The organism is Vibrio sp. 10N.222.49.C12, from assembly GCF_041475025.1.
GTDB classification, from domain to species: Bacteria; Pseudomonadota; Gammaproteobacteria; order Enterobacterales; family Vibrionaceae; genus Vibrio; species Vibrio crassostreae_C.
Genome location: NZ_JBFRVF010000032.1, coordinates 1 through 57,671, shown reverse-complemented (window position 1 = coordinate 57,671; position 57,671 = coordinate 1). Strand labels below are relative to the sequence as shown.

Below are 57,671 nucleotides of genomic sequence, written 5' to 3'. Positions count from 1 at the left end.
CTTAGCGGCTTATCGCTTTCCACAATACCTAATACTTTCACAGGCACAGTGTGACCACTGTTGCGTGCTTTATTTAACTCAGCGCCGAACACTGCGTGACGAGCCTTGTAAGTTTCTTCAGCAGAACTACTTACACTGTCCGCGTTCGCAAGGTTGCTCGAGGTCGTATTTAGACGAACAGATTCAGCACTCATCGCAGAACCAGTCACATTGAATACATTGAATAAACTCATCTAATTATTCCCCTTTAATCGCTTTAGTTAAATTCTTGAACTTACTTCCTAAGAAGTCGAGAGAGGCTTGATGCCTAATTTGGTTTTGCATGAAAAGGTTTCTTTCCAAATCCAAATCAACCGTGTTGCCATCTCCTGTATCAGGTTGGGTAGGAATGCGATACTTCGTTTCCCCGTTCACCGTTGTTGAGGCAGAAATGTGCCGACCATCTGTACGGCTAAGACCAATGCTTGCCCCAGAACTTGCCGCTTGCAGTGATTTCTTAAAGTCTAATCCCTTTGCTTTATACCCAGGCGTGTTTGCTTGCGCGATATTGGTGGAAAGCACCTCAGCGTTACGCTCACGTACACCAACTGTGTGCTGGTGAATGCCCAAAGCATTGTCAAAAGAAATAGCCATGTAAACCTCAACTCAAGAACTGACTGTTATGAAATAACCAAAGCAATATATATACCAACTTTTTAAACAAGGCGGTCTATCAATGCTTTTACAGGTTACTCGTGGGTAAACTTGCAATAAACAAGCCAAAAAATAGAGTAAATTGGAATGTCACTCTGACTTAAAGATATAGCTTAAGCAGGAAAAAGAAAACCCAGCACTTGGCTGGGTTTTAAATTTAGACGGTAACCTTACACCTAATATCGGTGCCGCTCGTTACTTTAATTTGTAGATGATGCCTGGATTACAGCGAACCATTTCAAAACGATCGGTTAAGCCTGTTAACGATTCAGACGCGCCCAATAGTAAGTACCCACCAGGGTTCAGGCTATTTGCCATCTGGTTAAGTACCTTTGACTTCATATCAGGCGAGAAGTAAATCAGCACGTTACGACAGAAAATAATGTCGAACTTGCCTAACAATGCATAGCTGTCCATCAGGTTCTGAGGGCGGAAGTTCACCATGCGCTTGACGTTATCTTTCACTTTCATACGGCCATCGCCCGCATCTTCAAAGAAAGTACGACGGCGCTCTGGAGAAAGTCCACGTCCCAATGCAAGGTTGTCGTAAGCGCCAGTGCGGCACATATCCAACATACTTGCTGAGATGTCAGTTGCGGTAATCGATACATTTGGCAGCATACCTGGCTTACGAGCTTGAGTTTCAAGAATCGTCATTGCCATTGAGTATGCTTCTTGGCCTGAAGAGCTTGCCGCAGACCAAATCTTAATAGGACGTTTATTTGCCGCTATTTCCGGTAGAAGCTTATCCGCAAGCACAGCAAACGGGTAAGTATCACGGAACCAAAGTGTCTCGTTCGTCGTCATGGCATCGACAGCAGCCACACGCAGCTCACGGTTTCGACCTGTTACTACATCTCTCAACAAATCAGACAAAGAAGCTAACTTAAACTTCGTTACTAATGGGCTTAGACGACTGCGCACTAAATACTGCTTGCTGTCACCTAATACAATGCCACATTGAGATTCTAAGAAACGGCTGAAATCGCGATACTCTTGATCACTTATTGTTATAGCAGTCATTAATGTCTCTTTTAGTTAGTTAACGCAGCTTTTACAGCTGCACCAAGCTCATCTGGGTTGAATTTAGCGATGAAGGAGTTAGCTCCAACACGCTCAACCATGGCTTGGTTAAATACACCACTCAACGATGAGTGTAAAATTACGTATAAATCTTTAAGTTCGGCGTGACGACGAATCTCAGCAGTCAGCGTGTATCCATCCATTTCTGGCATTTCGATATCAGAAATCACCAATGAAATCTGATCGTAAATACTGCCTTCTGATGACATCTGTATCAGCTTCTCGTAGGCTTCTTTACCATCCTTCACCGAGATAACTTCAAAACCAATCGACTCAATAGCACGTTGAACCTGCTTACGAGCAACGGTCGAGTCATCAGCAATCAAGATGCGGCGAACCAGTTCTTTCTCTTGTTCTACTTTCGCAATATCTTCAGCAATCTTGCTGTCCATTGTTTCATCAACAGGAGAAATTTCTGCAAGGATCTTCTCAACATCAAGAATTTCTACCAATTCATTATCAATGTTGGTTACCGCTGTCAGGTAGTTAGCTCTACCTGCGCCATCTGGCGGCGGAAGAATCGATTCCCAGTGCATGTTAATAATGCGCTCAACTGAACTTACCAAGAAACCTTGAATGGTTCGGTTAAACTCAGAGATAACCACAAAACACTTTTCAATATCCGTTGTAGGACGGCCACCAATCGCTAAGCTCAAGTCGATCACAGAGATCGTTTGGCCACGAATGTGTGCTACACCTTTAACCAGTGGGTTCAAGTTTGGCATCTTTGTCAGCTTAGGGCATTGCAGCACTTCTTTTACTTTAAAGACATTAATGCCGTAACGCTGACGCCCCATTAGGCGAAAGGTTAGTAATTCTAATCGGTTTTGACCGACGAGTTGCGTACGCTGATTCACCGAATCAAGAATACCCGTCATGAGCTCATCTCCATATCAAACTTTTTTGTATAAAAAGTGTTAGTCTACTGCAGGCTACGAACCACCAGAGAAACGGAATGACGTATTATAAAACAAATTTGCCACCTCTTTCCATAGCAATGTGTAGAGCTACTTTTAAAACTGTCGCTAAGTTTATCGGCATTTTATCAATATTGTTTAGTTTTTTTGTACAAGCTGCGACCCCAGAACAAATTGAGATGATTCAGTCTGCAGCGGAGCAACATATCCTTGATACAGTTGAGCAGCCACAAGGTGGCGAACTCTTTGTTAATTCAGCAAATGTTGACTCAAGAATCAAAGCGACAGACTGCCCAGTGCCTTTAGAGACCAGCGCTTCAACGACCACCAATACCCGCAGCAGTATTACGGTTTTAGTGCAATGTGTTCCTGATGAGTGGCGCGTTTATGTACCGGTGCGTCTTTCGATGTCGGTGCCCCTTGTCACCACCACTCGTTCACTCGCGAGAGGCGAAATCGTCGGTCAATACGATGTCACCACCGCTATGATTTCTCTTAACAAGTTTCGTCGCCAAGGTTTCACAGCCCCACAACAAGTCATCGGCGCTAAGGTAAAAAAGGACCTAAGACCGGGCGATGTTGTAGAAAGAGGTGATATCTGTGTCGTGTGCCGAAACGAGAAGGTTATCATACAGGCAGTAAAAGGTGGCATGACCATTACCACCAAAGGAACTGCGCTTACCGATGGCTCTATGGGTGATCAAGTAAGAGTGAAAAATGATAAATCACAGCGTATAATTGAAGGGATTGTTACCAGCATGTCTGAAGTCACGGTTTACTTTTAACTCTTTACTTCTAAATTGACGGTATCGTTAGCGATTTCACTCTCTACTCTAACGCCAAATGTGACGGCGGCGGTGTTTTGTCGCTTTTCGACTATTGAGCTAAAAATTGCTAAAGTATTCGAACCCTTGGTCGATATTGACTGTACAGGTTCCCATTTTTGAAGAAAAAGGCTTAACTATGGCAGGCATTGATAATATTCGTTCAGGGCAAACCCTAACGACCACTAACCGATCAGCAGTACGCTCTGATTCTAGTTCTGAGGCATCACGCTCTGATGTATCAACTAAATCACCAGCAAGCAAAGATGCGGTTTCACTGAGCCAACAAGGCAAAGCGATTGGTCAGCTCCACCAAGATATGGCAGCACAGCCAAGCTTTGATTCTGTGAAAGTAGCAGCGATCAAAGAAGCGATTGCGAACGGTTCATACACTGTTGATCCAGAAAAACTGGCAGACAACATGATCAAGTTCGAAGATGAATTAAAAGGTCTTTAAGCCAACACTCACTTTTGATTGAAGTGATTGTCTTAAAGCATACGAGGTTATGAATAGGTTTACGTTATGGCGGCACTAGCAGATTTAGTTAATTTTCAACTTCAAAATGCCAAAGCCTTATCTGAATTATTAAGTTCAGAGAAAACCGCTATTACGAGCCGACAATCAAACGATATTGAGCGAATCGCCAAAGAAAAAGTAGTCCTTGTTGAACAATTAAGATCAACCGATCAGCGAATCGCGACCCATACCAATATCTCAGAACTGACCGAGAATCCTGAACTTGCTCAGTTAGTCACAAAGATCCAGTCGATAGTGCACGATTGCCAGCAAGCGAACCTTGTTAATGGCGAAGCCTTGAATCGAGCACACCTTAGCTTCAAAAAACTCAGCAATATGATGCAGCAAAGCCACGGTAAAATTGGCATGACCTACAATGCCGGTGGTCAAACGCATACTATTTCCACGCTGGGAACCAACGTAAAAGCCTAGTTAAGCTACCTCTTCAACAACACTCCTACTTAAGTCTGTATCTCAGGCTATTTCTGTCGTTGTTCTTTATCAAAATTTCTAATCAGCCTTTGAACACCCTGACAAAATCGATAAACAAAAAAGCGGCAAGTATTTTCATACTTGCCGCTTTTACATCCATATTAGTTATTGGTTGCCGATATGCCATCTGGAAAGCGAGTAGCAACCAATATCACTGAATATTCAATTCGAACACCGAAATTAGAACAGTGTTTGTTGTCTCTTCTCAGGTACTGCCTGAACTTCACCGTAGTTACGTAGCTGATCCATCTTGCGAATATCCAACTGAAGCTCTGTTACGTAGCTATCACCCACAGGGTAACTGCGCACCACTTCTGCGCCACGGATAACACCATCAACCGCACCTGACGTACGCTCTGTACCAAGCCGTTGATCTTCAAGTTCTGCTCGACCGCTTACTCGCATGCCGTAAACCTGTTCAGCAAGCTCACGATAAGCATCGATCTTAGAGGCTCTCATCGCGCGGATACGTCTCTCTTCGTCGTTACGACCTTTCTGCTCACTGATACTCGCATAGCCAACAGCCACTAAGAAATCATCAGGTCTCATGCTCTGCAATGGCTGACAGCCAACAAGCAATAAAGCGGCAACAACAAACATTAACTTCTTCATCTCGAACTCCTAAGGGCGAAGAATAACAGTATAAGGCTGACTGATCGTTGGATCGGAACGAATGATCACGCCATCTTGAGTTCGAATACTGTTGAGAGTATCTAGGTCACGGCCAATACGGTCTGCAGGTAAGAAGCCTTGTGCCGTCGCCACTACAATTCGAGTTTGCATGCCAACAACGCGAGCATTTACTAGTACACCGCCTTCTTGGCGAAGCATAGTGCCTGTCAGTACGTACTGTACGTCTTGTTCTTGAGCTAAGTCTTTCCAATCGCGGCTTAACGCAAAGTCACCTTGATGAGTCACTTGAATAGAACCTGTTGTTTTGAAATCAACAACCTTGAAGCCACGACGCTGAAACTGATGAATGAAACCTTCTGATACCGAGTTTCCTAGCCAGTTCGTTGTGTCCATGTGTTGCAGGTCAACAAACGACGTAATCGCTATCGGAGTTCTTGCTGAGATACTCGTATTCGAAATGATCAGATCTTCGGTCATACTTTCCACGAAGAAATCCATGGTATGACGAGGGCTATCCATCAACATAAACTGACTGCCTGAATATTCAGACTTGCCGTTATAGATTGGCGAATAAGCGCATGAGGTCAACAACATGACACTCATTACTACGAGCCATTTTTTCATTCTCTTATCTCCAGATAGGTTTAGTGCTCCCTGTTCCAATATGTTCTCACCATTATTCTTTTCAATGGATTACAATGTTGGAACAGTCTTTGCTTTTCATTAATGGTTCAGATTAAGAAAAACGCACTTAAGTCAGCTTCAAGCTTATAGTTATTTGTTAAGCAATATTTATACCCAACTGGTAACGAATAGATGAAAAAAATAATTTCTTACTTATTTTCAATAAGTTCACTGATAACCATAAGCTTCAGTGCTCATGCCTCTTGGTATGAAGTTACCGGTACCGCAGCCATCGTATCCTCAGAGGAAACGGCAAGGGTTCATGCTCTGGAAGACGCGGTATATAAAGCGATCCAGTTCTCAGGTGCTGATATTGGTAGTATCTCCAACCTCACGCCGTACCTCGACGCAAACAAGAAAGAGTTTCAATTTACCAATCATGAAGTGCGCTACATCTTGGTAGAAAAAGAGAAAAAACGCAGTGGCAATATAATGATCACCGCAAGGATCGATATCTATCCTTCGGCAAATGCTTGCCATGAGAGCCAATATAAGAAGACATTTTTGGTCGGCAACATCGATGTGACTTCCCCACAGCAAGCTGTAATGGGCAGAATCTATAACATCGGTGATGATTTTGGTCATGTCGTAGATCGACAGCTGGCGCAAGAGTCTCGCAGCTTTGTTTCCGTTGGCACGACCAATTACAACATCGACAAACGTCGACCTGAAGTGATCAAGATGATCGCCCAAGACACTGGCGCACAATACATCATTGGTGGCGACATTACCGATTTAACCGCGACCATCGAGTCCAAACTGTTGAAAGACGACATCATCAATCGCCAGTTTGCGTTAGAGATGCAAGTCTTCGATGGTAAAACAGGACATCAGGTTTACAACCGTAGCTATCGTGAAGTGGCAAAGTGGCCATTTGCTAAGACCAGTGAAGTCGACACCCGCAGTGCTCGTTTCTGGGCATCAACCTACGGCAGTATGATGCTGCGTGTTAGCCGCAATATTATGTTGGACTTGGAATCTGAAGTGTCATGTAAGATCACGCTTCCAGAGGTGGCAGCGGTATTTGGTAACACGGTGACCATTGATTTAGGTCGAATGCATGGTGTTCAACAAGGTGACAAACTGCAACTGTGGCACACAGGTTCGTTTATCGACCAACGCGGCTTGCCACGTAATAAGGTATCTCAAAGCGATATCACACTGACCGTTTCTCGCGTTTATGAAAACGAAGCAGAACTGACGATCGACCAACCAAGCCTTGCTGGAAGCATTCAAATTGGTGATGTGATGCAGAAAATCATGTAGTTAGCGACACGCCCGCCTCACAGTTTCTAATAAAGCCTTAGCACTTTTGTTAAGGCTTTATTTTTTTCATGGGTATTAGTTTCGGTTTTGCAGTATTTGGCGTAATCTTATTAATAACATAATCATCACTTAGCAAACTATGAGTCAGAATAATCTAATTGGTGCTACCGGTTACCGCTTTATCTCGAAAGGTAAAACCGCTTTTAAGATCCACATTCATACTCCCGAAGATACGGTGTTGCATCGGTCGGTCGGTTTTGTTCGTATGGGTGAAGACAAAGCACTGAAGAAAACCATTAAATTAAGAGATGAACTGGGCAGACAGCTATGGGGCAAATTTTGGCCCAAAGTCCTCAAAGAGCCCTACCTGATGACGCGCCTGCCTCATAGTCTAGAACCCAAAATTGTATTCAAACCAAATCCAACTCAGAGTGATCCTGAACACCGCGACGAGTGCTACATCGCTAAGTGGCGCGTCTTCTCTGAGAATGGTGACTACAAGTACAAAACCAAGGTATGTTCAATCAGAAAGCACGGCCGACTTGCAGCTTATAGCCAAACCAAACGTGCGCTGCTTGATGCTCACAAAGACGTAATTGATCTACTTATATTTATGGGACGATTGAACAGCATCGACTTAAAATAGGCTTAAATCCGATTAAGCTGACCGCCCATATTTTTCAGATACAAAAACAGCCGCACATTGCGGCTGTTTTTAATTTATGACGATCCATCGTGGCAATTTAGAGTATTGCTACATACAAAATCGATTACCTAGTTTCGGCATATCTCAGCCAGTGTCGCCAATCGGCGCTTAGACTCTTTCACATAAGGGTTGGCTTGATCCCATGCGTAACCCGCCAGAATTGAGCACACCATCTGCTTAATCTTTGGATTTGGATCTTGATAGAAAATCACATCCTGCAAAGTACCTGAGTACCACCCCTCAACATACGTTCTAAAGGTGTTTACACCAACCATCAAAGGAGCGGCATAATCGCGTTCCCAATCTACCTTCTCACCGTTAAGTTGCTTTTCGACACACTCAACCGCAAACTGTGCCGACTTCATCGCAATCGTCACGCCTGACGAGAACACCGGGTCAAGGAACTCGCCGGCATTGCCAAGCAACGCGTACTTATCCGTCGCCAAATGTTTTACATTGGCAGAATAGCCACCAATTTCACCCGCAGGGTTTGGATACTCGGCGCTTGCCAGTATCTCAGCCAAGCCCGGCTCTTCCGCTGACAGCTGTTTAATTGCAGCAATCTTGTCTTCTGGATAGGACTCAAAGAACTTAGGCTCTCCTACGACACCAAACGAAGAGACACCGTTACTAAACGGGATCAACCAATACCAAACATCAGGGTTGATTGGATGCACAGAGATAAGAATTTTATTTCGGTCATATTCAAGATCGGTATCCACCTCTGCAATATGATCGTTAATGTGCGTAAAAATAGCTTTGCGTGGAGGGAGCGATGACGGCTCTGCCAAGTTAAGCATTTTTGGTAGCACTCGACCAAAACCACTGCCATCCAGAACGTATTGCGCTTCTATCTGATAACGCTCTCCACCCAGCACTTGTACATCTAAAATGGTGCTGTCGTCGGTGAAATTAATGCCCATTAACTCATGTTGGTAATCAATGCAGACACCCTGCGCCTCAGCCGTATCTGCCAAAACCTTATCAAAGGCACCTCGCTGAACCTGAAACGTAGTTCCAGGGCCAGAAGAGAACTTGTCTTCAAAATTAAACGCCGTATAAACGCCATTTTTGCGAAAGGCAGCGCCATCTTTGTATTGGAAGTTAGCGTTGATCACTGCGTCAGTCATCCCAGCCTGTTCAATCACTTCCATACAAGCTGGTAATAGGCTTTCACCAATAGAAAAGCGAGGGAATACGCTCTTTTCAATCACTCGAACATCGATGCCTTTTTTATGAAGTAAAGACGCAGCAATAGACCCTGATGGCCCAGCTCCGATGATCACCACTTGAGTTGATAGTTTTTTCATTATTTAAGCCATGTTTGTTATTTTTATTGCGCGCCAGCTTTCAATTCTAGAAGCGTGTGACCAAGACCGATATCGTCGGTACGCGTTACCACTTCAAAGCCTGCTTCTTCAACAATCTCTAAGAAATCTTCACTGCGGTAAAAACGACTGTTGCCATTGGCCAAGCAGGTAAAGTAGAGAGACGTCGCGTTTAAACTATAAGAAGCCGCATCGTATTTCTGTGAATCCCAAAACAGTTCAAGGATATAGACAGTCGCATCTTCTGACATATGAGAGCGAACGCGCTTTAATATGCTCAGAATCTCCATTGGCGAGAAACAATCAAGGAACTGACTCATCCACCAAACATCCGCGCCCGTTGGCAGAGTTTGCTGTTTATCGAGCATATTCGCTGGGAATGGCGTGACTCGCTCTTGATGACCATGCTTTGCCGCGTTTGCCATTGCCATTTCTAGCTGCTGTGGCAAATCAACAATCGTCACCTCAACGTCCGCATCATGGTTGCAGCATTGCATCGCCCACTTACCCGTGTTGCCGCCGATATCCACCAGCGACTTAGGTTTCTTGCTGAAGACTTTTTCAAGTAACACAGGGAACGAGCGATCCGAATAGAAGTGATCAAACTTGAACCAACTCTCTTTTGCTTTTTCTGGCAATTGAGACAAGCCTTGGTAAATGGTTTCCCAATCACCCAACTCTTTCAAGCCTGCAGGTGTGCCTTCTTCAATCGCTTCTGTTAGATGCATCATCGCGGCATAACAAACATCGGCTGTGAAATCCATGTTTGCGTTAGTCATACCATCATGCAGAAGGTAGAAACCAAGGTTAGCCATTTTGTAGTTAGGCTTTTCCCAAGTCACAATATGAGCACTTAACGCCATATCGAGCAGGACTTTCACGCCGTACTCAGAGACACCGGTCGATTCAGAGATAGACTCTGCTGGTAAACCCTCGTTGCCCGCGTCATCTAACGCTTTCAAAATGCCTAAATCACGAAGTGTACGAGCAGTATGAAAAACAATCGGAGCGAAAGACAATTTCTGCGCTTCTGTTTTTGCTTCTAATGCGTTGAATGGATCTAATTTATATTCCGACACGAAAAACCTAACTTTAAATAATAGAGAGTTACTCAGCTGCCATTTGCGCAAGCTTACGTTTAATATCAACGTTTAAGTTATTAACCCAACGGTTGTAATTACGGTGTATTTCACCATCGTCGTACTTCAAATTCTCTGATTCAACGTAAAGAATAGAGTAAAACTTATCACTATAAGGAATTTCAACCACAGCGTGGTGCGAACGAACATACAATTCAGCGCGGATCAAACCAGGCTTTATTTCTGAAACCAACCAGCCTCGATTTTCAGCAGATTCAGAAATAGCTGATTTAACCTGTTTACTTTGAAGATTCAGTGCAACTGGAGTATCCTCAACATTCATTACAGGTTGGACGCGTCCACATCCTGCAAGAACGAATATGAATAACATTGAAACTGCTATTTTTAGTAATTTCATTTAAATTCCTTATCTGTGTTTATTTATAAGCGCGCATAGTATTTAGTTAGACTCAAAGCAAATCAATACTCTATGTCAAATCAATCCCAATTAATGTCGTTTAATATTGAGAAATGGTCTGCAAATTCAGCGGGGCTCAATTCTATTGCTGAATGGCAAGCGTGGAGCACTAATTTAGATTGGCCACAAGATGGCTCAACTGAATTTAAAGCTATTCCTCCAATGATGCGCCGCCGAATGAGTGTGCAAAGCAAACTTGCTGTCCAAACCGCGTTAACCCTATTAAAAGACACCTCGATTGATTATCTGGTCTTTGCTAGCCGACATGGTGAGTTACATCGAACCGCCACTTTGATTCAGTCGATATTAGAAGGTGACGATGCCTCACCAATGGCGTTCTCGCAGTCGGTACATAATACCGCAGCTGGTCTAACCACCATTGCCGCCAAAGCACCGATTCCACTGACTTCAATAGCCGCAGGGCAAGATACTTTCCATAACGCTCTGATCGAAGCTTATCTTTACCTTCATCAATATCCGTCGCATCGAGTGTTAGTTATCGATTTCGACCAACCTCTGCCCGAGCTCTACCAAGAGTACGAAACACAGAACTTTGCTGATTATGCGCTGGGCTTAGTGCTCACCGCTGGCAGTGAATACTCTATTACTAGGACAGTAGAGACCAACCAAGCACCTTCCGTGTTACCACAAGGGTTACAAACGCTCCAACATATCTTATTAGGTACAAATAGGTGGGCTATTGCTGGCAAGCACCAAACTTGGTCTTGGGTAAATAACACCGAGACAGGTACAGCGTAATGAGCAGAGTAGACCAGTATTGGCGAGTATTCGTGACAGGCCTCTGCTTTACCATCTTTGGTTTGGGTGGCTTAGTATTGAGCTTCTTAATCTTACCGACTATCGCGCTAACCAATCCCAATACCATTAAAAGAGAGCTTAAAGCACAGCGATTAATCCGTTTCTCATTCAATGCGTTTTGCCAGATCATGAAGTTCACCGGAGCAATCGATTACCGAATTGATGGTGCAGAACTACTGCGTAACGACCGTAACTGCATTATCGTCGCCAACCACCCAAGTTTGATTGACTATGTGCTGATCGCCTCTCAACTTCCTCAATGTGATTGCCTCGTCAAAGCGGCCATTTGGGAAAACCCTTTTATGAAAAGGATTGTCAAAGCGGCAGGTTATATACCGAACCAAGCCCCTGACGATCTTTTAGAGCGCTGTGAAGAACGCTTCTCACGTGGCAATGTCATGCTGATTTTTCCCGAAGGAACTCGCACAACGCCAGGAATTGAACCATCCTTACAGCGTGGGGCGGCACAAATCGCGACTCGAACACAAACCGATTTACGCGTGATTCATATTACGGTTTCTCCGACATTCTTAACGAAAGAGAAAAAATGGTATCAAGTTCCTGCGTCGAAGCCCTTTTTTCATGTCGCGGTGAAAGGTAAAATAGAAGTCGAACCATTTATTGAAGGCTCAAATAATTTAACTTCGGCAGCAAGGCGCCTTAATCATCATCTTGCACAAACAATTTTCCCTTCCGAAGAAAACATTTAGCGTATCAATAACATAACAGGCGATATCGGCATTTCGAAAATACCTCATATAATGTAGAATCGCCCCCTTAAAGCAGCATTCAGATAAAGCATTAAGTAGGCCAAAGTGGAAACATTACACAACGAACTGAAACAACTGATCATCGACGCATTGAACCTTGAAGACATGAGCATTGATGAGATTGAAACGGAAGCTCCACTATTTGGTGATGGACTTGGACTAGACTCTATCGATGCCCTTGAGCTTGGCCTTGCTATCAAGAAAAAGTACAACATTGTTATCGATGCAGATGATTCAAACACTCGACAGCACTTTGCGTCAGTTGAAAATCTAGCGAACTACATCTCTTCTCAAACGAATAACTAGACAGATCTTTATGACACAAGCTAACCAACAAGAAGTATACAACCAGGTTAAAGATGCGCTTATTGAGCTGTTCGAGCTTGACGCTGAAGATATCACCCCTGAAGCTCATCTCTATCTTGATCTAGACCTAGACAGCATTGATGCCGTTGATTTGGTCGTTCACCTACAGAACGTCACAGGTAAGAAGATAAAACCTGAAGAGTTCAAAGCAGTGCGCACCGTTAATGACGTTGTCGAATCTGTGGTTGAACTATTGAAGGACGCCTAATGCGTCCTCTGCTGACTTTACTGTCGGCAATTATACTTTTCACTTATCCAATAGCGGTTTACTTTGGACTCAACAAGTTTGGCTTACAAACCGTTGGTATTGCCTTAGCCGCTATCTTTGCTGTACGCATTTTCACCGGCGGTCAGGCTAAAATCAAAGAGCTAAAACACCTAGCTTGGATCAGTGGAAGTGCCGGTATTGTTCTGCTGGCTTTAGGCTTAGCCTTTAAGCAACACGGCTGGCTAACCTATTATCCCGTTATCGTTAATGTTTGTATGCTGGTTGTATTCGCTTCGAGCCTATGGCAACCACAAACGATTATCGAACGTCTTGCTCGCCTTCAAGAGCCTGAACTTCCGCAAAGTGGCGTTGATTACACACGAAAAGTCACCAAAGTGTGGTGCTTGTTCTTTGTTATCAATGGCTCTATTGCCCTTTACACCTGCTTCCAACCGCTAGAAGTATGGACCCTATACAATGGCTTACTCAGCTATCTGTTTGCAGGGTTACTCTTTGCAGGAGAGTGGGTAGTAAGACAGCGCATTCGTCAGAGTTAAATTGTTATGACCCAAACCGTATCTTACACCTCGTTGTCTGAGCTTCTTAGCCAGGACAGAGCCCCTGAATCTATTGTCTGCTTTGACGACAATAGCGAGATTACGTGGCAAACATTTAACGACGACTTATCTCAACTCGTACAATTTTTGTCTTTATCCCCTTTTCAACGAATCGCGATTTGTACCCAAGACAGCTACCTATTTGCGGTGGCCTTTTTGGCATGTACAGCAGCCAACAAACACATCATCTTACCGGGCAACTACCAGCCATGTGCGCTTGCTGAGTTAAGTAAGCAGTTTGATTGCCTGCTAGTTGATAACTCGATTGGCGAAGTTGAGGTGAATGACGTTCGTAATATCCAAACCTTATTGGATTCAAACACTGAAGCACAAAAACCTCTAACCGAGAATCTTACGACCATTGATTTGGCAACAGTCCCATTAACTCTGTTCACTTCAGGTTCAAGTGGCACGCCAAAAGCGATAGATAAAACGTTAGAGCACCTCGATATTGAGACCGCTCAGTTACACAAGAACTGGGGTGAGTTACTCAAGGGAAACCAAATCCAAAGCACAGTTTCTCATCAACATATCTATGGTTTGCTGTTTAGAATCTTATGGCCACTATGCTCTGGTGTTCCATTTGCTCGACACAACCTTGAATACCCAGAACAGATCTTATCTCACGCAAATCAAAACTGTGTACTGATCAGCAGCCCAGCGCTACTTAAACGATTAAAGCATGAGACCAACAAGGTACAACTTGCAGGAATCTTCTCTTCGGGTGGTCCATTGCCTACCGAGTCGGCTCACCAGTCACGAGATCTGCTTGGTCATTTACCGATTGAAGTCTTTGGTAGCACAGAAACCGGTGGCATCGCATTTCGTCAGCAAGAGAGCGCTCAAACGCCTTGGCAGCTTTTTGCCTGTATTGAGGCTAGTCTCAACAGTGAGAGTTGCATTAAGTTATTGTCGCCGTACATCGATAAGAATAACTGGTATCAAACCTCTGATGAGTGCGAGATGGTCTCGGAGAATCAATTCATATTGAAGGGCCGAACGGACCGAGTGATCAAGATAGAAGAAAAGCGAGTATCACTGGTTGAAGTGGAAAAGCGACTGGAGCAACTGCCTTGGATAAGTGAGTGCGTGGTTATTCCATTTGAGGAGCCTGAGCGATTAATATTAGCCTCTGTTTTGGTATTATCAGATGAAGGCCAAGCCGCTCTATCGACCATGAGCAAAGGTAAATTCTGGTTGATGCTGCGTACAGAACTCAGAAAGTGGTTAGAGCCAATCGCAATCCCGAGAAAATACCGTGTTGTCGATGAGATCCCCCTCAACAGCCAAGGTAAGCGATTAACATCTCACATAGAACAGCTAATAAAATCATAGAAACCGCTGATCGTATTTTACACTGAGATTATCTTTTTATATTTTTGTCAAAGAACCAATATTTGCCCAAGGATTCTAAGCACGCCCTATGGATAAAAGAAAACCAAACATCATTGCTGTAGACACGGTAGAAAATGAATCGACCCTGACACTTCATGTTAGCGGAGATATCACCGACTTTAATGGGCACTTCAAGAGCTTCCCTATTCTACCTGGCGTCACGCAAATTGATTGGGCACTTCACTACGCAGTCCAAGAGTTAGGCGTTCCTGGTTTCTTTAAAGGAATGGAAGTCATTAAGTTCCAAGAGCCTATCCTGCCTGACGCTACAATCCAGCTATCACTCAAATGGGATGCTGACAAAGACAAGCTGAGCTTTAGTTACACATCAAACAACGGTGAACAGACCCACTCTTCAGGCAAAATGAAGCTGGGAGAAAAAAGTGAATAGCGCTCCCGTCGAGGCTACTTCTCAACACCACACAAAAGAAAGCAGCTACAAGGCTTGCTTCCTTATCCCGTGCTTTAACCATGGCGCAACCATGCCGGCTGTGGTGTCGTCACTTCATCATTTTGAGTTACCGATCATCATCGTTGACGATGGCAGTGAACTCACAACAAAACAGTTTCTGTCTCCCCTAGCAGAGAATTCAAACGTAACCTTGGTGACGCTTGAACAGAACCAAGGTAAAGGCGGCGCAGTAAAAGCCGGAATCAAAAAAGCGCAGCAACTAGGCTTTAGCCACGCTATTCAGATAGATGCTGATGGGCAACACGACCTGGAAGCCTTGCCAACATTGATTGAGGCCTCACAAGCTAAGCCACAACGTCTGATATCAGGCCAGCCTATCTACGACGACAGCGTACCCAAAGCAAGGCTCTATGGGCGCTACGCGACACATATCTGGGTATGGATAGAAACCCTTTCTTTATCAATTAAAGACAGCATGTGTGGCTTTAGAGCGTATCCTATCAACCAAACTCAAACTGTGTTGAATAAGTACGATGTTGGTTCGAGAATGGACTTCGATATCGAGATTTTGGTTCGCCTGTATTGGGAAGGTTGCGACATAGACTTCGTTGAAACGCGCGTTATCTATCCTGAGAACGGCATCTCTCATTTCGATGCGTTGTGGGATAACGTCAAAATCAGTTGGATGCATACACGTCTATTCTTCAGCATGCTGCCAAGAGCACCAAAACTGATTGCTCGCCATTTCAAATCCGATTCAGCTGATAATAACCCAAATTTATCGACTGATTCAGAGCCGCAAGCTTCTGAACAACCACACTGGTCCCGCACTCAAGAACGCGGCACAGTATTAGGCATTAAGCTGTTATTAGCCATTTATACCTTGTTAGGTCGCGGTGTGTTCAACCTCATTCTGCGTGGTGTGATGCGTTACTACCACTTGACGGGCCAGCGTGCGCGAAACGCTTCCGAACAATATCTATTCCAATTAAAAGCCTATGCGGAACAGCAAAATATTGAGCTCCCCGGAGAACTAACCAGTTACAACCATCTGCTTTCATTTGGCCATACGATGCTCGACAAGCTCGCGGCATGGAAAGGTGATTTCTCGGCAGATAACCTGACTATTCATGGCCAAGACCAGTTCGAGAGCATGGTGGCAAATAAGCAAGGTGTGCTAATCCTTGGATCTCACCTTGGCAATATTGAGCTGTGCCGAGCTTTAGGTCGCAGACACTCGAACATCAAAATCAACGCCCTGGTTTTTACAGAACACGCCGAACGTTTTAATTCCGTGATGAAAGCGGTTAACCCGCAGTCTGATTTAAATCTGATTCAGGTGACATCGATGGGGCCTGATACCGCTATCTTGTTACAACAGAAACTAGAGCAAGGCGAATGGATCGTGATTGTTGGCGATCGAACTTCCACCAGCAAAGAGAGCCGCTCAGTATGGGCTGAGTTCTTAGGTAAGGAAGCTCCATTCCCTCAAGGTCCATTTATGTTAGCCTCGGTTCTCAAAGCACCCGTATTTTTGCTGTTTGGGTTACGCGACGACTCACAATCTAAGCCGCATTTTAATGTCTATTTCGAGCATTTTAGCAACAAGATCGAGCTACCAAGAAAGACTCGCGAACAATCTTTACAGCAAGTCGTGCAAAAATACGCAAATCGACTTCAGCACTACACACTGCAAGCACCGCTTCAGTGGTACAACTTTTTTAATTTTTGGACATTGAGCAAGCACCATGACGAAAAAGAATCCAAATAGCATCACCTTTGGTGCCGAGCGCCTCACGATTGAGGATGTTGTCGCTATCTCACAAGGCGCAAAAGCCTCGATGAACACAAGTGAAGCATTCACATCTAAGATCGACCGTGGTGTCGCTTTCTTAGAACGCCTATTGAAAGAAGAAGGTGTGATTTACGGTGTAACGACGGGTTACGGTGACTCATGTACGGTTGCGATTCCGCCAAACCTAGTTGACGAGCTACCACTGCATTTAACACGTTTTCACGGCTGTGGTTTAGGTGAAATATTGTCTCACGAACAAGCTCGTGCAGTCCTTGCAACTCGTCTTTGTTCGTTATCACAAGGTGTCTCTGGTGTGACTCACGATCTACTCAACCAGATCGTTACCCTAATCAACCAAGACATCTCACCACGCATTCCTCAAGAAGGATCGGTGGGTGCCAGTGGCGACTTAACACCTCTGTCTTACTTAGCCGCAGCACTGATTGGTGAGCGTGATGTAATCTACAAAGGTGAAGTGCGCCCAACCAGTGACGTCTACAAAGAGTTAGGAATTAGCCCTATCAAACTTAAGCCAAAAGAAGGCTTGGCGTTGATGAATGGTACGTCTGTAATGACGGCATTAGCTTGTATCGCTTACAAGCGTGCGGAATATCTAGCTCAGCTATCAACTAAGATCACCGCTATGGTATCAGTCGGTATGCACGGCAATGACTTCCATTTCGATGAAGCGCTGTTTGCAGTCAAACCTCATCCTGGTCAACAACAAGTTGCTGCATGGCTGCGTGATGATCTGCAAGCGGATCGCCCGCCACGTAACAGTGATCGCCTCCAAGATCGTTACTCTCTGCGTTGTGCACCGCACGTTATCGGTGTCGTTCAAGACTCTCTGCCTTGGCTACGCCAAATGATTGAGAACGAACTCAACAGCGCTAACGATAACCCAATTATCGATGCCGACAATGAGCGCGTACTGCACGGTGGACACTTCTATGGTGGTCATATAGCAATGGCAATGGATACACTAAAAACAGCGGTAGCCAACCTTGCAGACCTACTTGATCGACAAATGGCGCAGTTGATGGATTACAAGTTCAACAACGGCTTACCATTTAACCTAACGGGTGCTGAAGGCGAACGTAAACCAATCAACCACGGTTTTAAAGCGGTACAGATTGGCGTTTCAGCTTGGACAGCAGAAGCATTGAAACACACCATGCCAGCAAGCGTGTTCTCTCGTTCAACCGAGTGTCACAACCAAGACAAAGTCAGCATGGGCACCATTGCGGCTCGTGACTGCTTACGCGTTCTTGAACTGACTGAACAAGTAGCGGCAGCGTCACTTCTGGCGGGTACACAAGCGCTTGAGCTTCGTAAACGCCACAATGAGCTTGATGAGCACCACATGAGTGAAAACCTAAAACACATTCGCGACGAAGTACTCAAAGAGTTTGAATTTATCGTAGAAGATCGACCACTTGAAGGCGATCTACGTCACTTCATTGCTCGTATTCAAAGTCAGCACTGGTCACTTTACTCATAGAGTAGCTAACTTAATAAAGTAGTTAACCTCATAAAGTAGCCAACCCTTTACGCAATATTGTTGAGAGCGATTTATGTCTGAAATCCTTCATCCATTACAATCTGAGGTGACGCTTATCACCTCATTCCAAGATGCCGACCCAATGGGCGTGATCTATCACGGCAACTACTTCCGATTTTTTGAAGAAGTTAGGCGCATCATGATGGATAAGATTGAGTACAACTACCATGAGATGAAGGATTCGGGCTACATGTGGCCGATCATCGACACGCGCGTAAAGTACATCAAAGCGATACCGTTTAATCATCAGATCAAGGTATCCGCTCAGTTAACTGAGTGGGAAAACCGCTTGCGTGTTGACTACGAAATTCACGATGCCAACACAGGTGCTCGCATGACACGTGCTCACACCATGCAGGTTGCCGTCACCATTAAAGAGCAAGAGATGTGCTTTGCCTCACCGAAAGTGTTTACTGACAAAGTCGAACACTGGCACCAGTTTGGTTGCTTACCTCTAGCAGCTGAACATCAAGCGCAAGCCTCTAACCCACAGCAGGTGAATCATGAGTCTGTTTAAAGGTAGTCGCAAACACATCAGTATCTTTTTGCTAGGGCTTGCTTCTGTGATGGTAAGCGGCCTTGTCAGTGCCAAGGAGAACACAGCTGTCGTCGGTTCTATTTCAGAACTGCAAACTGTGCTCAGTGAAAATAGTATTGTTCGTGGCGAGTTTACTCAAACACGCAATATGGAAATGTTCGCCCAACCTTTGACGTCACAAGGTGCTTTCCTGTTAGATAAGTCGAACGGTTTACTTTGGACACAAGCTACCCCCTTTCCTGTGAGCTTGGTACTCACCGATAATAAACTGAGCCAAAGGTTTGCCGATCAACCCGCTAAAATCATCACCGATAAAGAAAACCCAATGGCGTTTTATTTCAGTCATATCTTCTTGTCGGTGTTTCATGGGGATACGCAAAAACTTCAGGAACAGTTCGCACTCGATTTTGAGCCAGCAACTGTCACAAGCTCTGATGAAAATACAGAGAATAAATCTTGGACACTGACTCTCAAGCCTAAAAATGCGCCGATGAATGCGGTATTTGAAGCCATTACTCTGCAAGGTCAAAATGATATTGAACGCATTGAACTGAGAGAAGTTCGTGGGGACAGCACAGTGATCGAATTTAGCCAGTTAAGCCATCTACCGGAAGTATTATCAGATGCTGAAGCGCAACAATTCCAATTCTAGCCTAGCCCTTGCTTGGCTTGTTGTCGTAATGCTATTTAGCGGATTGTTGATCAAACAATTCGCTTTTTCTTCGTCGGTACCCATTGAAAGCAACATCATGAAATTGCTGCCAGAAAACCAGCAAGACCCCATGGTAGAGCAAGCCTTTCAGCAAATATCCAGCTCGATGAGTGAGCAAGTGGTGTTTATCATCAGCGCCCCCGACGTCGAACAGGCTATGACAGCGACTGACGCTTTTGAAAAAAAGCTTAACCAAAGAGCTTTCTCAAATCAGCCAACTCTGTTTAAGCAAGTTCAAGGCAAAATCAACGCAAGCACGCAAAGTCAGTGGAGCGATTTCTATTTTCGTCACCGAGCTCAACTTCTCACCCAACAACAAAAAGAGACGCTGACACACTCGCCGGATTCGCGAGCTCAATATGTCATTCAATCTCTGTACAACCCGTTCTCAGGCGTCACTGCAGCAGAGCTATCTCACGACCCATTCCTGCTATTTCGCGACTACATCAGTGCAGTTGGCGTTCAATCAAGTAACTTTGTTCTGAAAGAGGGATACCTCACCGCTCAATCTAATGACCGAACTCATATTTTGGTCACGGCGACTCTGGCGGGTTCGCCTTATAGTTTGGCGATTCAAGAACAACTTCCTGATCTTGATTCAATTGAGCGTCAGATCGAAAAGCAGTTTGGTGTCAAAGTGCAGCATACCGGTGTGGTGTTCTACGCCAATTACGGTACCGAAAGCGCGAAATCAGAAATCAGTACCATTGGTTTGGGCTCATTGGCAGGTGTGATTTTATTGGTGTGGCTGACATTTCGTAGCGCCCTCCCACTTGCCTTGTCTTTGCTTTCAATCAGTACTGGGTTGTTGGTTGCCCTTGCAAGCACTGTCGCTATCTTCGGCAAGGTTCACCTATTTAGTTTGGTGTTCGGTGCCAGCTTAATTGGCGTATCCATCGACTACTCTTTCCATTACCTAACCGATCGTTTGGCGGCTGGTAATCAATGGCAAAGCGACAAAGGCTTGAAGCACATTATCGTTGCGATCACCTTGGGTCTGATCACCAGCTTGATTGGCTACTTAGGTTTGTTGGTCGCGCCTTTCCCGGGATTACAGCAACTTGCTCTGTTTTCGTCGATTGGACTGATCGCAGCTTACGCCAGTGTGGTGTGTTGGTATCCGGTTTTAGCGGCAAAACCAAGCCAAGAACGACCTCTTCCATTATCGAAGCTTTGGCACACTTGGTTAAGCCTCTGGAGCAACCAAAAATTTAGAATTGGCTTACCATTAATAGTGACTGTCGTTAGTTTGATATCACTCAGCCAAATTCGCTACGACGACGATATTCGTCAACTTCAAGCGATGCCAGATAAACTCAAACAGCAAGAACAAGCCATTACTGAGATATCAGGATTAGGCAGTGGTCAAAATATGCTGCTGGTGACGGCCAACAGCGACCAAAAACTGCTAAAAAAACTGGCAGAGATCACCACTAGCTTAGATTCTTTGGTCGATAGCCAAGGTATCTCCGGATATCGCAGCATCAATCAACAATTGTTAAGCAAACAAGAACAACGTGATAACTATCAACTGGTTGAACAACTTTATAGCCAGCAAAGCCATATCTTACAGAACACTCTTGGTTGGCCTAGCTTTCCAGAGTTACCTATGTTCGAGGAAATCACGGTATCTGGATTTTTAGAATCACCAGTATCAGAACCTGTTCGACCACTTTGGTTAAAACCGATCGATGGGCAAGCCGCGTCGGTCATTTTGATCAAAGACGTCACAGATTCAGAACAGTTCTCTCAATGGCTCGATTCAAGCTTTGCTCAGCAACAAGGTGTTAAATACCTTAATAAAGCCGATGAAATCTCCGCTCTCTTTGCGGAATACAGAGTCAAGATCACCGAACTATTATTGATAGCGTTAGCCGCTATTGGGATGGTGTTAGGTTGGCGTTACGGTGTGAAGCAAAGCCTGTTAATGCTGTTGCCATCGTTAATTGCCGGAGTGGCGGGATTAGCGGTCACGGGTATTTTAGGTTCCACGTTGAACCTGTTTAATCTGCTGGGCTTGATTCTGATTTTAGGGATTGGCATCGACTACACCTTGTTCTTTGCTGAGCAGAAGAAATCACTAAGCACCTTATTAGCGATTACCTTGTCTGGCCTCACGACGCTACTCTCATTTGGCTTATTATCGTTGAGTCAGACTCATGCCATTCATAGCTTTGGGGTAACGGTTCTGACCGGGATCTTTGTCGCGTGGCTACTTTCTCCGCTCGCGATCAACAGTAGTAAAAGCGTAGAACGCCCAACCTCTCGAGAGGCTTTTAGATGATCAAGACATTAAAGGTAACCTTCGCCACACTAGTGGGTATTCTACTCACTGCCTGCTCGATGGTTTCTCAGCAGCCGAGTGGTGCCAGTGTGTCTATCGACAATGACACCGAGCTAACACTACCAATGCCAGCTGAACTAGGGTACTCCCTCACGGCCAGCCAGCTGATTAGCGCTACGTGGGAAACCGACACACAGCAGCTTCCTGTTCAAGTCGAAGTCACAGCGGATAAAGTGGTATTAGCGGGTTTTTCCTCTTGGGGAACGCGCATCCTATCGCTGCAATATCAGAATCAAGTGATCGACACACAAGTTCTATCCGGCCTTGGCGCAACTTTGCCGCAACCCGAACAGGTGCTTTTTAATTTAATGCTGACCTTATGGCCAGCAGACGCATGGGCGCAACCTTTACAAGGCATAGGTTGGCACCTAGTCGATACCGACAAAACAAGAACCGTTTTTGACGACAACCAACAAGCCATCATTAGTATTGAATACCAAGCAAAAGTCGGCGAACCAAAGACATCTGGAGAGATTGTTTTCAAGCATCTAATCCAAGGCTATACCATCACCATACAAACGTTGAACTCAACGATTGTCGACAACCCAAGTAAGAGTTGAACACTATGACTATTTACATCCAAGACTGTGGCTTCCACTCAGCGTTAGGCTCAGAGATTGCCGATATTCATGGCTGTCTAAAAGACGAGCGTGAATCAAATATGGTCGAAGTGCACGATATGCTGAACGATGGTAAACACACTGTCGTTGGTCAGATCGCGGGTGAACTACCACCGATTCCTTCAGATCTTACGCAATACGCCACTCGCAACAATCAACTGGCGCTGTCGGCTCTTCACCAAATTGAAGATTCTATCGAGCAAGCCAAATCTCAGTTTGGCGTAGATAGAATTGCTGTTGTTATTGGCACCAGTACATCTGGGATCTCCGATGGTGAAGCAGTCTTCAAACAAAAATTGGCAAACGGCGAGTTTCCAGCAGATTACCATTACTCAAAACAAGAGCTTGGTGATACCTCAGAGTTCGTTAGCCAGTATTGCGCATTAACGGGGCCAAACTACGTCATATCTACGGCTTGCTCATCCAGTGGCCGCGTATTTCTGACCGCCCAGCGCTTATTAGATTCAGGTATGGCTGATGCCGTGTTAGTGGGTGGTGTGGATACATTGTGTAAGCTGACACTCAATGGTTTCCACGGTCTTGAAGCACTCTCAACAACACATTGTAAGCCATTTAGTGCAACCCGAGAAGGTATCAACATAGGAGAAGCAGCGGCATTTATGTTGCTCAGCAAAACAAAGTTAGCCGGTGTTAATGCAGCACATGACACGTCAAACATTGCCTTATTGGGCTGTGGGGACAGCTCTGATGCACACCACATTTCAGCGCCTCACCCTGAAGGCAATGGTGCTGAACAAGCAATGAAAAAAGCGTTACATTCTGCACAGTTAAACGCAGAAGACATTGGTTATATCAATGCACATGGTACAGCAACGCCACTCAATGACTCGATGGAAAGTAAAGCCATTCATCGTATTTTTGCAAACAAGGTTCCCGTCAGTTCTACCAAACCGCTGACCGGGCATACTCTAGGCGCAGCAAGTGCGATTGAGGCTGCAATTGCGTGGCATATTTTGAAATATGACTTACCGCTTCCCTTACAAAAATGTCAGGATAAAGCTGAAGATATTGAGATTGATTTGGTAAACTGTTCACAGAAACTTAAAGCAAAGAACATCTTAAGCAACTCGTTTGCTTTTGGTGGCAACAACATTAGCCTGATTTTTGGTGTAGTAAATGACTGATATCCCTTCTGTAGACCAACTTCTCCCTCACGATGATCCGATGATATTAATCGATCGTGCTATCAGCGTAGAGGCGTTGTCGATCTACTGTCAGGTCGATATTGGTGACCATAATCTGTTCTTTGACGCCGAATCTCAAACGGTACCAGCATATGTTGGAATCGAGTTTATGGCGCAGTCTGTAGCGGCATGGTCTGGATATCACGCACTTAAAAACGGCACCACGCCCCCAATCGGATTCTTACTCGGCTCTCGTCGCTATAAATCACTGTGTGATGAGTTTACTCAAGGTCAGACCCTTGATATCTACGCCGAACAGATGATGGAAGACAGCGGTATGGCTGTGTTTACCGCAAGAGTCGAAGACCGAGGTGAGTTAGTGGCTCAATGCCAACTCAACGTCTACGTGCCGACCGAACAAAAATTACAAGAAATGAAAACTAGGAGCCCATCATGAGCCGTCAGGTTTTAGTCACTGGTGCCAGTAAAGGTATTGGTAAAGCGATCGCTATTCAACTCGCGAAAGACGGGTTTGAAATCGCCGTTCATTACATGGGTGACAAGCAAGGTGCTGAAGAGACGCTAAAGTCGATCACCGAACTGGGTGGCGCTGGACGTCTTATTCAATTTGATATCAGCAAACGAAGCGAGTGTCGCGAAAAGCTTGAGTCTGATATCGCTGAACATGGTGCTTACTATGGTGTAGTGAACAACGCGGGCATTACTCGTGACACTGCATTCCCCGCGATGACGGAAGAAGAGTGGGATGGTGTGATCCATACCAACCTAGATAGCTTCTACAACGTACTTCACCCTTGTGTAATGCCTATGGTTCAAAAGCGTAAAGGTGGCCGTATCGTCACTCTAGCGTCGGTATCCGGCATTATGGGTAACCGTGGTCAAACTAACTATGCTGCAGCAAAAGCGGGGGTGATTGGCGCAACTAAGTCTCTTGCTCTAGAACTCGCAAAACGCAAGATCACGGTAAACTGTGTCGCTCCTGGCTTAATTGACACAGGTATGGTTGACGAGCACGTGAAAGATCATGCACTTCCTCAAGTACCACTGCGCCGTATGGGTGAGCCGGAAGAAGTAGCCGGCCTAGTCAGCTACCTAATGTCTGATATTGCAGGCTACGTAACTCGCCAAGTGATTTCAGTAAATGGAGGCTTAGTATGACCCGCCGCGTTGTTGTAACTGGAATGTCTGGTGTTACTGCTTTTGGTAACGACTGGCAACAGATAGAGCCTAAGCTAAAGGCCTGTGAAAATGCGACTCAATATATGCCAAGCTTCGAGCAATATGATGGTCTCAACACAAAACTTGCCGCGCCTATTGATGACTTCCAACTGCCTAAACACTACAAGCGTAAGCAAGTGCGTGGCATGGGCCGTGTATCACGCCTAGCAACCGTTGCGACTGAGAATGCATTGGAGCAAGCCGGCTTAATTGGTCACGATGTATTGACCAATGGCGAAACTGGTATCGCTTACGGCTCTTCAACTGGCAGTACCGATGCGGTTGGTGCTTTCGGAGTAATGCTGAACGAGAAGTCGACACGAGCAATCACAGCAACCACTTACGTTCAAATGATGCCACACACAGCCGCGGTAAACGTAGGTCTGTTCTTTGGTCTGCGTGGCCGCGTGATTCCCACCAGCAGCGCCTGTACTTCAGGAAGCCAAGCCATTGGTTACGCCTATGAAGCGATCAAGCATGGTTACCAAACCGTAATGGTTGCCGGTGGTGGTGAAGAGTTATGCCCAACTGAGTCTGCCGTTTTCGATACCCTTTTCGCTACCAGTTTAAAAAACGACACACCCAAGAAATCCCCTAGCCCATACGACAGCGAGCGTGATGGCTTGGTTATCGGCGAAGGCGCTGGAACCCTGATCCTTGAAGAGTACGAACATGCTGTTGCTCGTGGCGTAAAGATCTACGCAGAAATCATAGGTTTTGCGAGCAACTGTGATGCGGCTCATGTGACTCAACCTCAGATGGAAACCATGCAAATCTGTATGGAGAAAGCATTGAGAGACGCACAACTTCCAGCTGAGAAGATTGGCTATGTTTCTGCGCACGGTACTGCGACTGAAAAAGGTGATATTGCAGAGAGTAACGCGACAGCGAATATCTTTGGTGAAGTACCAATCAGCTCTCTTAAGAGTTACTTTGGCCATACGCTTGGTGCATGTGGTGCAATTGAAGCGTGGCTCAGCCTAGAGATGATGCATAGCGGTTGGTTCAGCCCAACCCTAAACCTTAAGAATGTCGATGAACAGTGCGGCAAGCTCGATTACATCACGGGCTCAGGTCGCGAATTGGATGTTGAATACTTGATGAGCAACAACTTTGCTTTTGGTGGAATCAACACCTCTATCATCTTCAAGAAAGTCTAAGCTTAGCTACATAAAACGCTAAGTAAATAAAAAGGTTCATCGCGGATTAGCGGGAACTAAAAACAAAAACGGTAGTAAGTGATATGGTTTAGTCGCCAAACAAAAATCATACACAAACTACCGTTTTCATGCCGAATCATACTTTCCTATCTTCATTCTGGGAAGGCTTTCAAATAGTAAAGTCTCACCAGACAGCATCACTTATTACCCTGACTCTTAAACCTAACTCTTAGGCTAAGTGCCTTTGTGGTCTCGAGGCCGAGGCTATTCATGAGTATCAATGGCGTCATGTAAAAGAGGCCATGTTGCTCGGTGTTCCTGTTGAACTTTCCGTTCAAACACGAAGAATCAAGTGTCGTGACTGCGGCATAAAAACAGAGTCTCTATCTTGGTTAGAGCCTTATGCTCGTATAACGAAGCGCTTAAAAAGTTATATAGAACAACTGCTGCCTCTTCTTCCCATTAAGCATATCTCCCAGTTAACAAGCGTACATTGGCACACCATTAAAGAGATAGATAAACGCCGACTTCGCCAAGTGGTACCGTCAGTGAAATGGGAGGGGCTAAGGCAACTCGTCATGGATGAGTTCGCTATCTTTAAAGGACATCGGTATGCCACGGTCATTGCTGACGCTAAGACTCACCAAGTCATTTGGATAGGGTTAGGCCGTAGCCGCAAGGACATACGACCGTTCTTCGAGCTGTTAGGCAAGCATGGCAATAATATCGAAGCGGTCGCGATGGACATGAATACGGCTTTTGACCTTGAAGTTCAAGCGCATTGCCCGAACGCAAAAATCGTTTACGACTTATTCCATGTTGTTGCTAAGTTCGGTCGTGAGGTAATGGATAGAGTCAGAGTCGACCAAGCCAACAAACTCAAGCAAGATAAAAAAGCGAGGCAATGGGTCAAGCGCTCACGCTGGGTGTTGTTGAAAAATAGAGGCAACTTAAATCCACGGCAAGACAGCTATCTTACAGAAATATTGAATATCAATAAGGACTTAATGACCACTTATATACTCGGGGCACAACTCAAAGAGCTTTGGTATTGTGAATCAGAAGCACATGCTAAAGGGCTCTGGGAGGCTTGGTGGGCACAAGTACAAGAGAGTGGAATTAAGCCATTGAAAGAGTTCGCACGAAAACTGAGTCCTTATCTTCACGGTATTATCGCATCGGCAAGTTATCCGCTAAACACCTGCACCCTAGAAGGGATAAACAACAAGATAAAGCTAATCAAGCGAATGGGGTATGGGTATCGAGATACCGACTACTTCTTCTTGAAGATAAAAGCGGCTTTCCCCGGAAAGCCGCGATGAACCTAAAATAATCGGAACAACTAGCCAGCTTAGAAGAACGATAAACCTGATGTTCTATCGCTATTAACTATTAGAAGATCTATCGATCATTATCAGCATCGAATAATATCGTATAAGTAGAGTGACTGATCGCCCCCCTCCCCCTGAATGTTAAACGATGCAATAGAGTTGCTATATTTGATGGATCAAGGCCTTCAAACTAGAGTTTAGGCTGACCAAAAGATCAGGCAATATCCTCGTATTCGATCCCTCTGCCGCTAAACCCCACTATGCTACTCATTATAAAGTCACTGAGCACTCCAGCCAAGAATGCCATAAAGGTTGCCCTAGCATTTTGTTTAGCTATCTACCTTGCGTTGTATTTTAACCTTGAGAAGCCTTACTGGGCGGCTATCGTGGTCAATATATTGGCCATCACTGATACTATTACTGCTGGCAAGAAAAAAGGCATTCTCAGATTGTTGGGGACGCTTTGTGGCGCGTTTGTCGGGCTTTGGTTAATCGCTGTTTTTGGGCAAGATCGATATTATTTTTTAGCAAACATCGCACTGTTACTCGCAATTTGTATATACATGGGTTCCGATCCGGTCATCGGCTATGCTTACATTACGGCATTTATTGTCTGCATCCTGCTGGCGATATCTGGCAGCTTTGATGGTGTAGCTACATTTAATATTGCGGTACTAAGGCTGCAAGAAACCCTGCTTGGCTTCGTGGTCTATACGACCATCTATAGCGTGGTTTGGCCTGAGGATGATGACACACGCTTTAACAACGAAGTCAGTGTTGTTTTAGAGGCGATGTCTACCCTCATTCATTCACTCGCTTACAATGACTCAGCGCAGCGTTTCCAGTTACACACGAGCTGCGAGTTAAATATTGAAAGCCCGACCTTCAAAGCGCTGAACGATCTGATGCGCCTGCCCGATTTGCATGGCCGTATGCCTGCCAGAAAGCAGTGGAAGCATCAACAGCAAACTCAAGCAATCTGGGTTGCCAAACAGTTACTGCAAAACGCCCATGCTCAAGGGGTTGATCACAATGATTTTTCGATACTTAACCAGGCTATGGCTTTTATTGAAGCATCATCGGTTAATGTCGATTACAAGCCCCCTTTTCCAGAGACAGTCAAACAATTCTACCAGGGTAACTTTAAGAAAAAGCGCTTATTTGCCCGATTACTTGACAACAGCCAGCAACGATTAAGCAATACGTTAGTCGGCACAATGAGCTTCATCTCAGCAATTCTAGTCTGGATATATCTACCAATATCATCGGGAAGTCTGTTCATCATTAACAGTGCCATTTGCGCCTTGATATTAAGCAACATGCCTAGGCAAATGATAAAGCACTGGACCATTGGCTACTTAGCCTTTGGGTCACTGTTCCTCATTCAGTATGTTCTGCTGTTACCTTCGATGACCGAAGTATGGCAATTAATGGCATTTTACTTTGTTAATGTCTTTATGGTGTATCGCCTGTTCGCTGGTAATCAGTGGATGGTCTATCGAGTTCTCGGGGGCAACCTATTAGTAATGATTACCATGAGCGCAACGCAACTTGTGCCTGTTTATGACGTCACTACCCCTTTGAACCTACTCATTTATATGATGGTTGCACTGGCTTTCATCCGCTTTTACACCCGCTTAATACACCGTAAAAGTTAACCACTATAACCTCACACAAAGACCACTAAGGCATAAAGTAATGAAAATGAGCAAATGCTCTGCGCTTGTCGTTATCGACCTGCAACAAGGTATCGTTGATCAATTACCGGAAACCGTGTCCCGACCGATCATAGAGAACAGCCTTGCTCTCTGCGATGCATTTGATGATGCTGATTTACCCGTAATTATTGTTAATGTAGCCGGTCGTCCACAAGGCCGAACGGAACTGCAAAATAAAGCGGCTCAGCCTGACGCATCAAAGATCGTATGGGGAGAGGTCATCGAAAGCCTGCGCCTAAACCCTAATTATCGCTATCTAACCAAATATTCCTGGGGTGCATTTACCAACACAGATTTGCAGAATCAGCTTTGTGAGCAAGGTATTACGGATATTTATCTGACCGGGGTAGCAACAAGTATTGGGGTCGAATCAACGGCTAGACAAGCATTTGAACTGGGTTATAACGTGGTGATTGTCGAAGATGCGATTGCAGATATGAACCCGATGAACCACCAGCACAGCTGCCAAAATATATTCCCAAAACTCAGTGTTTTAGCAAAAGCTCAAGACTTGCTATAACTGTCTCGTCCTAAAATACGTTGACCGTATTTTCATTAAACAATAAAAAGCCGACAGCGAATTAAGCTGTCGGCTGATGATCGTTCTATCTCAAGTACATTCTATCTCAAACAAGAGAAATAGGATTAAGCGTTAGCTTCACGCTCAGCAATGAACTCAAGAGCCATCTTGATGCGAGCGATTACGCGCTCTTTACCAACAAGCTCCATCACTGCATCAACAGAAGGAGACTGACCGCCGCCTGTTACTGCTACGCGAAGTGGCATACCGATTTTACCCATGCCGATCTCTAGCTCTTCACATACAGCTGCAATTACACCATCTTTGATGTTTGCAGTAGTGAAATCTTCAAGTGCTTCAACCTTAGCAAGAGCAAGCTCTAGTGGGCCTTTAGCAACACCACGTAGGTGCTTCTTCGCTGCACCAGCTTCAAACTCAGAGAAATCTTCGTAGAAGTAACGAGATTGCTCAGCAAGTTCGATAAGCGTGTTACAACGCTCGCCAACTAGCTTGATCACTTCAGTGATAGCTGGACCGTTTGTTGTATCGATCTTCTGTGCGTCTAGGTGCCATTGCAGGTATTTTGCAACGTACTCAGGCTCAGATGTCTTGATGTAGTGGTTGTTCAACCAAAGTAGCTTATCAGTGTTGAATGCAGAAGCAGACTTGCTGATAGCGTTCAGGCTGAAGAATTCAATCATCTCTTCTTGAGAGAAGATCTCTTGGTCACCGTGAGACCAGCCTAAACGAACTAGATAGTTGTTTAATGCATTTGGTAGGTAACCTTCATCGCGGTATTGCATTACAGAAACAGCACCGTGACGCTTAGAAAGTTTCGCACCGTCATCACCAAGAATCATTGCACAGTGAGCGAACGTTGGAACTGGCGCGCCTAGTGCTTCATAGATGTTGATTTGACGAGGTGTGTTGTTGATGTGGTCTTCACCACGAACAACGTGTGTGATACCCATGTCCCAGTCATCCACTACTACTACGAAGTTGTAAGTTGGTGCACCGTCTGTACGACGAATGATCAGGTCATCAAGTTGGCTGTTTGCGATTTCAATGCGACCACGGATTTGGTCATCAAATACTACGCTGCCTTCTTTAGGGTTACGGAAACGGATAACGCACGCATCGCCTTCTTTTGCTGCTTCGTTTGCTGCAACAATTTTAGGGTGGTTAGCATCGTAGCGAGCCATTTCTTTGTTTTCTTCTTGCTCTGCACGAATTTCATCAAGCAGCTCTTTAGACGCGTAGCATTTGAATGCTTTGTCTTCAGCAAGTAGCTTATCAACCATTTCGTTGTAACGGTCAAAACGCTTAGATTGGTAGTAAGGACCTTCGTCCCATTCCATACCCATCCATTGCATGCCTTCTAGAATTGCATCAACCGCTTCTTGAGAGTTACGCTCAAGGTCTGTGTCTTCGATACGTAGAACGAATTCACCGCCTTGGTTTTTAGCGAATAGCCAAGAGTAAAGTGCAGTACGTGCACCACCAACGTGAAGATAGCCAGTTGGGCTAGGAGCAAAACGAGTTTTAACCGTCATTTAAATACCTTGATTATGTAGGTGATTCTTTTAGTGCTCGCCATTACAAGGCCTGCAATAGTCAAACATCACTAAATTTTGGGCGCTATTTTATCACCACCGCTTAAATCTACAATCAGTAGTGAATGATTAATGCGCTGTTGTTGTACGAAAGCCGTTATTGAAAGGCCAATTACGCCCTTAAAGTCGTAAATAGATAGTCTTAGCAAGTAGATTATAGCCGCACATTCTTAATTTCCCTCTTCCATTCCAAACTGAAACCACCAGCTAGCACTCCACCAAGATCAAATTCTTGAATTTATGTTTGACCTTACCCTTACGGGAAGGTTTATGTTAGGCGTAGATGAGAATTGGAGTATCGATATGAACTACTACACAACGGCGCTCAACGGCCTAAATTGCATGGGTTGCGCGAAGAAAGTTCGCACACTGTTTAGCGATCTCGACAGCACGATGATTAATGACATATCGCCGACCTACATCGATATTTCGACTCCATTTAGTTACATTCAGCTCAACGAACAGTTAGCAACGCTTGGCTATTCTATGGGTAATCAGCTGCACCTTTCGCTATCCGGTCTGAGTTGCGGCAAGTGTGTGAGCAAACTGACTAAAGCGCTTCAAAAAACTGAGCAAGCCTTAAACCTAGAAGTCAGCAAACAGGAATTATCACTGGTTACTCTGCTTTCTGAGTCTGAGGTGATTAAGCTGGTCGAAAGCCTGGGTTACCACGCAGCTCCCTACTCAGAAACGAATGACCTTTCATCGAGTTCAGATTTAGAAGACGAACAAGCAGATAAAAAGAGTGAAGATAAAACCGCAGCTAGCCAATATACCTATCACCTTGTTCTTGAGGGGATGACTTGTGCGAGTTGTGTCTCTTCGGTAGAGAAAGCACTGAAAAAGAATGAGTTTGTCGACCAAGCTCAGATCAACCTTGCCGAACAAACTGCCTTGGTTTTCACCTCCAAAACACGTGATCTCATTGAAAACAAGCTCATCGAATCAGTCAAAGCTGCGGGGTATGGCGCCGAGTTTGTTGATGATGCGGCAACACAACAACAAAAACAGCAAGAGCAACAACTTCGCACTCAACAGGTCTTCCTAAAAAATTCAGTGAGTGCGCTACTGCTTGGGGCACCGCTAATGGCATGGGGCGTGTTCGGCGGCAGCATGACCATTACTACATTTAACGACCAACTGGCTTGGGGATTCATTGGTGTGGTTTGTTTAGTGTTGTTAGCCACTTCTGGACGCAGCTTCTTCACCAATGCTTGGCAATCCTTGATGCATAAACGCGCGACCATGGACACGCTAGTAGCTTTGGGTACAGGCGCAGCATGGTTCTACTCAATGTTGGTTGTGCTCATTCCATCATGGTTCCCTGAAGCTTCTCGCCACGTCTACTTTGAGGCGAGCGCGATGATCATTGGCCTTATTTCTTTGGGTCACTACATCGAGGCCAAAGCCAAAGCTCGCACTACAAAATCGCTACAGGCACTGATTAATTTACAGCCTCAAAAAGCGATGGTTATCGTCGATGGCAAAGAGCAAATCATTGCTGTAGAAGCTATCCAAGTGGGTATGCAGATACGTGTCAAACCGGGTGAGAAAGTACCGGTTGATGGAGTTGTGGTATCAGGTGAGTCTTACATCGATGAATCCATGCTAACTGGTGAGCCGCTTCCTAACGTAAAATCAGTTAATGATGGCGTTTCTGCAGGTACCATTAATGGTGACGGCAGCTTAATTATTGAAGCGACAGGAATTGGCTCAAGCACTATGTTGGCTCGCATTATCCAGATGGTTCGCCAAGCACAAAGCAGTAAACCTGCAATTGCCAAGCTTGCCGACTCTATCTCTGCTGTTTTCGTTCCTGTTGTAGTCGCTATCGCTACCATTGCCGCCTTAGTTTGGTTTTTTGTTGGCCCACAACCAAGCGCCAGTTACATGTTAGTGGTATCAACCACAGTGCTGATCATCGCTTGTCCATGTGCCTTAGGCCTTGCGACACCACTTTCAATTACTGTCGGCGTTGGCAAAGCCGCTGAGTTTGGCGTTCTGATCAAAGATGCCGATGTGTTGCAATCTGCAAGCAAAATTGATGCTGTCGTGTTTGATAAAACAGGCACCCTAACCCAAGGTAAACCAAGCGTTCAACAGGCCTTTTACCCTAATCTAACGGAACGGGAATTACTGGCTTACGCTTATTCCGTGGAAGTAGGATCTGAGCACCCACTCGCCAAAGCCGTTTGCCAATATGCCGAAAACCTAGAAGTTTCAGCACTCCCACACAGCGACTTTGAAAACCGCCGAGGCCTTGGAGTACAAGCCAACATTAACGGAAAACACGTCCAAGTCGGCTCTCTTAAATACCTAACCCAACTTGGTATTGATACTCAAATAGGCCGTGACTTTATCGAACTTTGCCGTACACAAGCATGGACGCCAATCTTCGTAGTCATCGACCAAAAACTGGTAGGCATATTAGGCATTTCAGACGCATTAAAAATAGATAGCACACAAGCCATTGCTCAACTAAAATCCGCCGGAATTCACACTGTGCTATTAACAGGCGACAACGATTCTGTTGCTCAAGCGATTGGCAAAAGCGTCGGTATTGATGAGGTTATCTCGGAAGTACTACCAGAGCAGAAAGCTCAGCATATTGTTCAGCTTCAACAACAATATAAGAGTGTGGCTATGGTTGGAGATGGCATTAACGATGCACCAGCACTTGCTCAAGCAGATATAGGCATAGCAATGGGTAGCGGCAGCGATGTGGCGATTGAAAGTGCGCAAATGACACTACTCAACTCGTCGCCATTATCTGTCAGTAACGCGATTGAGCTTTCCCAAGCGACCGTGAGAAACATGAAGCAAAACCTGTTTGGTGCCTTTATCTATAATTCACTTGGTATTCCAATTGCGGCTGGTGTGCTCTACCCATTCTTTGGATTTTTACTTAGCCCTGTCGTTGCAGGCGCTGCGATGGCGATGTCATCAATCACCGTAGTCAGCAATGCCAACAGATTAAGACTGTTCAAACCCACTCATTCTAATATCAACAAAAACCATATTCATGAGGTTAACCATGATTCGTAAAATTATGACTCTTACTGCACTCGCTGCAATCTCAGGACAAGCTTTAGCTACTGATGTTCTAAACCACAAATCTCCATACTGCGGCTGCTGCACAGAATGGACAGAACATATGCGAGATGCTGGGTTCGATGTTACTGAGAAGCTCCACGATGATATGAACCCAATCAAGCAGAAGCTAGGGGTAACACAGGAGTTAGCCTCTTGCCACACTGCAGAGATCGACGGATACGTATTTGAAGGACACATTCCAGCAGATGACATTAAAGCCTTTCTAGAAAACCCACCACGTAATGCGATTGGTTTAGCGGTTCCGGGTATGCCAATGGGTTCGCCAGGCATGGAATATGGCGATAAGAAAGACGAGTATTCTGTGTATGCGTTTAATGAAAAAGGTCAGGTGTTTGAATACCGTCACTACAACGGGAAATAGAACCTAAACAGACCAACACACAGCAATAAAAAGAAGTCATAAAAATAGAGCCTAGCATTCAGTAATCCCAAGACTGTGGTTTACTTGCTAGGCTCTTTGCTTTTGGACAGTAAAGCAAATCTTGTCGCGGCACCAACCGGGCTGTTAGTACCGCTATGTTCCCCTCGCTAATTAGATAGCAAGCTATTTAGCAAAAAGCTATTTAGCGAAGAAGCTCACTCGGCTAATAATCTAATAGACTAAGCAACCAAGCGAATCAGCTTAGAAGCCGTAAGAAGCACCGAATACGAATGCGTTGTTCTGCTTAGAATCGCCGTTCGCGAAGTCTACGCCGTTAGCTTGGCTACGGAATTCAAAGTAAGGTTGAACACCTTGACGAGTCCATGTTGCACGTAACTCGTGGTCCATCGCTTCAGCATCAATCATGTATACGTTGTTGTAGCTAAGCGCTAGGTCAGCATTCACTGTGTAAGCAATGCGGTTATCCATGCGGTAGTCTGTGTCAGCGTTAGCAGAAGTATCATCAATGTGTGCACGAGTACGGTTGCTAATAGAGATACCGTTGTCGAAGTTGTAACCGATCTTAACTAATGGACGGAACTGAATGCTTTCACCCGCAGAGAATAGATGTTGGTAACCAGCAGCAACCCATAGGTTGTCAGTGATATTGAAAGATTGCTCACCACCTACAGTGATACCAGGAGTAGTATTACCTGCGCCGCCATTTTCAGATTCAAGTTTGCCCAGTTGGATACCATCAAACTCAGAATAAACCGTGAAACCGCCTAGAGAGTTATCAAACGTGTGACCAGCTTCTAGCGTAGAAGTCATGTCAGAACCGTGGATACGGCCATCGTCATGAATTTGGATGTTACCCGTTACGTAAGAAGAACCAGCAAAAGCACTAGAAGCGAAAGCAAGAGAAAGAGCACTTAGAGCGATAATTTTTTTCATAGTAAACTGCCTTAGTTTAATTTTTTCAGCGGCACATCTTCGGTACATCATTCACCTTCACCGCTTGAGTAGTTGGTAGCCTCCCTGGCATGAAATCTATGTTGCTCGAATTAATTCGCGTTTAAAAATAAAAGGAACAGCAGAGTGATCCCTCTCACTATCAAAAAAAGACAAGTTATTTAAAACTTTAAAATCAACAACTTAAAAACATAAAAATTGATAAAAAACTTAAGATGGAAAAATATACAGATCGGGATCACGTTATTTCACGAAGAAAAATTAGATCTAGATAGTTGAATCACATCTGATTTAGAGTTTTTTACAGGGGGCTTATTTTTTGAAGAGAATAATGAGAAGCGCGTCACTTTTGGGATTAAAGTCACCTTATGTGCATTGTTGATGATATGACCAAAGGCGATTTCTATATGTTTCAATTTTGGATATGCACCTAATTCGCAGTAAACAAAAAGAGCTCCCGTTTTATCTTGAATAAGATAAAGGTCAGGAGCTCTTCTACTAATAGTGCTTATCGATTATTTAACTGAGGTCACTCGACTTACTTTCTCACCACTTTCTGAAATAGAGCGGATGTAAGTCTCACCAGAAACTGATGGACGTTGTTGCTCATCGTATGTTAGCCAGTTTTCGCCATCAGCAGAGTATTGCAGCTCTACACCTGGGAATTGAACGTTCATCGCTAGCTTACCGTCAACAACCTTCGCACCTGGAACTGGTAGTCGGTAATCAATACCCGCTTTTTCTAGCTTAGCTAGCTCACGTTGACCAAGAATATTCGCGAAGCGATTAAAGTCGCTGTTCAACGCTTGCTTATTCACTAAGTTAGTTTCTTGAGAGTATTCAACACCAACCTTGTAGTCGTTTTCCCAATCTGCTCGGTGCCATGCGCGCTCTGCTGCTGCCAATACGCGAGGGAACACCATGTATTCATATTGCTCGTCAGTACGTACTGTTTCTGACCAAAGTTGAGCTGACAGACCGTAGAAAGGTTTCGCTTCAACCTCACCTTTACCAGTAAAACCATTGCCATCACGGTCTAATGATGTTTCTGCGTTTTGTGGCATGTTTTCTGGTGCGAAGCCAAACATCTTACGAGTATCGGTTGCACGTGTTGCCCAGTAGTAACCACGCTCTGCGGCATCTACTTCGTATGGCATATCCATGTATACGTAATCTGGGTTAGAGACAATCACGTCATACCCTTTTGCTGACCAATCGTATACTGATGAAGTTCCGCCCCAGTAAAGAACGTCCCAGAAGTTCACGCGTGTACTTTCGGTCGCAAATGCTTCCTCGCCTTCGCTGTATTTCAGACCATCTTGCCATGCTTGGAAGTGGGGAATACCCTTCTCAGCAACAATCTTAGAAACCTGTTCTGCGAAGTGGCTTGGTAGATGACCGAAATCGCTTACAGTACCATCAGCGATCAATGACTGACATTGTGGTGATTGTTGGAACGGCTTATCTTGCTTAGACAAATCGATGTTGCCTTTCCAAGCCACTTTATCTTCTGCATTAATATCTTGTAAGCCTGCGCCTAACTTAATGTTTTTCGCTTCATCGCCACCAAAGTGCCAAGTCGTTAGCGGAACACCCGCTTCTTGGTGCATTGCTGCCACTTCAGAGATCACTTTATCAACAAAGTGAGTCGACGATTCCATACATGGGTTAATGAAGCTTTGCTTATCGTAGAACTGAACGGTCGTCACGTTCGATGTATCTTGTGGATCCATCAGACGGTATTCGTTCGCTTCCGCTTCTTTACCTTCCGCCATTAGGCGAGTGTAACGTGCTTCCATTGATACCACAGCTGAACGAGCGTGTGCTGGCATATCAATTTCAGGGATAACTTCGATGCTGCGCGCTTTAGCGTAGCTTAGGATCTCGACGTAATCCGCTTTACTAAAGAAACCAGAGCCAAAGTTGTCTGTTGTTGGACCAGAACCTAGCTGAGGCAGTAAGCAGCTTTGTTCATCCAAATCAAAACAACGATTAGACCCTACATCCGTTAGCTCTGGTAAACCTGGAATTTCTAAACGCCAACCTTCATCATCCGTTAGGTGAAGGTGCAGTTTATTCATCTTGTATGCCGCCATTTGATCTAGCGTTGCTAGGATGGCATCTTTTGAGTGGAAGTTTCGAGCAACGTCCACCATCACACCACGATAATCAAAGCGCGGCGCATCTTTAATTGACAGTTGTGGTAATGATTCAGCGTTCTGACTATCTATTAGGCCAAAAATAGACTGAACTGCGTAGAAAGCACCCGTTTTATCAAACGCTTTAATTGCAATCCCCTCTTCCGAGATGCTTAGTTCATAAGCGCCAGATTTCGCTAAATCACCCGTAAACTGAGTAGGAACAACAGCGACACTCACAGGTAGGTCGCCACTCACATCTACGTTTACCACATCTGCACGTTCTTCAATTGCTGCGAATTGCTCAGCGTCGAATGCGTCTTTAGGTAGGGCAATACCACCAGCAATGCTAACTGAACCTTCACCGGCTTCTACCGACATTGGCGTTGGTAGTAAAGTAGTTGATACGTCTTGCGTTGCTAGATCAGCATTCTTTTCAAAACGCGTCACCGCTGTCGCCATTACGTTATTATCATCAGGCGTACGCTTAAGGTTATTACCCTCTAGACCAGTTACGAACGATGCAACATCTTCTGTATTCAATGATGCAATCATCTTAGGTTCTGCGTTTGGCGCCGTCACGAATGCACCTGGCATAAAGTCAGTTTCAAACAGTTGCCAGTATTCACTCGTTAACGGAAGAACCACTTCTTCACCAGCCGCAAAGCCGTCAAATTTTTCAGTAGGTTCTAGCTTGTGAAGGTCACCAGTAACGCGAGTGATCTTAAATTGCTCATTATCAACATCTAAAATAAGACGAATACTGTGGAAGTAGATGCTCCAATCTTTAGAGTCAATCGCTTCACCGTCATTGGTTAGCGTCATGTTCACTTTATTACATGACGCCCATTCAGCACCTAGGTCCTGACAAGCCAAGCCTTCATTCGCACCATGATTAGTTAGAATTTCGTACTGAACATCAAGATTATCAGCCAGTGCATTCACTACTTTTTGTTCTGGTGCTTGCGTTACTGCACAACCTGTTAGGCCAGCCAATACCGCTACAGATAGTAAGTTTCTCTTCAACATCGTATTCACCCATAAATTAAAAATTGAGTAAGAAGCAAAATGGAGCGCTTCGAAAGTTAGATAAACTATATGGGCTTATTTTTTACCGTGAATTAAATCGAGCTAATAAAGTGATCGGCTTCAAATCTAAAAAATATTGATAAATTTAATTTAAATAAAATCATCAAGTTACAAGCAACGGCACTTCCGTCATTTTAATTTTGACGTAAAATTTGAGAAATGAATCACAATCTTTTTTACCGATTTCATAAAATCGTGTCATTGGTAGTCAGAAAGGATTTAGAGTTTCAGCGTATTATTATACTTTTCGTACAAACAACGTGACATTGTTCTCAAAAAAAACCGTTAAAAAACACCGTCAAAATCGATTTTAACGAGTTTAATACTTCCTTAAGGAGCTCCCTTTGCGTCCACTCTGGTACATGGTTTTATTCGTTCTCGCTTTTTCAGCTAGGCAAGCGGTCGCCGAGCCCCTTTATTGGCAAGCACAAAAGGATGATCTGACACTCACTATCTTAGGTTCCGTGCACGTTGGGGACGAGAGTATGTACCCACTTCCTTCAGCGATCACCGATGCGCTAAAAAACAGTGATGGGTTAGTTATCGAAACGGATATCAGAAAGTCTGATGGCGTTGTATATCCCCGCAACAAACTCACGACTGCCGATGTACTCAATACAGAACAGCTGCAATTATTAACCGACATATCAAAATCATTGGGCATGCCGACGCAACAACTGCTTCGCTCACCGCCTTGGGCAACTTCTCTCTCCATACAAATGCAGCAGTTAAAAAACCTTGGTTATGGCTCCGCCAGCGGCGTTGATGCGACGCTAGCGAACAAAGCGACTACCCAAGATGTTCCGGTTATCAGTTTGGAGCCTCTGCAATTCCAAATAGACCTGATGACAAAACAAAAGAACGACGGTAAAGAGTGGTTAGTCAGTAGCCTTGAAGAATTTGACCAAACTGATCGCGTGGTTCATTGCCTGATTGAAAGCTGGAAAGCGGGTGATTTAGCGAAGCTGGAAGCCTTCTCAGAACTGTCAGAGATGTCGCCTGAACTTGAGAAAGCATTCTTAACCGATCGCAACATAGACTGGGCAAACAAACTATCCTCCAATGATTGGAAGCTTAAGACTAAAGGGAACTACATGATAGTAGTTGGTACCTTGCACCTAATTGGAGAAGGTAACCTTATACAGTTATTAGAAAAGAAAGGCTTCAGTGTCATTCAGCAATCACAAAGCCAATCAGCCCAATGTCAATTTGAGACTAGCTAAAAAAGCTAACGATGCTCAACCTCATTTTGTTTTCGTTATAAAAGCATTTCCTTAATAACATAATATTTACATTTAATAGCACCATTGCAGTGCTATTATCTTTCGCTCTTTTTACCTATGGCGTTGTTCTAATGAAACCAGTACTTTTTGCTTTCCCTTTAGCCCTCACGATGCTGATGCCCTCAATAGCCTCAGCCAAAGAAACATGCACCATCGAACAGTTTCAGGCGATAGACATACAACCGGATACCAAAGGCGGTGTATTAGATAAAGAAAGCGGACAGTTTTTGATTACAGAGAAACCACCGATGCGCTGCGCCAATATTACGTTCACAACATCTACAACACGAAACCGTATCGCAAGCCAAATGAACAACAATTTTGAAGCAAACTTTTACGACAACCAAACGGGAAGTTCTCACTCGGTGACGTTTGATGAAGATGAAGTAAAGGCAGGTTACATTCGAATAGGCCCTAATAAACCAGCTGAAGCGAATGTTTGCTTTGTTACTTCAGAGACTCCAATCAAAAACATCACCTGTGATGTCAAGTAAACAGGTTTGGGGCTACTGGCTATTGGGTCAACCCTTGTCTCTATAAAGGGCATTTAGAACAACAAGAGATTCCCGACTCGCTCTAGGGAATGACGTACATACCGGAAAGCAAAAAAGCCGTAGCACCTTCTACTACAAAGAGTGCTACGGCTTTCTTTTATGTGGTCGGTGAAGAGCTATTTTGAACATCAGGCGAACCCCACCTAGGTTCAAATCCCATTTCCCTTCCCCTGAAACGACGAAAGCCTGCTCAATGAGCAGGCTTTCTAAATGTGGTCGGTGAAGAGGGATTCGAACCCCCGACCCTCTGGTCCCAAACCAGATGCGCTACCAAGCTGCGCTATTCACCGAGATATCTAACTGGCTCATTGCCTGTCGATGGAGCGTATAATACGGGTTCTGAATTTATCCGCAAGGGCTTTTTCTCATATTTATTGCGATTTTGAATCGTTCGAACAAAAGACATACAACAACGAGCATGATGTGACGAAAAACACACAGTTACCAACAAGTATTTAACTTATGAAACAGGATTGATCCAGATCAGTGAATTGATAATGCTTGTTAATACACTAAGCCATGTCATATAACTTTGAGGTATACACATGGACTTTTGGCTAGATCTCCTATTTGGTAATGCGGTGGGACTATCTTCAATGATAGTAATCTTCGGGGCTCTGGGTCTCATGATGTTTTATGGAGGCTTCTTCATATACAAAGTTATGACTGAAAAATCTCCTCACTAGAATCGCTCTGCCTAAATCATTTACTTTTAAGCATTGTTTTACTTTATAAGTATTACTTTATTTTATAACTAAATGTCAAAACGCTTTGCACCGGAGCAGACTTATTGTCTTCTCCGGTTTTTTCATTTTTAAACCTAACCTCAACTTAGGTATACTTACCCTATCCTTCTCCAACTTGAGATACACACTATGTCTCATGATGATGACTTAGATCTATTCCAAGAAATGATGGGCGATGTTAAACGTATCGACCATGACACCGCTGAACACCAGAAAGTACACCGAGTCACCGAATCTCACCTTGCTAAGCGTGAAGCCGCTATGTGGCTGTCTGACGACGAGAAAGACTACTTATCATTAGACTATTCGCCAATGATCAAGCCAGACGATGTTGTTGCTTATAAAAAAGACGGTGTACAAGAAGGCGTATACAAAAAGCTGCGCCTAGGAAAATACCCTATTCAAGCCAAGCTCGACCTTCATAGGAAAACACTGAAAGACGCACGTAACGAAGTGCTTTCATTTTTGCGTCAGTGTTTAAGAATGGATGTTCGTACCGTCATTATTGTTCATGGTAAGGGTGAGCGTTCGAATCCACCTGCAATGATGAAAAGCTACGTGGCAAATTGGCTAACACAAATCAACGACGTTCAATGTGTTCATTCTGCTCAGCAATTTCATGGTGGTACGGGCGCAGTCTACGTAATGCTCAGAAAGAGTAATGAGAAAAAGCTAGAGAACAGAGAGCGCCATCAAAAACGCACCAGTTAATAGGTTGAGATAGATAAATGGACTAGTAACGATTTTGCATCAAGATCGATATTTCGTGCCTAGACTCACACCAAGTGCTAAAATTACCTCAGTTAACGAATTTCAACTCAAAGCAACTATCCAAAGGTTGCTTTTTGTTTATCTATATTTCCGTTGTGAAACGCTAAGAGAATATCATGTCACAAGAATCCCAAGCTAAACGCCTTAATAAATACATCAGTGAAACTGGTTTTTGCTCACGCCGCGAAGCCGATAAACTGATTGATGCAGGCCGAGTTACTATTAACGGTAAGATCCCTGAAATGGGTACTAAAGTCTTGCCAGGTGATGATGTTGAGATCGACAATAAGCCTGTTCGCTCAAAAGAGAAGCCGATTTACATTGCTCTTAATAAACCAACAGGTATCACCTGTACGACTGAGCGTGATATTCCTGGCAACATCGTCGACTTTATCGGCCACCACAAACGTATTTTCCCGATTGGTCGTCTAGATAAGCCTTCTGATGGTCTTATCTTCTTGACCAACGATGGCGACATCGTAAACAAGATCCTACGTGCAGGTAACAACCACGAGAAAGAATACGTGGTGCGTGTAGATAAGCCGATTACGACGGAATTCTTGAAGCAAATGAGCGCTGGCGTTCACATTCTCGATACAGTCACCTTGCCATGTAAGGTTGAGAAAGAGACTAAGTTCTCATTCCGAATTACGCTAACACAAGGCCTTAACCGCCAAATTCGCCGTATGTGTGAAGCGCTCGGTTATGAAGTATTTAAACTGCGTCGTGTTCGTATTATGAATATCTCACTAGACGGTATTCCTAACGGCAAATGGCGCTACCTGAGCGACGAAGAGATCACTGAAATTTTAGCGATGTGTGAAGGCTCAGTAAGTACGGAAGATGCGTCAAAAATGAACGCGAAAGGTCAACGCATTCGCAAAGCGACTGACGCGAAACTTTTTGATAGCCGTGAAGAGAACCAAGCTTCAACAGCGCGCCGTAATCAAAACGAGAACCGTACACGCACCTACCGCGGTAACAATGCGGATGAATTCCGTCATGCACCTAATTCAAAGCGTGGCCGCAATTCATCAAATGGTGAAAGCGGTGGTAATACCGAGAACTGGAAATCGAACTCTCGTTCAGAGCGTTCTAATTCAGATAGAAACCGTTCGGATCGCAATCGCACAGATCGTAGAAGCGGTAAGCCGGCAAACCGCAGCCAAGATTCAAACAGACCGAACAAACCTGCACCAAAGCGTGTTGGTGGTACTTTAGGTCTGAAGAAGTAGTCTGAATCAGTAAGACGAGACACTCGATATAAAAACGCCCGCTAGATTAGTCTAGCGGGCGTTTTTGTTGGTCATTCGATAGTTTTATCATCATGACGACGACAATCTATAAACATAAATCAGCAAACTGGCCGCGAGTCAGAAGTGTTAAGTCTTTTGGGTCTAATTCAATCTCTAGCCCACGCTTACCTGCACTCACACATATCGTTTCAAAATCTGTCGCACTGGAATGAACGAAGGTAGGCAGTGCTTTCTTCTGACCAAGCGGACTAATTCCCCCCACGACATAACCCGTGGTTTTCTGAGCAATATCTGGATCAGCCATCTCTGCTTTTTTGCCTTTCGCCGCTTTTGCTGCCAGCTTTAGGTTTAGCTTCTGGTCGACAGGAATAACGGCGACTGCCAAATCTTTCGCCACACCATTCAAGCAGAACAACAGCGTTTTGAATACACGTTTGGGATCTTGACCAAGCGCTTCAACGGCTTCTAAACCATAGTTCGTATTATTGGCATCATGATGGTACTGATGCACGCTATGAGCGATTTTCTTTTTCTTGGCGAGATTGATTGCTGGGGTCATAACAAATCCAAACGATAGATAAACAAAAAGCGACGCCGAGGCGTCGCTTTAGTTAAATTTATCATGGTGCTAGAGTCAATCTAATTTAGCACCTATTGATACAATTACTTGTAAACCATTTGGCCTGAAGGCGCGTACTTGTTCACGTCAACCGGGCTGTTTGCTTCTAGGTACTCTTTCAGTACTTCAGCATCAACAAAACCAGTATTTACGTAACCTGGGTGATCAGACAGTTTAGGGTAACCGTCACCACCAGCAGCGTTAAAGCTTGGTACTGTGAAACGGTAAGTTTCGTCTAGACGAAGCTGTTTGCCACCGATGAATACATTCGATACTTCACCGTTCGCTACTGTCATAGAGATACCAGCAAACTGAGCGTAAGCACCAGAATCGATTGGTTTAGTCGCTACTACATTTAGGTAATCTAGAACTTCTTTACCCGTCATGTCTGTGTAAGTCAGGATGTTTGCAAAAGGCTGTACCTTCAGTACATCTTTGTAAGTAACATTACCGGCTTCAATTGAGTCACGAACGCCACCAGAGTTCATCACAGCGAAGTCTGCTTTTGCACGCTCCATGTGAGAAGTCGCAATCAAACGACCTAGGTTGGTCTGTTGGAAACGAACGACGTTACGATCGCCTTCAAGCTTGCCATTTGTCTCAGCGATTTGAACTTCTAGCTGTGCCTGACCTTGCTCTTGGAAAGGACGTAGGAATTCAAGTAGCTCTGGGTCTTGTGCGATTTCATCTTGAATAAGAACACGTTGCTTCTTACCGTCAATCTTAACTTTCTTCTTAAGGTTAACTGGAATCAGGTCGTAGCTCACCATTTCTAGTTCGCCGTTACGGAATTCGTAATCAGCACGACCTACGTACTTGCCCCACTCATGAGCTTGAACGATGTAAGTACCATTCTGTACGTCAGGCTTACACTCATCACCCGGCTTGAAGTTTTTCTTCGCAACGTTAGGGCCTTCCATACATACAGGCTCTTGAGAGTGACCACCAACGATCATGTCTAGATCGCCTTCGTTTAGGTAACGAGCAAGTGCGACATCACCCGGAGCATTAACACCACGTTGGCCATTTTCGTAGTGACCCATATGAGTCACAGCAAAGATTAGATCCGGTTTTTCTGTTTCTTTAAGTTCAGCGATTAGCTTCTTCGCTTCTTCTTTAGGATCACGGAAGTCGATGCCTGCGATAAATTCAGGGTTACCAATCTTTTGGGTATCTTCAGTTGTTAAACCAATAACCGCAATCTTGATGCCTTGCTTTTCGAACATCTCGTAAGCTTGGAACTTACGTCCACCTGTCGCTTTATCGTAGATGTTTGCAGATAGCATTGGGAAGTTAGCCCAGTCGATCTGCTTTTGTAATACGTCTAAAGAGTTATCAAACTCGTGGTTACCCAATGCCATGGCATCGTAACCAATTTTGTTCATACCTTTAAAATCAGGTTCTGCGTCCTGAAGGTCTGACTCTGGAACACCCGTGTTGATGTCACCGCCAGATAGAAGCAACACGCTACCGCCTTCTGCTTCAACTTCTGAACGAAGTTGGTCAACTAGCGTTTTACGTGCAGACATGCCGTATTCGCCATATTTATTCTGCCAGAAACGACCATGGTTATCGTTTGTGTGAAGAATCGTTAGCTTGTAAGTTTCGTCTTGGTTCCAATCATGAGCTGATTGAGACGCACACCCAGCTAGAGTAGCTAGAATTGCAGCACTTAGTGCTGTCTTTAGAATAAGGCGTTGCTTCATTGTCATACCTTTGAACTTTTTAGGGAATCCACTGCTTTTTATAATCTATTGCGACCCCTTTCCTGGAGTTCGAACAATAAGACTTCAACATGACTAATCTTAAATTAACATTCTAGATGTAACACGACGATTTCATATTTATGTCGAATTGGTCACGCATAGGTCAACAGTTAAGTGTAACAAAATTATGAGATTACACTCAAACTTCCCCTGCATCACAAGCAATCGTTTACTTACAAAGTGTGATGAATATCAGTAATTTACTGCAAACAGGACTGACCTCACACTCATATAAGAGTTTCTTAGGTAATAACCCGCCACGTTAACAACTCTTTAAATGAACGGTTTATGTTCGGCTGATTTTACGAGATAAAAAAAAACCCAATTCAGAGAACTGGGCTTTCTTAGATCAACTTTGTTAAATAACGTTTCCGTTACTTCACATCCATCTCAATTATTTAATATCAATATGCTCAAAGCCTTTGATAAGGTCATCAAGTGCTTTCATCTGCTTCAAGAACGGCTCTAGTTTGTCTAGAGGTAGCGCAGATGGGCCATCACAACGAGCTTGGTCTGGGTTTGGGTGAGCTTCAATGAACAGACCCGCAATACCCGTAGCAAGACCCGCTTTAGCAAGTTCAACCGTTTGCTCACGACGACCGCCAGATGCAGCACCTGATGGGTCACGCATTTGTAGAGAGTGCGTCACGTCGAAGATGATTGGGCTACCGTTTGAAGACTTCTTCATTACGCCAAAGCCAAGCATATCCACAACAAGGTTATCGTAACCCATGCAAGCGCCACGCTCACAAAGGATGATGTTGTCATTACCGCACTCAGCGAACTTATCAACGATGTTGCCAACTTGATTCGGGCTCATGAACTGAGGCTTCTTCACGTTGATTACTGCGCCAGTCTTAGCCATTGCTTCAACAAGATCAGTTTGACGAGCTAGGAATGCAGGTAGTTGGATTACATCAACCACATCCGCAACTGGCTGAGCTTGAGCTTCTGTGTGGATATCAGTAATGATCTTCACGCCGAAAGTATCTTTCAGCTCTTGGAAGATTTTGAGACCTTCTTCCATTCCTGGACCACGGTATGAATGAACTGAGCTGCGGTTCGCTTTATCAAAAGACGCCTTAAATACGTAAGGGATGCCCAGCTTCTCGGTTACTTTTACATAGTGCTCACAGATCTGCATAGCAAGATCACGAGATTCAAGAACGTTCATGCCTGCAAATAGCGTAAATGGCTTGTCGTTAGCAATTGGCATATCGCCAATGTGAACTGTTTTTTGTTCCATCATATTCTCTCTAAATAATTATTAATTAGTGAACGACCACTGTCTTTTCGTTCATGACGTTCACTTGAGATTTCAGTAACTCAGATGCCGGGTCATCTGGGCATTGGTCGATAAAGTATTGATAATCGGTTGCGGCTACTTGGTGACAGTCTAGCTGCTGATAGATAAAACCGCGGTCACGGATTTCATACGGATCATCCGGCACAAACGTTAACGCAAGATCGGTACACTTCAATGCAAGTGTATAACGCTCTTCTCGCAGCAGTGCACTCTTGAGCAGGGCTAACCACTTACCAATAATCGTTGGGTGGTCGGCGACTTCTAGGTGCTCAGGTTTCACCTTAGCTAATGGGCCATCATGGCCAATTAGCCATGCTCGCAGCGTTTGTTCGCCAACGTACTCACCGTTATAAGGGTTAATGTAGGCCGCAGCTTGCCCGTACCAACTTACTTTAAGTAAGAATTGAGTCGGAAAAGAGACGCCCTCTACAGGAAAGCCTAGCTTGCGACCTAGAAAAAGAAAGATCGCCCCCAGACTCACTGGAATGCCTTTCTTTCTCTCAAGCACTTTATCGATGAACGCGTTTTCCGAAGAGAAATACGCATCTTTATCGCCAGCAAAGCCCCATTCATAAAAGAATAGTCGAATAAAAAATTCAAACTTCTGCTGTTCATCGGTTTCATTAACCAAAGCAAACTCGGCGTCTTTTAACAATCTCGCCAGCTCTTGCTCTGCCCAACTGTCTTGAGTTTCTGGGTTAATCGCTTTATTTAAGATCAATGCACCTTCAGCTAATTCTAGCTGGTCAAAGTCTTCATCAAAAAATTCGTACATAGATAGTTAACCGAAATAAGGAGATAATTAACCGAAAAATGTTGGTGTCTTGGTCATTGCGATTTTGCCTGCCATCGCTAACCAGCCTAGCGCACCAAAGAAAGAGAATACTCTCAGTAGCTTGTTTTTACCTAGCTTAAGCGCAAAGAAACCTAATGCGATGTAAGCCATAACACAAGTTAGTTTTTCGGTTAACCATGGTGCTGCTGGTGTAAATGGAATAAAGCCAGTGATGAAAATCAAACCAATACCCGATAGCAATAGCAACGAGTCATTGATATGAGGGAAACGCTGCAAGAAAGGATGCTTAAGCTTAGGTGAGTTAGCCATCATAAGAGCGAAACGAATCGAGAGAAGTAGCGCACTTATAGCAATCGTTAATAGGTGAAAATGTTTTAGACCTTCGTACATGGTATTCCTTTATATTTTTATATGTGCTTTCGTTAACACGAGCCTCACAATACCCGTTAATGCTCTGTAGTTCTGCATAAAATCTCTGTATTTCTGCGTTAAATGCATTATCGGGTTAAATGTATTGTCGAGTTAAAGGTATCAATTTAGCAAGTTCATCATCCATTGCTCACAAGACGATTAACAATCACTAACTATGAACAGTAACGACCCAATGTCACTCGGTCATTACCACCGTAATCTTTCTCTGTGACAACATCGAGATAACCGAGCGCCTGCATAATCTCACGAACTGCCAAACCTTGGTCATAGCCGTGTTCAAATGCTAACCAACCTTCATTTTCCAAAAAGCCACGTGCGTTTTCAGAAATGTATCGAATATCTGCAAGCCCTTTCTCTTCAGCAACCAGTGCTGTGATCGGCTCAAAACGCACATCGCCTTGAGACAAATGAGGATCATTCTTCTCAATGTATGGCGGGTTAGAAACAATCAGAGAGAATTTCACAACGCCTTCAGAGCTCAAAGGCTCAAACCAACTACCATGCAAAAAAGTCGCATTGGTGATGTTGAGACGCTGTGCATTCTCTGTCGCAAGCTGCTGCGCTTCAGGGCGAAGATCAATACCCGTCACCTGTCGATTCGGCATCTCAGACGCCAATGCTAACGCGATAGCACCTGTACCTGTCCCTAAATCGAGAATCGCGCCTTGCTTGCCAAAGGTTTTATCCAACGCTACTTCAACCAAACGCTCGGTATCTGGGCGTGGGATTAATGTAGAAGGGGAAACTTTTAACGGCAGTGACCAAAACTCACGCTCACCGATAATGTAAGCCACAGGCTCACCGGTTAAGCGACGTTTTAGAAGGGCATTGAATTCAGACTCTTGCTCAGTGGTGAGATGCTTCTCAGGCCAAGTCAGTAGGTAAGATCTTGGTTTATCTAAGGCGTGACAAAGCAGTACCGCGGCATCAATAGAGGGTGATGTGTTATCACCCTCTTGAAGCTTTACGATTGCTGCTTTTAAAGCACTTTCAACCGTATATGCTGACTGCATACTGGTTAGTTGTTCTCTGCAAGTGCAGCAAGCTGATCGGCTTGGTGCTCTTGAAGTACAGGATCAAGCAAGCTTTGCATGTCACCTTCAAGTACTTCGTTAAGACGGTAAATTGTAAGGTTGATACGGTGATCCGAAACACGGCCTTGTGGGTAGTTGTACGTACGAATACGGTCACTACGGTCACCCGAACCTAGTAGGTTACGACGTGTATCAGAAACCGCTGCCGCGCGGCGCTCTTCTTCTGCTTGAACAATACGAGCAGCAAGAACAGCCATCGCTTTCGCTTTGTTTTTATGCTGAGAACGCTCGTCCTGACACTCTACTACTGTACCCGTTGGTAAGTGAGTAATACGGATTGCTGAATCCGTGGTGTTAACGTGCTGACCACCCGCGCCTGATGCACGGAAAGTATCAATTTTAAGGTCACCCGCTTTAATTTCTGGAAGATCCGCTTCTGGGATCTCAGGCATAACGGCAACTGTACATGCTGACGTGTGAACACGGCCTTGAGATTCAGTTTCAGGCACACGTTGTACACGGTGACCGCCTGACTCAAACTTCATGGTGCCGTAAACAGCGTCGCCACTAACCTTAGCGATCATCTCTTTGTAGCCGCCTTGTTCAGAAGCATTGCTGCTCATAATTTCAACGCGCCAACCTTTCTTCTCAGCAAACTTAGAGTACATACGGAACAGGTTGCCCGCGAAGATACCTGCTTCATCACCACCCGCACCTGCGCGGATTTCTAGGAAACAGTTACGCTCATCGTTTGGATCTTTTGGAATAAGAAGAATCTGTAGCTCATCAGTCAGACGCTCAATTGCTGCTTTCGCATCTTTGATTTCATCTTGAGCCATTTCACGCATTTCTGCGTCGTCTTCGTTTGCCATCTCTTCAGCAGCTTCTAGATCTTCTTTCGCTTGCTGGTATGACTGGAAGCAAGCTGTCACTTCTTCAAGTTGAGAGTATTCTTTCGAAAGTGCACGGAATTTGTCTTGATTCCCGATTACATCTGGATCACCAAGTAGGTGTTGAACTTCTTCATAGCGTTCAACAAGTGTTTCAAGCTTTACTAGAATCGAGGCTTTCATAATGTCTTATCTTGTTGGAGGTCTAATATTATTGAGGGTTTTCTAAGCCCAAACTCTGTCTAATGACCATTAATTTTGCAGGTTCTCCTTGCTCAGCTGCACTTTGAAGTGCGCGCGTTGGAGCATGGATCAATTTGTTTGTGAGCTTATTGCTGAGCTCGAGTAAAACTTTTTCAGGGTCACCGCCAGCGGCAAGCGATTGTAAACTTTTACTTAATAATTCTTCGCGGATTTCGTTAGCCGATTTACGGTAATCTCGAATACTGTCTACCGCTTGCAGTGAACGCATCCAACTCATGAACGCGGCGCTTTCTTCACTAACTATTGCTTCAGCTTGAATCGCTTCTACTTTTCGTTGTTCAATATTGCCATCAACGATCGACTGCAAATCGTCAACGGAATATAGGTAAGCATCATTCAGATCGCCGACCTGAGATTCCACATCACGAGGAACTGCAATATCAACCAACAACATAGGTTGATGTTTTCTTGTCTTAAGTGCGGTCTCTACCATGCCCTTACCAATAATAGGCAGCGGGCTTGCAGTTGAGCTGATCACGATATCCGCTCTATGCAAATGGTCAGGAATCTCATTCAGGCTGATCACTTCAGCACCAAACTCTTCAGCTAGCCCTAAAGCACGCTCACGAGTTCGGTTAGCCACTATCATCTTAGTGCAGCCATTCGCAGAAAGGTGTTTAGCCACCAATTCAATCGTCTCACCCGCACCAACCAATAACACGGTTGAATCGGCAATCGACTCAAAGATGTGTTTAGCTAACGTACAGGCTGCGTAAGCAACAGATACCGCGCTTCCGCCAATTTCAGTTTCAGTTCGAACACGCTTGGCGACAGAAAATGATTTCTGGAACAGTTTTTCCATTGAAGCATCAACAGATTTGTTCTCTCGCGAGTCCGTATACGCTTGCTTCACCTGACCTAAGATCTGCGGTTCACCCAAGACTAAAGAGTCCAAACCACAAGCAACGCGCATTAAGTGTTTAATCGCCGCCTGCTCTTCATGGATATAAAGGCTTGGCTTTAGCTCTTCTGGGCTAACTTGATGGAAAACCGACAACCAATCGATGAGTTTGTTTTTAGCCACGCCTTTAACGTCGCAATACACTTCAGTTCGATTACAGGTAGAAAGTATGACACTTCCATTCACGTGTGCATTTGCGTTAAGTTGCTTGAGTGCCTCAGATAATTTATCTGGACCAAAAGCGACTTTTTCTCGCAATTCAACCGACGCTGTATTGTGATTGATACCTACGGCAAGCAAAGACATGTATCAGAAGTTCTCGATCAGGGAATGGAAACAAGGGGCGAATTTTACTTGATGCATGGCTCTATTTAAAGAGCAAGCGGGATTTGTTTTCCTGAGTTCGTGAATTCAATGCTATAGTTGAAGCGTTTTTTAGATAAATTTGAACAAGTTGTGAGCAAACATGAGCAAGCTTCTCAAAATCGCGTCTCTTATTTTTATGGCCATAACTATGGTGGGTTGCTCGTCTATCCCAGAACAACCAACCAGCGTTGAATGGCAAAGTCATCAAGATCGGCTTTTACAGATAGAAAACTACCAAGCCTCGGGCAAGCTCGCCTACATTTCTCCAGAGCAGCGCCAAAGCCTAAACTTCATTTGGAAGCATTCACCAAATCACAGTCAATTAAGGCTCACGACATTCCTCGGTCAAACCGCATTGAACCTGACTATAGATCCGTCGGGGGCCAAAGTGGTGACCTATGACGACCAAGTATTTACTCACGCAAGTGCCTCTGTATTGGTTGAGCAACTGACAGGTTTGCAGATACCTATTGATCACCTGCCTCAATGGTTCCTTGGCATTCCAGACCAAGCTGACAGCTACCAGTTAAATACAACTAACACGCTTGAGTCTCTAACCAAACAAGTCAGCAGCCAGCTATGGACACTGAACTTCGCTAATTATCGAAATACTGAGATGCAGAGTAAACACCTCTCAGCTGAAGACAACACTAATGTAGAAAGCATCCCCCTCCCTACTCGATTGTCATTCAAGCAAGACGATAACAAAATCAACATTGTAGTTTCGAAGTGGACACTGAAAAAATGATAACAACGCCAACGAATTGGCCTTCTCCGGCTAAACTGAATCTATTTCTTTACATCACAGGTCGACGTGACAACGGCTATCACGAGCTTCAAACTTTGTTTCAGTTTGTTGATTTTGGCGATGAACTAACGGTTGCCGTTAATGAAGAAACGAACTCAATCACAATCACACCGGAAATACCAGGCGTTGCAACAGAAGACAACCTGATTTGGAAAGCCGCGACCGCTCTTCAACAATATACATCGACTTCTTTCGGTGCCGATATTGAGCTTAAGAAAGTACTTCCGATGGGAGGTGGCATTGGTGGAGGCTCTTCAAATGCCGCAACCGTGTTGGTCGCACTTAACTATCTATGGCAACTCAACCTGTCTGATGATCAGCTCGCAGAGATCGGATTGAAACTTGGCGCTGACGTTCCTGTGTTCGTTCGAGGCCATGCAGCCTTTGCGGAAGGGGTTGGAGAACAATTGTCACCAGCTAATCCGGATGAAAAATGGTATCTAGTCGCCAAACCTCAAGTGAGCATAGCAACTGCAGACATATTCAAACATTCAGAATTAACTCGAAATACGCCAAAGCGAGCGCTAGCAACGCTTCTAGAGCAAGAATACGTAAACGATTGCGAAAAAATTGTGCGAATGCTGTACCCAGAGGTTGATAAGCAACTTTCATGGCTGCTACAATACGCGCCGTCGAGATTGACTGGCACTGGTTCGTGCGTTTTTGCTGAATTTAGCAGCAAAAAAGAAGCCGAATTGGTGTTGGAACAACTGCCTGACACAGTTTCCGCTTTTGTAGCGAAAGGACGAAACATTTCTCCTTTAAAAGAAACTTTAGCTGAATACCACTCAGCCCACCCACAATCTATTTAAAACTGGACGCAACCCGAGGTTTCCACCGTGCCTGATATGAAGCTATTTGCTGGTAACGCAACACCTGAACTAGCCCAACGTATTGCTGATCGTCTATACATCTCTCTTGGCGATGCTACTGTAGACCGTTTTTCTGATGGCGAAGTCGCTGTTCAAATCAATGAAAACGTTCGTGGTAGCGATGTATTCCTGATTCAATCAACTTGTGCACCAACCAATGACAACCTAATGGAATTGGTGGTAATGATTGACGCAATGCGCCGTGCTTCAGCTGGCCGTATTACTGCTGTAATCCCTTACTTCGGTTATGCCCGTCAAGATCGTCGTGTACGTTCTGCTCGTGTGCCAATTACTGCAAAAGTTGTTGCAGATTTCCTTTCTAACGTTGGCGTTGACCGCGTTCTTACTATCGACCTACACGCAGAGCAAATCCAAGGCTTCTTCGATGTACCTGTTGATAACATCTTCGGCACTCCAGTTCTTCTAGAAGACATGGCGAACCGTGGCTTAGAAAACCCAGTTGTGGTTTCTCCAGACCTTGGTGGTGTTGTACGTGCTCGTGCTACTGCTAAAGCGCTAGGTGATGTTGACATCGCTATCGTTGATAAGCGTCGTCCACGTGCTAACGTTTCTGAAGTAATGAACCTAATCGGTGATGTTGAAGGCCGTGACTGTGTGATCGTTGATGACATGATCGATACGGGTGGCACACTATGTAAAGCAGCTGAAGCGCTAAAAGAGCGCGGTGCTAAGCGTGTATTCGCTTACGCAACTCACGCTGTTTTCTCTGGTACTGCTGCGAACAACATCAAGAACTCTGTTCTAGACCAAGTTATCGTAACGGATTCTATCTCTCTATCTCCAGAGATGGCTGCGACGGGTAAAGTGACAACACTTAGCCTTTCTCGCATGCTTGCTGAAGCGATTCGTCGTATCAGCAACGAAGAATCAATCTCAGCGATGTTCAACTAATCAAAGCCCAATAGCTTTTTTTACAAAAGCTTGGTTTTAGAAACACGCGAGAGAAAGATATTAAGCACTTCAGTCAATGAAGTGCTTTTTTTATGTCTGAGTAATATTGCACTGCTAGTTATCACAAACAGGAATAATCGCGCAGCTATCAGCTAGCTCGCACCTTTTTCATAAACTGTGATATCATACGGCGCTTTTTGAAATCCCAAGAGAGATCCATACCTTGAGCCAACAAATAAAACTTCTCGTTGGACTGGCTAATCCAGGTCCAGAATACGCCAAAACTCGCCACAACGCGGGCGCTTGGGTAGTTGAAGAATTAGCGCGTGTACATAACGTGACACTAAAGAACGAACCAAAGTTCTTTGGCCTAACGGGTCGTATCATGGTTCACGGTGAAGATCTTCGTTTGCTGATCCCAACGACTTTTATGAACTTGTCAGGCAAAGCAGTTGCAGCCTTAGCAAAGTTCTACCAAATTAAACCAGAAGAGATCATGGTCGCTCACGATGAGTTAGATCTGCCTCCTGGTATTGGAAAGTTTAAAAAAGGTGGTGGTCATGGCGGACATAATGGTCTGAAAGACATCATCAGCAAGCAGGGTAACAATAAAGAATTCTATCGTCTTAGATTAGGCATCGGCCATCCAGGACACAAAGATAAAGTTGCAGGTTATGTATTAGGCAAAGCTCCTCAAAAAGAGCAAGAGTGTATCGAGGCCGTCGTTGACGAATCGGTTCGCAGCCTAGACATCTTATTAAAAGATGGCCTACCAAAAGCACAAAATCGCTTACATACGTTCAAAGCAGAATAAGGTTTATATCATGGGTTTTAAATGTGGCATCGTTGGTCTACCAAACGTTGGTAAGTCAACTCTGTTTAACGCACTGACTAAAGCAGGCATCGAAGCAGCAAACTTTCCATTTTGTACGATCGAACCAAACACAGGTATCGTTCCGGTTCCAGATCTACGCTTAGATGCATTAGCAAAAATTGTTAATCCACAGAAGATCCTTCCAACGACAATGGAATTCGTAGATATCGCGGGCCTAGTTGCTGGCGCATCTAAAGGTGAAGGTCTTGGTAACAAATTCCTAGCTAACATCCGTGAAACTGACGCTATCGGTCACGTTGTACGCTGCTTTGAAAATGAAAACATTGTTCACGTTGCTGGCAAAGTATCTCCAATTGAAGATATCGAAGTGATCAACCTAGAACTTGCACTGGCTGACTTAGACAGCTGTGAGCGTGCAATTCAACGTAACGCGAAGAAAGCGAAAGGCGGCGACAAAGACGCTAAATTCGAAATCACTGTACTAGAAAAGCTACTTCCAGTTCTAACTGAAGGTGGTATGGCACGTACTGTTGAACTTGGCAAAGAAGAAGCGGCAGCAATCGGCTACCTAAACTTCCTAACGCTTAAGCCAACAATGTACATCGCAAACGTTGCAGAAGATGGTTTTGAAAATAACCCATACCTAGACGCTGTTCGTGAATACGCAGAAAACGAAAACAACGTTGTTGTTGCTGTTTGTGCAGCAATCGAATCAGAGCTTTCTGAGCTTGATGACGAAGATCGCGAAGAGTTCCTTGCGGATATGGGTATCGAAGAACCAGGTCTTAACCGAGTGATCCGCTCTGGTTACGAACTACTGACTCTTCAGACTTACTTCACAGCTGGTGTTAAAGAAGTTCGTGCTTGGACAATCCCTGTAGGTGCAACTGCGCCACAAGCAGCGGGTAAGATCCATACAGACTTCGAGAAAGGTTTCATCCGTGCTGAAGTTGTTGGATTCGATCACTTCATCGAATTTAACGGTGAGAGCGGTGCGAAAGACGCAGGTAAATGGCGCCTTGAAGGTAAAGAATACATCGTTAAAGATGGTGACGTTGTTCACTTCCGCTTCAATGTATAATTCTGATTAAACATCTAGAAAAAAGGCCAGTGAATTCACTGGCCTTTTTGTTTTTCCCCTTTCTAAATTGTCCCTCACCAGAAAGTTAACTTCCTATATATATCGCCTTTTAGACCTGTTTTTTGTCGACAAATACGCCTCTTTGCCTAAAAAGAAACCGAACAGATGTTTATTCGCGATTTATTCAAAAAAAAAGTTGACGGGTTTCACTCAACTCCGCATAATGCGCCCCGTTCACAGCGAAGCGGCAACGTTTCGAAATGAGCAACAATATGGAAATGGCTACTTAGCTCAGTTGGTTAGAGCACATCACTCATAATGATGGGGTCGCAGGTTCAAATCCCGCAGTAGCCACCATTTCCTAAGCACTCTATTTGATATTAAAGTTTGTCTTTAGTAACAAAGAGTTTTTAGGAAATAACGCGGTCGTGGCGGAATTGGTAGACGCACCAGATTTAGGTTCTGGCGCCGAGAGGTGTGAGAGTTCAAGTCTCTCCGACCGCACCATATTGAGATGTCTTTAAGATATCATTGTTGGGCTATCGCCAAGCGGTAAGGCACCGGCTTTTGATGCCGGCATTCCCTGGTTCGAATCCAGGTAGCCCAGCCACAATTTAAAGTGTAATTATCTTTAAAAAGATAATGGCATTGAAAGCAAGATTATATTATATTGTCTCGCTCTCAGATGGCTACTTAGCTCAGTTGGTTAGAGCACATCACTCATAATGATGGGGTCGCAGGTTCAAATCCCGCAGTAGCCACCATTCTTTCTTCGAGAAAGAAAAGACAACGTTGTATTGAATCACCAATATTCAGTATGACTACAAAGATTTGCTGCGGTCGTGGCGGAATTGGTAGACGCACCAGATTTAGGTTCTGGCGCCGAGAGGTGTGAGAGTTCAAGTCTCTCCGACCGCACCAT

Annotated in this window: 56 protein-coding genes, 6 tRNA genes and 1 pseudogene (1 of these 63 running past the window's edge); 42 read left to right on the top strand and 21 right to left on the bottom strand. The window is 44.6% G+C overall.

All coding sequences use genetic code 11. The annotated features are described in order from the left end of the window. The 4 genes from flgC to AB4583_RS11705 all read right to left on the bottom strand — a co-directional run. Positions 1-233, bottom strand: the 5' portion of a protein-coding gene (gene flgC, locus AB4583_RS11720) for a flagellar basal body rod protein FlgC (protein ID WP_004736176.1). Its footprint begins 181 nt before the window's first position; the window shows 233 of its 414 coding nt (coding positions 1-233); it begins with the start codon at positions 231-233; the stop codon falls past the left edge of the window. A 4-nt stretch (positions 234-237) separates the two neighbouring features. Next, complete coding sequence (gene flgB / locus AB4583_RS11715) at positions 238-633, bottom strand: flagellar basal body rod protein FlgB (RefSeq protein ID WP_004736175.1); 396 nt, start codon at positions 631-633, stop codon at positions 238-240. Positions 634-888: 255 nt separating this feature from the next. After that, positions 889-1,716, bottom strand: a complete 828-nt coding sequence (locus tag AB4583_RS11710; protein ID WP_004736174.1) for a protein-glutamate O-methyltransferase — start codon at positions 1,714-1,716, stop codon at positions 889-891. Between the two features lie 11 nt (positions 1,717-1,727). After that, the gene (locus tag AB4583_RS11705; RefSeq protein ID WP_017066180.1) at positions 1,728-2,654 is read right to left on the bottom strand and encodes a chemotaxis protein CheV; all 927 of its coding nucleotides are present in this window, start codon (positions 2,652-2,654) and stop codon (positions 1,728-1,730) included. 77 nt (positions 2,655-2,731) lie between these two features. Here AB4583_RS11705 and flgA point away from each other — a divergent pair, with 77 nt between their 5' ends. The 3 genes from flgA (at position 2,732) to AB4583_RS11690 (ending at position 4,466) form a co-directional block, all read left to right on the top strand. Beyond that, positions 2,732-3,478 (top strand): flagellar basal body P-ring formation chaperone FlgA, encoded by a 747-nt coding sequence (gene flgA, locus AB4583_RS11700; RefSeq protein ID WP_372117412.1) that lies wholly within the window; start codon positions 2,732-2,734, stop codon positions 3,476-3,478. A gap of 178 nt (positions 3,479-3,656) precedes the next feature. Continuing rightward, positions 3,657-3,974 carry a flagellar biosynthesis anti-sigma factor FlgM gene (flgM, locus tag AB4583_RS11695; RefSeq protein ID WP_017062263.1) on the top strand — a complete coding sequence of 106 codons (318 nt, stop codon included), beginning with the start codon at positions 3,657-3,659 and terminating at the stop codon, positions 3,972-3,974. A gap of 66 nt (positions 3,975-4,040) precedes the next feature. Further along, on the top strand, positions 4,041-4,466 hold the full coding sequence (locus tag AB4583_RS11690; RefSeq protein ID WP_017062264.1) for a flagella synthesis protein FlgN: 426 nt from the start codon (positions 4,041-4,043) through the stop codon (positions 4,464-4,466). A gap of 240 nt (positions 4,467-4,706) precedes the next feature. Here AB4583_RS11690 and flgP read toward each other — a convergent pair whose 3' ends face one another. Together flgP and AB4583_RS11680 are read right to left on the bottom strand one after the other, a co-directional pair. Continuing rightward, positions 4,707-5,138: a flagellar assembly lipoprotein FlgP gene (gene flgP, locus AB4583_RS11685; protein ID WP_016791311.1), complete on the bottom strand. Its 432-nt coding sequence runs from the start codon at positions 5,136-5,138 to the stop codon at positions 4,707-4,709. A 9-nt stretch (positions 5,139-5,147) separates the two neighbouring features. Next, complete coding sequence (locus tag AB4583_RS11680; RefSeq protein ID WP_017064137.1) at positions 5,148-5,783, bottom strand: FlgO family outer membrane protein; 636 nt, start codon at positions 5,781-5,783, stop codon at positions 5,148-5,150. Positions 5,784-5,975: 192 nt separating this feature from the next. On the opposite strand from AB4583_RS11680, the gene AB4583_RS11675 reads away from it, so the two are divergent. Beyond that, positions 5,976-7,109, top strand: a complete 1,134-nt coding sequence (locus AB4583_RS11675; protein ID WP_017069008.1) for a flagellar assembly protein FlgT — start codon at positions 5,976-5,978, stop codon at positions 7,107-7,109. Between the two features lie 139 nt (positions 7,110-7,248). Continuing rightward, positions 7,249-7,755, top strand: coding sequence for a hypothetical protein (locus tag AB4583_RS11670; RefSeq protein ID WP_017062268.1), 507 nt, complete (start codon positions 7,249-7,251; stop codon positions 7,753-7,755). A 128-nt stretch (positions 7,756-7,883) separates the two neighbouring features. Here the strand turns inward: AB4583_RS11670 and AB4583_RS11665 are convergent, their stop codons facing one another. Genes AB4583_RS11665 through AB4583_RS11655 form a run of 3 tightly spaced genes read right to left on the bottom strand, consistent with a single transcriptional unit; the run spans position 7,884 to position 10,640 of the window. Beyond that, a complete protein-coding gene (locus tag AB4583_RS11665) occupies positions 7,884-9,125 on the bottom strand; it encodes an NAD(P)/FAD-dependent oxidoreductase (RefSeq protein ID WP_017069009.1) in 1,242 nt (413 codons plus the stop codon). A 23-nt stretch (positions 9,126-9,148) separates the two neighbouring features. Next, entirely contained in the window at positions 9,149-10,222 is a 1,074-nt protein-coding gene (locus AB4583_RS11660; protein ID WP_017062270.1) for a methyltransferase, read from the bottom strand. A 28-nt stretch (positions 10,223-10,250) separates the two neighbouring features. After that, entirely contained in the window at positions 10,251-10,640 is a 390-nt protein-coding gene (locus AB4583_RS11655) for a hypothetical protein (protein WP_017062271.1), read from the bottom strand. Between the two features lie 72 nt (positions 10,641-10,712). Here AB4583_RS11655 and AB4583_RS11650 point away from each other — a divergent pair, with 72 nt between their 5' ends. The 20 genes and pseudogenes from AB4583_RS11650 (at position 10,713) to AB4583_RS11555 (ending at position 29,970) form a co-directional block, all read left to right on the top strand. Then, positions 10,713-11,459, top strand: coding sequence for a beta-ketoacyl synthase chain length factor (locus AB4583_RS11650; RefSeq protein WP_170963074.1), 747 nt, complete (start codon positions 10,713-10,715; stop codon positions 11,457-11,459). Next, a complete protein-coding gene (locus AB4583_RS11645; protein ID WP_017069010.1) occupies positions 11,459-12,229 on the top strand; it encodes a 1-acyl-sn-glycerol-3-phosphate acyltransferase in 771 nt (256 codons plus the stop codon). Before AB4583_RS11650 ends, AB4583_RS11645 begins: the two co-directional genes overlap by 1 nt. 105 nt (positions 12,230-12,334) lie before the next feature. Continuing rightward, positions 12,335-12,595, top strand: a complete 261-nt coding sequence (locus AB4583_RS11640; RefSeq protein WP_004736154.1) for a phosphopantetheine-binding protein — start codon at positions 12,335-12,337, stop codon at positions 12,593-12,595. Positions 12,596-12,605: 10 nt separating this feature from the next. Continuing rightward, complete coding sequence (locus tag AB4583_RS11635; protein ID WP_004739745.1) at positions 12,606-12,863, top strand: acyl carrier protein; 258 nt, start codon at positions 12,606-12,608, stop codon at positions 12,861-12,863. Next, positions 12,863-13,420: a septation protein IspZ gene (locus AB4583_RS11630; RefSeq protein ID WP_017062274.1), complete on the top strand. Its 558-nt coding sequence runs from the start codon at positions 12,863-12,865 to the stop codon at positions 13,418-13,420. Before AB4583_RS11635 ends, AB4583_RS11630 begins: the two co-directional genes overlap by 1 nt. A 6-nt stretch (positions 13,421-13,426) precedes the next feature. Beyond that, positions 13,427-14,815 carry an AMP-binding protein gene (locus tag AB4583_RS11625; RefSeq protein ID WP_017064141.1) on the top strand — a complete coding sequence of 463 codons (1,389 nt, stop codon included), beginning with the start codon at positions 13,427-13,429 and terminating at the stop codon, positions 14,813-14,815. Positions 14,816-14,903: 88 nt separating this feature from the next. Further along, positions 14,904-15,266, top strand: coding sequence for a 3-hydroxyacyl-ACP dehydratase (locus tag AB4583_RS11620; RefSeq protein ID WP_017062276.1), 363 nt, complete (start codon positions 14,904-14,906; stop codon positions 15,264-15,266). Beyond that, positions 15,259-17,058 (top strand): glycosyltransferase, encoded by a 1,800-nt coding sequence (locus AB4583_RS11615; RefSeq protein WP_017062277.1) that lies wholly within the window; start codon positions 15,259-15,261, stop codon positions 17,056-17,058. Before AB4583_RS11620 ends, AB4583_RS11615 begins: the two co-directional genes overlap by 8 nt. Next, a complete protein-coding gene (hutH, locus tag AB4583_RS11610; RefSeq protein ID WP_017069011.1) occupies positions 17,036-18,583 on the top strand; it encodes a histidine ammonia-lyase in 1,548 nt (515 codons plus the stop codon). The genes AB4583_RS11615 and hutH overlap by 23 nt, the downstream gene beginning before the upstream one ends. A 73-nt stretch (positions 18,584-18,656) precedes the next feature. Further along, complete coding sequence (locus tag AB4583_RS11605; RefSeq protein WP_017069012.1) at positions 18,657-19,160, top strand: thioesterase family protein; 504 nt, start codon at positions 18,657-18,659, stop codon at positions 19,158-19,160. Further along, entirely contained in the window at positions 19,147-19,833 is a 687-nt protein-coding gene (locus AB4583_RS11600) for an outer membrane lipoprotein carrier protein LolA (protein ID WP_017069013.1), read from the top strand. Before AB4583_RS11605 ends, AB4583_RS11600 begins: the two co-directional genes overlap by 14 nt. Continuing rightward, a complete protein-coding gene (locus AB4583_RS11595; protein ID WP_372117401.1) occupies positions 19,805-22,177 on the top strand; it encodes an MMPL family transporter in 2,373 nt (790 codons plus the stop codon). Before AB4583_RS11600 ends, AB4583_RS11595 begins: the two co-directional genes overlap by 29 nt. Beyond that, a complete protein-coding gene (locus AB4583_RS11590) occupies positions 22,174-22,797 on the top strand; it encodes a DUF3261 domain-containing protein (RefSeq protein ID WP_017069015.1) in 624 nt (207 codons plus the stop codon). The genes AB4583_RS11595 and AB4583_RS11590 overlap by 4 nt, the downstream gene beginning before the upstream one ends. 5 nt (positions 22,798-22,802) lie before the next feature. Beyond that, entirely contained in the window at positions 22,803-24,002 is a 1,200-nt protein-coding gene (locus tag AB4583_RS11585) for a beta-ketoacyl-[acyl-carrier-protein] synthase family protein (RefSeq protein WP_017069016.1), read from the top strand. After that, positions 23,995-24,459: a hotdog family protein gene (locus AB4583_RS11580; RefSeq protein ID WP_017069017.1), complete on the top strand. Its 465-nt coding sequence runs from the start codon at positions 23,995-23,997 to the stop codon at positions 24,457-24,459. The genes AB4583_RS11585 and AB4583_RS11580 overlap by 8 nt, the downstream gene beginning before the upstream one ends. Further along, positions 24,456-25,181, top strand: coding sequence for a 3-ketoacyl-ACP reductase FabG2 (locus AB4583_RS11575; protein ID WP_017062285.1), 726 nt, complete (start codon positions 24,456-24,458; stop codon positions 25,179-25,181). Before AB4583_RS11580 ends, AB4583_RS11575 begins: the two co-directional genes overlap by 4 nt. Continuing rightward, the gene (locus AB4583_RS11570; protein WP_372117396.1) at positions 25,178-26,401 is read left to right on the top strand and encodes a beta-ketoacyl-ACP synthase; all 1,224 of its coding nucleotides are present in this window, start codon (positions 25,178-25,180) and stop codon (positions 26,399-26,401) included. Before AB4583_RS11575 ends, AB4583_RS11570 begins: the two co-directional genes overlap by 4 nt. Positions 26,402-26,529: 128 nt before the next feature. Further along, a pseudogene (locus AB4583_RS11565) lies at positions 26,530-27,723 on the top strand (ISL3 family transposase). Positions 27,724-27,992: 269 nt separating this feature from the next. Then, positions 27,993-29,390, top strand: a complete 1,398-nt coding sequence (locus AB4583_RS11560) for an FUSC family protein (RefSeq protein ID WP_372117393.1) — start codon at positions 27,993-27,995, stop codon at positions 29,388-29,390. A 46-nt stretch (positions 29,391-29,436) separates the two neighbouring features. After that, positions 29,437-29,970 (top strand): isochorismatase family cysteine hydrolase, encoded by a 534-nt coding sequence (locus AB4583_RS11555; protein ID WP_372117389.1) that lies wholly within the window; start codon positions 29,437-29,439, stop codon positions 29,968-29,970. A gap of 125 nt (positions 29,971-30,095) precedes the next feature. Here AB4583_RS11555 and gltX read toward each other — a convergent pair whose 3' ends face one another. Then, complete coding sequence (gltX, locus tag AB4583_RS11550; RefSeq protein WP_017069020.1) at positions 30,096-31,523, bottom strand: glutamate--tRNA ligase; 1,428 nt, start codon at positions 31,521-31,523, stop codon at positions 30,096-30,098. A gap of 300 nt (positions 31,524-31,823) precedes the next feature. Here gltX and AB4583_RS11545 point away from each other — a divergent pair, with 300 nt between their 5' ends. Both AB4583_RS11545 and AB4583_RS11540 read left to right on the top strand, forming a co-directional pair. Further along, complete coding sequence (locus AB4583_RS11545; protein ID WP_372117386.1) at positions 31,824-34,628, top strand: copper-translocating P-type ATPase; 2,805 nt, start codon at positions 31,824-31,826, stop codon at positions 34,626-34,628. Continuing rightward, positions 34,618-35,058, top strand: coding sequence for a DUF411 domain-containing protein (locus AB4583_RS11540; RefSeq protein WP_017060536.1), 441 nt, complete (start codon positions 34,618-34,620; stop codon positions 35,056-35,058). Before AB4583_RS11545 ends, AB4583_RS11540 begins: the two co-directional genes overlap by 11 nt. A 261-nt stretch (positions 35,059-35,319) precedes the next feature. Here the strand turns inward: AB4583_RS11540 and AB4583_RS11535 are convergent, their stop codons facing one another. Continuing rightward, positions 35,320-36,012, bottom strand: coding sequence for an oligogalacturonate-specific porin KdgM family protein (locus AB4583_RS11535; RefSeq protein WP_017064150.1), 693 nt, complete (start codon positions 36,010-36,012; stop codon positions 35,320-35,322). A gap of 533 nt (positions 36,013-36,545) precedes the next feature. Further along, positions 36,546-39,197 (bottom strand): beta-N-acetylhexosaminidase, encoded by a 2,652-nt coding sequence (locus AB4583_RS11530; RefSeq protein WP_017071188.1) that lies wholly within the window; start codon positions 39,195-39,197, stop codon positions 36,546-36,548. Positions 39,198-39,601: 404 nt separating this feature from the next. Here AB4583_RS11530 and AB4583_RS11525 point away from each other — a divergent pair, with 404 nt between their 5' ends. After that, complete coding sequence (locus AB4583_RS11525; RefSeq protein ID WP_372117383.1) at positions 39,602-40,480, top strand: TraB/GumN family protein; 879 nt, start codon at positions 39,602-39,604, stop codon at positions 40,478-40,480. Between the two features lie 131 nt (positions 40,481-40,611). Next, positions 40,612-41,034 (top strand): hypothetical protein, encoded by a 423-nt coding sequence (locus AB4583_RS11520; RefSeq protein ID WP_372117381.1) that lies wholly within the window; start codon positions 40,612-40,614, stop codon positions 41,032-41,034. Positions 41,035-41,307: 273 nt separating this feature from the next. On the opposite strand, the gene AB4583_RS11515 is transcribed toward AB4583_RS11520, so the two are convergent. After that, positions 41,308-41,384, bottom strand: a tRNA-Pro gene (locus tag AB4583_RS11515). A gap of 255 nt (positions 41,385-41,639) precedes the next feature. On the opposite strand from AB4583_RS11515, the gene AB4583_RS11510 reads away from it, so the two are divergent. From AB4583_RS11510 to rluF, 3 genes are all read left to right on the top strand, one after another. Then, complete coding sequence (locus tag AB4583_RS11510) at positions 41,640-41,780, top strand: DUF3149 domain-containing protein (RefSeq protein WP_017062321.1); 141 nt, start codon at positions 41,640-41,642, stop codon at positions 41,778-41,780. Between the two features lie 189 nt (positions 41,781-41,969). After that, positions 41,970-42,551, top strand: a complete 582-nt coding sequence (smrA, locus tag AB4583_RS11505) for a DNA endonuclease SmrA (RefSeq protein WP_017062320.1) — start codon at positions 41,970-41,972, stop codon at positions 42,549-42,551. Between the two features lie 176 nt (positions 42,552-42,727). After that, positions 42,728-43,846, top strand: coding sequence for a 23S rRNA pseudouridine(2604) synthase RluF (rluF, locus tag AB4583_RS11500; protein WP_372117379.1), 1,119 nt, complete (start codon positions 42,728-42,730; stop codon positions 43,844-43,846). Positions 43,847-43,952: 106 nt separating this feature from the next. Here rluF and ybaK read toward each other — a convergent pair whose 3' ends face one another. The 8 genes from ybaK to hemA form a co-directional block, all read right to left on the bottom strand. Further along, a complete protein-coding gene (gene ybaK, locus AB4583_RS11495; protein ID WP_048615700.1) occupies positions 43,953-44,426 on the bottom strand; it encodes a Cys-tRNA(Pro) deacylase in 474 nt (157 codons plus the stop codon). 104 nt (positions 44,427-44,530) lie between these two features. Continuing rightward, the gene (ushA, locus tag AB4583_RS11490; RefSeq protein ID WP_372117376.1) at positions 44,531-46,192 is read right to left on the bottom strand and encodes a bifunctional UDP-sugar hydrolase/5'-nucleotidase UshA; all 1,662 of its coding nucleotides are present in this window, start codon (positions 46,190-46,192) and stop codon (positions 44,531-44,533) included. 454 nt (positions 46,193-46,646) lie between these two features. Beyond that, on the bottom strand, positions 46,647-47,501 hold the full coding sequence (gene kdsA / locus AB4583_RS11485; protein WP_017069619.1) for a 3-deoxy-8-phosphooctulonate synthase: 855 nt from the start codon (positions 47,499-47,501) through the stop codon (positions 46,647-46,649). Positions 47,502-47,523: 22 nt separating this feature from the next. Continuing rightward, complete coding sequence (locus tag AB4583_RS11480) at positions 47,524-48,333, bottom strand: SirB1 family protein (protein ID WP_017062315.1); 810 nt, start codon at positions 48,331-48,333, stop codon at positions 47,524-47,526. A gap of 27 nt (positions 48,334-48,360) precedes the next feature. Continuing rightward, a complete protein-coding gene (locus AB4583_RS11475; RefSeq protein ID WP_009848726.1) occupies positions 48,361-48,744 on the bottom strand; it encodes a SirB2 family protein in 384 nt (127 codons plus the stop codon). A 194-nt stretch (positions 48,745-48,938) separates the two neighbouring features. Beyond that, a complete protein-coding gene (gene prmC / locus AB4583_RS11470) occupies positions 48,939-49,799 on the bottom strand; it encodes a peptide chain release factor N(5)-glutamine methyltransferase (RefSeq protein WP_372117374.1) in 861 nt (286 codons plus the stop codon). Between the two features lie 5 nt (positions 49,800-49,804). After that, positions 49,805-50,893: a peptide chain release factor 1 gene (gene prfA, locus AB4583_RS11465; RefSeq protein WP_017062313.1), complete on the bottom strand. Its 1,089-nt coding sequence runs from the start codon at positions 50,891-50,893 to the stop codon at positions 49,805-49,807. Positions 50,894-50,921: 28 nt separating this feature from the next. Beyond that, positions 50,922-52,181 (bottom strand): glutamyl-tRNA reductase, encoded by a 1,260-nt coding sequence (gene hemA / locus AB4583_RS11460; protein ID WP_017062312.1) that lies wholly within the window; start codon positions 52,179-52,181, stop codon positions 50,922-50,924. Between the two features lie 160 nt (positions 52,182-52,341). Here hemA and lolB point away from each other — a divergent pair, with 160 nt between their 5' ends. From lolB to AB4583_RS11410, 10 genes are all read left to right on the top strand, one after another. Further along, a complete protein-coding gene (lolB, locus tag AB4583_RS11455; RefSeq protein ID WP_372117372.1) occupies positions 52,342-52,989 on the top strand; it encodes a lipoprotein insertase outer membrane protein LolB in 648 nt (215 codons plus the stop codon). Next, complete coding sequence (gene ispE, locus AB4583_RS11450; RefSeq protein ID WP_372117370.1) at positions 52,986-53,861, top strand: 4-(cytidine 5'-diphospho)-2-C-methyl-D-erythritol kinase; 876 nt, start codon at positions 52,986-52,988, stop codon at positions 53,859-53,861. Before lolB ends, ispE begins: the two co-directional genes overlap by 4 nt. Positions 53,862-53,888: 27 nt before the next feature. Continuing rightward, positions 53,889-54,833, top strand: coding sequence for a ribose-phosphate pyrophosphokinase (locus tag AB4583_RS11445; protein WP_004739814.1), 945 nt, complete (start codon positions 53,889-53,891; stop codon positions 54,831-54,833). Between the two features lie 223 nt (positions 54,834-55,056). Continuing rightward, positions 55,057-55,647, top strand: a complete 591-nt coding sequence (pth, locus tag AB4583_RS11440) for an aminoacyl-tRNA hydrolase (RefSeq protein ID WP_004739815.1) — start codon at positions 55,057-55,059, stop codon at positions 55,645-55,647. A gap of 10 nt (positions 55,648-55,657) precedes the next feature. Then, a complete protein-coding gene (gene ychF, locus AB4583_RS11435; RefSeq protein WP_010439159.1) occupies positions 55,658-56,749 on the top strand; it encodes a redox-regulated ATPase YchF in 1,092 nt (363 codons plus the stop codon). A gap of 280 nt (positions 56,750-57,029) precedes the next feature. Continuing rightward, a tRNA-Met gene (locus AB4583_RS11430) sits at positions 57,030-57,106 on the top strand. A gap of 65 nt (positions 57,107-57,171) precedes the next feature. Continuing rightward, a tRNA-Leu gene (locus AB4583_RS11425) sits at positions 57,172-57,256 on the top strand. Between the two features lie 28 nt (positions 57,257-57,284). After that, positions 57,285-57,359: transfer RNA gene (locus AB4583_RS11420), tRNA-Gln, on the top strand. Between the two features lie 77 nt (positions 57,360-57,436). Continuing rightward, positions 57,437-57,513, top strand: a tRNA-Met gene (locus AB4583_RS11415). A 72-nt stretch (positions 57,514-57,585) separates the two neighbouring features. Continuing rightward, positions 57,586-57,670, top strand: a tRNA-Leu gene (locus AB4583_RS11410). Position 57,671 lies beyond the last annotated feature (1 nt).

What these genes read in the sequence shown, in the direction of transcription:
- flgB (WP_004736175.1), bottom strand. Translation starts at nt 633, where the DNA reads ATGGCTATTTCTTTTGACAATGCTTTGGGCATTCACCAGCACACAGTT.
- AB4583_RS11710 (WP_004736174.1), bottom strand. Translation starts at nt 1,716, where the DNA reads ATGACTGCTATAACAATAAGTGATCAAGAGTATCGCGATTTCAGCCGT.
- AB4583_RS11705 (WP_017066180.1), bottom strand. Translation starts at nt 2,654, where the DNA reads ATGACGGGTATTCTTGATTCGGTGAATCAGCGTACGCAACTCGTCGGT.
- flgA (WP_372117412.1), top strand. Translation starts at nt 2,732, where the DNA reads ATGACGTATTATAAAACAAATTTGCCACCTCTTTCCATAGCAATGTGT.
- flgM (WP_017062263.1), top strand. Translation starts at nt 3,657, where the DNA reads ATGGCAGGCATTGATAATATTCGTTCAGGGCAAACCCTAACGACCACT.
- AB4583_RS11690 (WP_017062264.1), top strand. Translation starts at nt 4,041, where the DNA reads ATGGCGGCACTAGCAGATTTAGTTAATTTTCAACTTCAAAATGCCAAA.
- flgP (WP_016791311.1), bottom strand. Translation starts at nt 5,138, where the DNA reads ATGAAGAAGTTAATGTTTGTTGTTGCCGCTTTATTGCTTGTTGGCTGT.
- AB4583_RS11680 (WP_017064137.1), bottom strand. Translation starts at nt 5,783, where the DNA reads ATGAAAAAATGGCTCGTAGTAATGAGTGTCATGTTGTTGACCTCATGC.
- AB4583_RS11675 (WP_017069008.1), top strand. Translation starts at nt 5,976, where the DNA reads ATGAAAAAAATAATTTCTTACTTATTTTCAATAAGTTCACTGATAACC.
- AB4583_RS11670 (WP_017062268.1), top strand. Translation starts at nt 7,249, where the DNA reads ATGAGTCAGAATAATCTAATTGGTGCTACCGGTTACCGCTTTATCTCG.
- AB4583_RS11665 (WP_017069009.1), bottom strand. Translation starts at nt 9,125, where the DNA reads ATGAAAAAACTATCAACTCAAGTGGTGATCATCGGAGCTGGGCCATCA.
- AB4583_RS11655 (WP_017062271.1), bottom strand. Translation starts at nt 10,640, where the DNA reads ATGAAATTACTAAAAATAGCAGTTTCAATGTTATTCATATTCGTTCTT.
- AB4583_RS11650 (WP_170963074.1), top strand. Translation starts at nt 10,713, where the DNA reads ATGTCAAATCAATCCCAATTAATGTCGTTTAATATTGAGAAATGGTCT.
- AB4583_RS11645 (WP_017069010.1), top strand. Translation starts at nt 11,459, where the DNA reads ATGAGCAGAGTAGACCAGTATTGGCGAGTATTCGTGACAGGCCTCTGC.
- AB4583_RS11635 (WP_004739745.1), top strand. Translation starts at nt 12,606, where the DNA reads ATGACACAAGCTAACCAACAAGAAGTATACAACCAGGTTAAAGATGCG.
- AB4583_RS11630 (WP_017062274.1), top strand. Translation starts at nt 12,863, where the DNA reads ATGCGTCCTCTGCTGACTTTACTGTCGGCAATTATACTTTTCACTTAT.
- AB4583_RS11625 (WP_017064141.1), top strand. Translation starts at nt 13,427, where the DNA reads ATGACCCAAACCGTATCTTACACCTCGTTGTCTGAGCTTCTTAGCCAG.
- AB4583_RS11620 (WP_017062276.1), top strand. Translation starts at nt 14,904, where the DNA reads ATGGATAAAAGAAAACCAAACATCATTGCTGTAGACACGGTAGAAAAT.
- hutH (WP_017069011.1), top strand. Translation starts at nt 17,036, where the DNA reads ATGACGAAAAAGAATCCAAATAGCATCACCTTTGGTGCCGAGCGCCTC.
- AB4583_RS11605 (WP_017069012.1), top strand. Translation starts at nt 18,657, where the DNA reads ATGTCTGAAATCCTTCATCCATTACAATCTGAGGTGACGCTTATCACC.
- AB4583_RS11600 (WP_017069013.1), top strand. Translation starts at nt 19,147, where the DNA reads ATGAGTCTGTTTAAAGGTAGTCGCAAACACATCAGTATCTTTTTGCTA.
- AB4583_RS11595 (WP_372117401.1), top strand. Translation starts at nt 19,805, where the DNA reads ATGCTGAAGCGCAACAATTCCAATTCTAGCCTAGCCCTTGCTTGGCTT.
- AB4583_RS11590 (WP_017069015.1), top strand. Translation starts at nt 22,174, where the DNA reads ATGATCAAGACATTAAAGGTAACCTTCGCCACACTAGTGGGTATTCTA.
- AB4583_RS11585 (WP_017069016.1), top strand. Translation starts at nt 22,803, where the DNA reads ATGACTATTTACATCCAAGACTGTGGCTTCCACTCAGCGTTAGGCTCA.
- AB4583_RS11580 (WP_017069017.1), top strand. Translation starts at nt 23,995, where the DNA reads ATGACTGATATCCCTTCTGTAGACCAACTTCTCCCTCACGATGATCCG.
- AB4583_RS11575 (WP_017062285.1), top strand. Translation starts at nt 24,456, where the DNA reads ATGAGCCGTCAGGTTTTAGTCACTGGTGCCAGTAAAGGTATTGGTAAA.
- AB4583_RS11570 (WP_372117396.1), top strand. Translation starts at nt 25,178, where the DNA reads ATGACCCGCCGCGTTGTTGTAACTGGAATGTCTGGTGTTACTGCTTTT.
- AB4583_RS11560 (WP_372117393.1), top strand. Translation starts at nt 27,993, where the DNA reads ATGCTACTCATTATAAAGTCACTGAGCACTCCAGCCAAGAATGCCATA.
- AB4583_RS11555 (WP_372117389.1), top strand. Translation starts at nt 29,437, where the DNA reads ATGAGCAAATGCTCTGCGCTTGTCGTTATCGACCTGCAACAAGGTATC.
- gltX (WP_017069020.1), bottom strand. Translation starts at nt 31,523, where the DNA reads ATGACGGTTAAAACTCGTTTTGCTCCTAGCCCAACTGGCTATCTTCAC.
- AB4583_RS11545 (WP_372117386.1), top strand. Translation starts at nt 31,824, where the DNA reads ATGTTTGACCTTACCCTTACGGGAAGGTTTATGTTAGGCGTAGATGAG.
- AB4583_RS11540 (WP_017060536.1), top strand. Translation starts at nt 34,618, where the DNA reads ATGATTCGTAAAATTATGACTCTTACTGCACTCGCTGCAATCTCAGGA.
- AB4583_RS11535 (WP_017064150.1), bottom strand. Translation starts at nt 36,012, where the DNA reads ATGAAAAAAATTATCGCTCTAAGTGCTCTTTCTCTTGCTTTCGCTTCT.
- AB4583_RS11530 (WP_017071188.1), bottom strand. Translation starts at nt 39,197, where the DNA reads ATGTTGAAGAGAAACTTACTATCTGTAGCGGTATTGGCTGGCCTAACA.
- AB4583_RS11520 (WP_372117381.1), top strand. Translation starts at nt 40,612, where the DNA reads ATGAAACCAGTACTTTTTGCTTTCCCTTTAGCCCTCACGATGCTGATG.
- AB4583_RS11510 (WP_017062321.1), top strand. Translation starts at nt 41,640, where the DNA reads ATGGACTTTTGGCTAGATCTCCTATTTGGTAATGCGGTGGGACTATCT.
- smrA (WP_017062320.1), top strand. Translation starts at nt 41,970, where the DNA reads ATGTCTCATGATGATGACTTAGATCTATTCCAAGAAATGATGGGCGAT.
- rluF (WP_372117379.1), top strand. Translation starts at nt 42,728, where the DNA reads ATGTCACAAGAATCCCAAGCTAAACGCCTTAATAAATACATCAGTGAA.
- ybaK (WP_048615700.1), bottom strand. Translation starts at nt 44,426, where the DNA reads ATGACCCCAGCAATCAATCTCGCCAAGAAAAAGAAAATCGCTCATAGC.
- ushA (WP_372117376.1), bottom strand. Translation starts at nt 46,192, where the DNA reads ATGAAGCAACGCCTTATTCTAAAGACAGCACTAAGTGCTGCAATTCTA.
- kdsA (WP_017069619.1), bottom strand. Translation starts at nt 47,501, where the DNA reads ATGATGGAACAAAAAACAGTTCACATTGGCGATATGCCAATTGCTAAC.
- AB4583_RS11480 (WP_017062315.1), bottom strand. Translation starts at nt 48,333, where the DNA reads ATGTACGAATTTTTTGATGAAGACTTTGACCAGCTAGAATTAGCTGAA.
- AB4583_RS11475 (WP_009848726.1), bottom strand. Translation starts at nt 48,744, where the DNA reads ATGTACGAAGGTCTAAAACATTTTCACCTATTAACGATTGCTATAAGT.
- prmC (WP_372117374.1), bottom strand. Translation starts at nt 49,799, where the DNA reads ATGCAGTCAGCATATACGGTTGAAAGTGCTTTAAAAGCAGCAATCGTA.
- prfA (WP_017062313.1), bottom strand. Translation starts at nt 50,893, where the DNA reads ATGAAAGCCTCGATTCTAGTAAAGCTTGAAACACTTGTTGAACGCTAT.
- hemA (WP_017062312.1), bottom strand. Translation starts at nt 52,181, where the DNA reads ATGTCTTTGCTTGCCGTAGGTATCAATCACAATACAGCGTCGGTTGAA.
- lolB (WP_372117372.1), top strand. Translation starts at nt 52,342, where the DNA reads ATGAGCAAGCTTCTCAAAATCGCGTCTCTTATTTTTATGGCCATAACT.
- ispE (WP_372117370.1), top strand. Translation starts at nt 52,986, where the DNA reads ATGATAACAACGCCAACGAATTGGCCTTCTCCGGCTAAACTGAATCTA.
- ychF (WP_010439159.1), top strand. Translation starts at nt 55,658, where the DNA reads ATGGGTTTTAAATGTGGCATCGTTGGTCTACCAAACGTTGGTAAGTCA.